47 protein-coding genes, 2 tRNA genes and 1 riboswitch (1 of these 50 running past the window's edge) are annotated in these 57,671 nt (G+C 46.5%); of the genes, 27 read left to right on the forward strand and 22 right to left on the reverse strand.

The genetic code is table 11. The annotated features are described in order from the left end of the window. Window positions 1–63: 63 nt before the first annotated feature. Both L4D06_RS09935 and L4D06_RS09940 read right to left on the reverse strand, forming a co-directional pair. A tRNA-Asn gene (locus tag L4D06_RS09935) sits at window positions 64–139 on the reverse strand. Window positions 140–320: 181 nt separating this feature from the next. Continuing rightward, window positions 321–396, reverse strand: a tRNA-Asn gene (locus L4D06_RS09940). A gap of 744 nt (window positions 397–1,140) precedes the next feature. Here L4D06_RS09940 and L4D06_RS09945 point away from each other — a divergent pair. Beyond that, window positions 1,141–1,908 (forward strand): class II aldolase/adducin family protein, encoded by a 768-nt coding sequence (locus L4D06_RS09945; protein WP_274165765.1) that lies wholly within the window; start codon window positions 1,141–1,143, stop codon window positions 1,906–1,908. A gap of 89 nt (window positions 1,909–1,997) precedes the next feature. Beyond that, window positions 1,998–3,173, forward strand: a complete 1,176-nt coding sequence (locus L4D06_RS09950; RefSeq protein WP_274165764.1) for a mandelate racemase/muconate lactonizing enzyme family protein — start codon at window positions 1,998–2,000, stop codon at window positions 3,171–3,173. 141 nt (window positions 3,174–3,314) lie between these two features. Here the strand turns inward: L4D06_RS09950 and L4D06_RS09955 are convergent, their stop codons facing one another. Both L4D06_RS09955 and L4D06_RS09960 read right to left on the reverse strand, forming a co-directional pair. Beyond that, window positions 3,315–4,160 carry an amidohydrolase family protein gene (locus L4D06_RS09955; protein WP_429739312.1) on the reverse strand — a complete coding sequence of 282 codons (846 nt, stop codon included), beginning with the start codon at window positions 4,158–4,160 and terminating at the stop codon, window positions 3,315–3,317. A gap of 3 nt (window positions 4,161–4,163) precedes the next feature. Further along, the gene (locus tag L4D06_RS09960; protein WP_429739179.1) at window positions 4,164–4,892 is read right to left on the reverse strand and encodes an SDR family NAD(P)-dependent oxidoreductase; all 729 of its coding nucleotides are present in this window, start codon (window positions 4,890–4,892) and stop codon (window positions 4,164–4,166) included. A gap of 249 nt (window positions 4,893–5,141) precedes the next feature. On the opposite strand from L4D06_RS09960, the gene uvrB reads away from it, so the two are divergent. From uvrB to L4D06_RS09975, 3 genes are all read left to right on the forward strand, one after another. Further along, entirely contained in the window at window positions 5,142–7,163 is a 2,022-nt protein-coding gene (uvrB, locus tag L4D06_RS09965; RefSeq protein WP_274165762.1) for an excinuclease ABC subunit UvrB, read from the forward strand. Window positions 7,164–7,465: 302 nt separating this feature from the next. Beyond that, window positions 7,466–8,908: a quorum-sensing sigma-54 dependent transcriptional regulator LuxO gene (luxO, locus tag L4D06_RS09970; RefSeq protein ID WP_274165761.1), complete on the forward strand. Its 1,443-nt coding sequence runs from the start codon at window positions 7,466–7,468 to the stop codon at window positions 8,906–8,908. Between the two features lie 13 nt (window positions 8,909–8,921). Then, the gene (locus L4D06_RS09975; RefSeq protein ID WP_274165760.1) at window positions 8,922–9,275 is read left to right on the forward strand and encodes an Hpt domain-containing protein; all 354 of its coding nucleotides are present in this window, start codon (window positions 8,922–8,924) and stop codon (window positions 9,273–9,275) included. Here L4D06_RS09975 and yvcK read toward each other — a convergent pair. After that, on the reverse strand, window positions 9,243–10,136 hold the full coding sequence (gene yvcK / locus L4D06_RS09980; protein ID WP_429739181.1) for a uridine diphosphate-N-acetylglucosamine-binding protein YvcK: 894 nt from the start codon (window positions 10,134–10,136) through the stop codon (window positions 9,243–9,245). The two genes, L4D06_RS09975 and yvcK, sit on opposite strands and share 33 nt — an antisense overlap. Before the next feature lie 163 nt (window positions 10,137–10,299). Continuing rightward, entirely contained in the window at window positions 10,300–10,866 is a 567-nt protein-coding gene (locus L4D06_RS09985) for an LON peptidase substrate-binding domain-containing protein (RefSeq protein WP_274165758.1), read from the reverse strand. Window positions 10,867–11,406: 540 nt separating this feature from the next. After that, a riboswitch (molybdenum cofactor riboswitch) is annotated at window positions 11,407–11,542 on the forward strand. On the opposite strand from L4D06_RS09985, the gene moaA reads away from it, so the two are divergent. The 5 genes from moaA (at window position 11,531) to moaE (ending at window position 14,237) form a co-directional block, all read left to right on the forward strand. Next, window positions 11,531–12,517, forward strand: a complete 987-nt coding sequence (gene moaA / locus L4D06_RS09990; protein WP_274165757.1) for a GTP 3',8-cyclase MoaA — start codon at window positions 11,531–11,533, stop codon at window positions 12,515–12,517. It overlaps the preceding riboswitch by 12 nt. Before the next feature lie 38 nt (window positions 12,518–12,555). Then, window positions 12,556–13,068 carry a molybdenum cofactor biosynthesis protein B gene (gene moaB, locus L4D06_RS09995; protein WP_028022801.1) on the forward strand — a complete coding sequence of 171 codons (513 nt, stop codon included), beginning with the start codon at window positions 12,556–12,558 and terminating at the stop codon, window positions 13,066–13,068. Window positions 13,069–13,071: 3 nt separating this feature from the next. Further along, entirely contained in the window at window positions 13,072–13,551 is a 480-nt protein-coding gene (gene moaC, locus L4D06_RS10000; protein ID WP_274165756.1) for a cyclic pyranopterin monophosphate synthase MoaC, read from the forward strand. Then, window positions 13,548–13,793 (forward strand): molybdopterin synthase sulfur carrier subunit, encoded by a 246-nt coding sequence (gene moaD, locus L4D06_RS10005; RefSeq protein WP_429739184.1) that lies wholly within the window; start codon window positions 13,548–13,550, stop codon window positions 13,791–13,793. Before moaC ends, moaD begins: the two co-directional genes overlap by 4 nt. A gap of 3 nt (window positions 13,794–13,796) precedes the next feature. Then, window positions 13,797–14,237, forward strand: a complete 441-nt coding sequence (moaE, locus tag L4D06_RS10010) for a molybdopterin synthase catalytic subunit MoaE (protein ID WP_429739186.1) — start codon at window positions 13,797–13,799, stop codon at window positions 14,235–14,237. A gap of 117 nt (window positions 14,238–14,354) precedes the next feature. On the opposite strand, the gene L4D06_RS10015 is transcribed toward moaE, so the two are convergent. Next, window positions 14,355–16,877, reverse strand: coding sequence for a glycosyl hydrolase family 18 protein (locus tag L4D06_RS10015; RefSeq protein WP_429739187.1), 2,523 nt, complete (start codon window positions 16,875–16,877; stop codon window positions 14,355–14,357). Between the two features lie 823 nt (window positions 16,878–17,700). On the opposite strand from L4D06_RS10015, the gene L4D06_RS10020 reads away from it, so the two are divergent. The 6 genes from L4D06_RS10020 (at window position 17,701) to oppF (ending at window position 24,031) form a co-directional block, all read left to right on the forward strand. Beyond that, entirely contained in the window at window positions 17,701–17,859 is a 159-nt protein-coding gene (locus L4D06_RS10020; RefSeq protein ID WP_274165752.1) for a hypothetical protein, read from the forward strand. 642 nt (window positions 17,860–18,501) lie between these two features. Further along, window positions 18,502–20,142, forward strand: a complete 1,641-nt coding sequence (locus tag L4D06_RS10025; RefSeq protein WP_274165751.1) for an ABC transporter substrate-binding protein — start codon at window positions 18,502–18,504, stop codon at window positions 20,140–20,142. A 73-nt stretch (window positions 20,143–20,215) separates the two neighbouring features. Beyond that, window positions 20,216–21,136 (forward strand): oligopeptide ABC transporter permease OppB, encoded by a 921-nt coding sequence (gene oppB / locus L4D06_RS10030; RefSeq protein ID WP_274165750.1) that lies wholly within the window; start codon window positions 20,216–20,218, stop codon window positions 21,134–21,136. 13 nt (window positions 21,137–21,149) lie between these two features. Then, window positions 21,150–22,061, forward strand: coding sequence for an oligopeptide ABC transporter permease OppC (gene oppC, locus L4D06_RS10035; protein ID WP_429739314.1), 912 nt, complete (start codon window positions 21,150–21,152; stop codon window positions 22,059–22,061). A gap of 9 nt (window positions 22,062–22,070) precedes the next feature. After that, entirely contained in the window at window positions 22,071–23,036 is a 966-nt protein-coding gene (locus L4D06_RS10040; RefSeq protein WP_274165749.1) for an ABC transporter ATP-binding protein, read from the forward strand. Further along, window positions 23,036–24,031 carry a murein tripeptide/oligopeptide ABC transporter ATP binding protein OppF gene (gene oppF / locus L4D06_RS10045; protein ID WP_274165748.1) on the forward strand — a complete coding sequence of 332 codons (996 nt, stop codon included), beginning with the start codon at window positions 23,036–23,038 and terminating at the stop codon, window positions 24,029–24,031. The genes L4D06_RS10040 and oppF overlap by 1 nt, the downstream gene beginning before the upstream one ends. A gap of 126 nt (window positions 24,032–24,157) precedes the next feature. Here oppF and L4D06_RS10050 read toward each other — a convergent pair whose 3' ends face one another. The 5 genes from L4D06_RS10050 to L4D06_RS10070 form a co-directional block, all read right to left on the reverse strand. Next, on the reverse strand, window positions 24,158–25,291 hold the full coding sequence (locus L4D06_RS10050) for a ribosomal protein uL16 3-hydroxylase (RefSeq protein WP_429739190.1): 1,134 nt from the start codon (window positions 25,289–25,291) through the stop codon (window positions 24,158–24,160). Window positions 25,292–25,598: 307 nt separating this feature from the next. After that, a complete protein-coding gene (gene purB / locus L4D06_RS10055; protein WP_429739192.1) occupies window positions 25,599–26,969 on the reverse strand; it encodes an adenylosuccinate lyase in 1,371 nt (456 codons plus the stop codon). Between the two features lie 21 nt (window positions 26,970–26,990). Continuing rightward, window positions 26,991–27,611 (reverse strand): high frequency lysogenization protein HflD, encoded by a 621-nt coding sequence (gene hflD / locus L4D06_RS10060; protein ID WP_028022789.1) that lies wholly within the window; start codon window positions 27,609–27,611, stop codon window positions 26,991–26,993. Window positions 27,612–27,624: 13 nt separating this feature from the next. Continuing rightward, window positions 27,625–28,737 carry a tRNA 2-thiouridine(34) synthase MnmA gene (gene mnmA / locus L4D06_RS10065; protein WP_274165746.1) on the reverse strand — a complete coding sequence of 371 codons (1,113 nt, stop codon included), beginning with the start codon at window positions 28,735–28,737 and terminating at the stop codon, window positions 27,625–27,627. Between the two features lie 85 nt (window positions 28,738–28,822). After that, window positions 28,823–29,482, reverse strand: coding sequence for a pseudouridine synthase (locus L4D06_RS10070; protein ID WP_429739195.1), 660 nt, complete (start codon window positions 29,480–29,482; stop codon window positions 28,823–28,825). Window positions 29,483–29,725: 243 nt separating this feature from the next. Here L4D06_RS10070 and icd point away from each other — a divergent pair, with 243 nt between their 5' ends. Continuing rightward, complete coding sequence (gene icd, locus L4D06_RS10075) at window positions 29,726–30,973, forward strand: NADP-dependent isocitrate dehydrogenase (RefSeq protein ID WP_274165744.1); 1,248 nt, start codon at window positions 29,726–29,728, stop codon at window positions 30,971–30,973. A gap of 361 nt (window positions 30,974–31,334) precedes the next feature. On the opposite strand, the gene cspD is transcribed toward icd, so the two are convergent. Beyond that, entirely contained in the window at window positions 31,335–31,556 is a 222-nt protein-coding gene (gene cspD / locus L4D06_RS10080) for a cold shock domain-containing protein CspD (protein WP_016961514.1), read from the reverse strand. Window positions 31,557–32,372: 816 nt separating this feature from the next. On the opposite strand from cspD, the gene clpS reads away from it, so the two are divergent. Both clpS and clpA read left to right on the forward strand, forming a co-directional pair. Beyond that, on the forward strand, window positions 32,373–32,693 hold the full coding sequence (gene clpS, locus L4D06_RS10085) for an ATP-dependent Clp protease adapter ClpS (RefSeq protein WP_274165743.1): 321 nt from the start codon (window positions 32,373–32,375) through the stop codon (window positions 32,691–32,693). A 58-nt stretch (window positions 32,694–32,751) separates the two neighbouring features. Beyond that, window positions 32,752–35,013: an ATP-dependent Clp protease ATP-binding subunit ClpA gene (gene clpA / locus L4D06_RS10090; protein ID WP_429739197.1), complete on the forward strand. Its 2,262-nt coding sequence runs from the start codon at window positions 32,752–32,754 to the stop codon at window positions 35,011–35,013. A 91-nt stretch (window positions 35,014–35,104) separates the two neighbouring features. On the opposite strand, the gene infA is transcribed toward clpA, so the two are convergent. The 7 genes from infA to ald all read right to left on the reverse strand — a co-directional run bounded on the left by infA (window position 35,105) and on the right by ald (window position 42,873). Beyond that, window positions 35,105–35,323, reverse strand: coding sequence for a translation initiation factor IF-1 (infA, locus tag L4D06_RS10095; protein ID WP_016961517.1), 219 nt, complete (start codon window positions 35,321–35,323; stop codon window positions 35,105–35,107). Window positions 35,324–35,539: 216 nt separating this feature from the next. Then, window positions 35,540–36,244: an arginyltransferase gene (locus L4D06_RS10100; RefSeq protein WP_429739199.1), complete on the reverse strand. Its 705-nt coding sequence runs from the start codon at window positions 36,242–36,244 to the stop codon at window positions 35,540–35,542. After that, window positions 36,237–36,956 carry a leucyl/phenylalanyl-tRNA--protein transferase gene (gene aat / locus L4D06_RS10105; RefSeq protein ID WP_429739201.1) on the reverse strand — a complete coding sequence of 240 codons (720 nt, stop codon included), beginning with the start codon at window positions 36,954–36,956 and terminating at the stop codon, window positions 36,237–36,239. Before aat ends, L4D06_RS10100 begins: the two co-directional genes overlap by 8 nt. Before the next feature lie 99 nt (window positions 36,957–37,055). Continuing rightward, window positions 37,056–38,777, reverse strand: a complete 1,722-nt coding sequence (cydC, locus tag L4D06_RS10110) for a heme ABC transporter ATP-binding protein/permease CydC (RefSeq protein ID WP_429739203.1) — start codon at window positions 38,775–38,777, stop codon at window positions 37,056–37,058. After that, complete coding sequence (cydD, locus tag L4D06_RS10115; protein WP_429739205.1) at window positions 38,770–40,539, reverse strand: heme ABC transporter permease/ATP-binding protein CydD; 1,770 nt, start codon at window positions 40,537–40,539, stop codon at window positions 38,770–38,772. Before cydD ends, cydC begins: the two co-directional genes overlap by 8 nt. Window positions 40,540–40,665: 126 nt before the next feature. Further along, entirely contained in the window at window positions 40,666–41,625 is a 960-nt protein-coding gene (gene trxB, locus L4D06_RS10120; RefSeq protein ID WP_274165737.1) for a thioredoxin-disulfide reductase, read from the reverse strand. 132 nt (window positions 41,626–41,757) lie between these two features. Beyond that, window positions 41,758–42,873, reverse strand: coding sequence for an alanine dehydrogenase (gene ald / locus L4D06_RS10125; RefSeq protein WP_429739207.1), 1,116 nt, complete (start codon window positions 42,871–42,873; stop codon window positions 41,758–41,760). A 165-nt stretch (window positions 42,874–43,038) separates the two neighbouring features. On the opposite strand from ald, the gene lrp reads away from it, so the two are divergent. The 6 genes from lrp to L4D06_RS10155 all read left to right on the forward strand — a co-directional run bounded on the left by lrp (window position 43,039) and on the right by L4D06_RS10155 (window position 52,280). After that, window positions 43,039–43,533, forward strand: a complete 495-nt coding sequence (lrp, locus tag L4D06_RS10130) for a leucine-responsive transcriptional regulator Lrp (RefSeq protein ID WP_016961524.1) — start codon at window positions 43,039–43,041, stop codon at window positions 43,531–43,533. A gap of 489 nt (window positions 43,534–44,022) precedes the next feature. Further along, on the forward strand, window positions 44,023–46,866 hold the full coding sequence (locus L4D06_RS10135; protein WP_429739209.1) for a DNA translocase FtsK: 2,844 nt from the start codon (window positions 44,023–44,025) through the stop codon (window positions 46,864–46,866). Between the two features lie 13 nt (window positions 46,867–46,879). Beyond that, a complete protein-coding gene (gene lolA, locus L4D06_RS10140; protein WP_274165734.1) occupies window positions 46,880–47,479 on the forward strand; it encodes an outer membrane lipoprotein periplasmic chaperone LolA in 600 nt (199 codons plus the stop codon). A gap of 118 nt (window positions 47,480–47,597) precedes the next feature. After that, a complete protein-coding gene (locus L4D06_RS10145; RefSeq protein WP_274165733.1) occupies window positions 47,598–48,932 on the forward strand; it encodes a replication-associated recombination protein A in 1,335 nt (444 codons plus the stop codon). A gap of 170 nt (window positions 48,933–49,102) precedes the next feature. Continuing rightward, entirely contained in the window at window positions 49,103–50,389 is a 1,287-nt protein-coding gene (serS, locus tag L4D06_RS10150) for a serine--tRNA ligase (RefSeq protein ID WP_274165732.1), read from the forward strand. 328 nt (window positions 50,390–50,717) lie between these two features. Next, entirely contained in the window at window positions 50,718–52,280 is a 1,563-nt protein-coding gene (locus L4D06_RS10155; RefSeq protein ID WP_274165731.1) for a methyl-accepting chemotaxis protein, read from the forward strand. A 265-nt stretch (window positions 52,281–52,545) separates the two neighbouring features. Here the strand turns inward: L4D06_RS10155 and L4D06_RS10160 are convergent, their stop codons facing one another. Both L4D06_RS10160 and metG read right to left on the reverse strand, forming a co-directional pair. Next, window positions 52,546–53,373 (reverse strand): hypothetical protein, encoded by an 828-nt coding sequence (locus L4D06_RS10160; protein WP_274165730.1) that lies wholly within the window; start codon window positions 53,371–53,373, stop codon window positions 52,546–52,548. A gap of 256 nt (window positions 53,374–53,629) precedes the next feature. After that, on the reverse strand, window positions 53,630–55,681 hold the full coding sequence (metG, locus tag L4D06_RS10165; RefSeq protein ID WP_429739211.1) for a methionine--tRNA ligase: 2,052 nt from the start codon (window positions 55,679–55,681) through the stop codon (window positions 53,630–53,632). Between the two features lie 319 nt (window positions 55,682–56,000). Here metG and apbC point away from each other — a divergent pair, with 319 nt between their 5' ends. Then, window positions 56,001–57,059 (forward strand): iron-sulfur cluster carrier protein ApbC, encoded by a 1,059-nt coding sequence (gene apbC, locus L4D06_RS10170; RefSeq protein WP_429739212.1) that lies wholly within the window; start codon window positions 56,001–56,003, stop codon window positions 57,057–57,059. A 171-nt stretch (window positions 57,060–57,230) separates the two neighbouring features. Beyond that, window positions 57,231–57,671: the 5' portion of a uridine kinase gene (udk, locus tag L4D06_RS10175; protein ID WP_274165727.1), read on the forward strand. The gene runs 201 nt beyond the window's last position; only the first 441 of its 642 coding nucleotides appear in the window; the start codon lies at window positions 57,231–57,233; its stop codon lies off the right edge, out of view.

The raw sequence follows: 57,671 nt of genomic DNA on the forward strand, positions 1-57,671 counted from the left end.
GCGACATATCGCGAAGCGATACTCTCAAACCCATGATTCGTTMMTAGAACAAACCATGAAAAGTGGCTCCCCCTGCAAGACTTGAACTTGCGACATACGGATTAACAGTCCGCCGTTCTACCGACTGAACTAAGGGGGAACAGATTGTGTGGTTTGTTCAATATCGCGAAGCGAYATTCTCAAACCAATGACTCGTTCTACGAACCAATCATTTAAAAGTGGCACCCCTGTAAGACTTAACGGGGCCGCCTAGGCTTGCGACATATCGCGAAGCGAYAYTCTCAAACCMATGAYTCGTTCYWWGAACMAAYCATKAAAAGTGGCTCCCCCTGCAAGACTTGAACTTGCGACATACGGATTAACAGTCCGCCGTTCTACCGACTGAACTAAGGGGGAATCTCTGAAAGCGGGGCGAATCTTAGCTATCACCTCCTAGGCTGTCAACCTCTGAAACAGCAGAAATTGTCGATTTTAAATCATCTGTTTATTGTGCGATCAGAGTTGGCTGCTTTTTTGCTCTGATGGCTATATATGCACCAGTATTTCGCTTGGATCAGCGTGACATGAAAAATAAATTGCGACTGGAGAGGTAACGTCAACGAAATCTCAGATGACCACCATCTTGATAGTAAAAATGGGCATCAGACTTAGATTGATTAAAAAGTGCGCAGTGCTTTTTTGCTATTCCAATAATTGCCATGAAATTGACTGACGAATTGCTCTGTTGATGACTTAAAACTTTGTGATGCACCTCTCATTGGGCGGTTTGATGTGTGATTGGTCGATTAAGGGAGTATTTCATTAAAAATACATTGACATTACCAAGTGCTTTTAGTGATTGCATTGGCAAAGGTTACCCACAAAATCTGTGGATAAGTATGTTAATCACAGCTTTTATCCCCATTAATTGATCCTTTGTTATGGAAAAAAACAGAAAACGAAGCGACGTCGCATTGGAATTCGGCGTAATGACAGTATGTTGGGCTTTATCCCGAAGACATTTGCCTTTCTCGATCAAAATTAACTTGTACACATGGATTTGTGGTTTTGACTCGTGCAGAAAATTTTCTGCAAGGCGTTTGCGATGATACGGTAAATGAGACAAGCTAACGGTAGAAGGATTATCAAAAGGATGAGATTGTGGAAGCCTTACCCAAATTGAACTTGAAGGGGAAAGTCAGTGATATCGAGTGGCAATGCCGCATCGATTTGGCTGCATGCTATCGTTTAGTCGCTGATATGGGATGGGGCGACCTGATTTATACCCACCTCTCTCTTCGTGTCCCTGATACGGATACCTATCTGGTTAATGCATTCGGTGTCGCATTCGATGAAGTGACTGCTTCAAACCTAGTGAAAGTTGACCTTGCTGGCAATATTCTTGATGAAACCCCATTCGACATAAATCCTGCAGGGTTTACGATTCACAGTGCGATTCACGAAGTGCGCCAGGATGCACATTGTGTTATCCATTTACATACTAACGAAACCATTGCCGTCGCAACACAAAAAGAGGGGTTACAGCCGCTCAGCCAATATTCCATGTTCTCATTACCGTCTTTGTCTTATCACACCTATGAAGGGTTAGCGGTGAATGATGAGGAGCGACAGCGTCTTCAACGTGATTTGGGGAACACGAATCATATGTTGTTGGTTAACCATGGTGGCTTAACGCTAGGCCCAACAGTGGGTGATGCCTTTATGCGTTTTTATGATATGCAACGTGCTTGTGAGGTGCAGCTAATGCTGCAGTCGGCAGGCAAGGACAATGTTGTTGTACCGCAGTCGATTCAAGACAATATCTTTGCACAGGCGAACGTGGTGCATTCAGGCGCGACGGGTGGTCAAAAAGCATGGCCTTCTTTATTACGAAAAGCATGGCGTCTTGATCCCAGCTTTATGGAATAGAAAGCTTTACGGCATAGAAAGATTTATGGAATAGAAAATCACGTCATCTTAACAAGCGACGTGTGTTAACCCGATTTTGGAGTACAAGGATGAAAGTAACATCAGTTGAAGTGTTTGATATTCATTGCCCAGACCGCCCAACGTGGAATCCGGTGTTTGTGCGAATTCACACAGATGAAGGGATCAGTGGTGTTGGTGAAGCAGGTTTGGCGTACGACTTAGGCCACAGCGCTGCGGCACATATGGTGAAAGAAATGGCGGAAGCCTTTCTTATCGGGCATGACCCATTCCAAACAGAGATGCTTTGGTCTCGCATGCTGCGCGAGAGTTTTTGGGGGCTTGGTGGCGGGCCTGTTGTCTATGCGGCGATGAGTGCCATTGATACCGCGCTTTGGGATATAAAGGGTAAGGCACTGAACTTACCGGTTTATCAATTGCTTGGTGGCAAGGTAAACGACAAGTTGCGCACTTATGCGTCGCAGTTACAGTTTGATTGGGATAAAGACTTCAAAGCGCTCTCTCGTCCTGAGGAGTACGCGGAGGCTGCGTTAAAAGCGATTGCCGAAGGGTATGATGCCGTGAAAGTCGATCCGATTATGTATGACAAAGATGGCAACACTTACTACGAGCGTACGAAAATCATTTCTCGTGCAGAGATGAAACTGTACCGTGCCCGTATGCAGGCTATTCGTGAAGCGGTTGGCGATGAAGTTGACATCATTTTTGAATGCCATAGCCTTCCTGGCGCGACCACAGCCATTCAGTTAGGCGAGATTGCCGAAGAGTTCGACTGCATGTATTACGAAGAGCCAGTCAACTACTTGAACCACTCTTTACATGCAAAAGTCGCGGACAAAGTGAAAGTGCCTATCGCCGGTGGTGAGCGTTTGTACAATCGTTGGGGTGTAAGGCCGTACCTAGAAGATCAGAGTGTTGATGTTCTGCAGCCAGATATTGGTTTGTGTGGCGGCTTTACCGAAACGAAAAAAGTTTGCGATTACGCTGATATCTTTGATGTTCGTATTCAAGCACATGTTTGTGGAGGGCCTGTGGCAACAGCAGCGTCCTTGCACTTGGAAACGGCGATTCCAAACTTCTTGATCCATGAGCATCATACCTACGCCATTAAGGCTTGGAACCGAGAGCTATGTATTCAAGACCCTCAACCTGTTAATGGTTTCTTTGAAGTGTCAGAGGCGCCGGGTATTGGTATTGAGCTAAATGATGAAGTGGTGATGCGCTCGCCGCGCATTGTCATCAAATAAGCGTTTTAACACTACGTAACCCTATGCGTCATCAATGCCAATTGGTGTTGTAGGGGAAGAAATTAAACAACCCGCATGATGCGGGTTGTTTGTTTTCGATAAGCCGAAATAACGTCGGTAACAACATCGGGAAATAGCGATCTAAAATCGATAAAACCGCTGGGCGTTGGAAAAGCGAAGTTTCAGCTTTATGTCTTCAGTTATCGGCAACTGAGCATACTCATTCCAAAGGTCACGATAGCTTGAGCGAAATTGGCAAAGAGGGAAGTTGCTCGCCAACATCACTCTGTCTTCGCCAAACCAAGCCAAGAGTTCACCAATACGTTCGCTTATGATTTTCGATTCATACTGCCGCTCGACCATCTCCCAACCTGACGCTTTAATGTATACGTTAGGCTTCTTCGCGAGTCGCTGCAGATTATGCGCCCAGATATTTCTGTTTTTAGACGGTGCAAATCCGGCATGGTTAAAGGCAACGATGAGATTGGGAATATTCTCAATAACTGAAAGAAATGTTGTCATTGCCGCGGTGTTATCACAATCAAACTGTGCCTCAAATATGAGGTTAGTGTCCGCTATCACCTGTAGATTGGTCTTTACATTCTCATCGCTCAGCAAAACCTCTGCATCGTCATCAAGTATGTGCCTGACACCAACCACAGAGTTGTAGCGACAAAGTGCAGATACCTGCTTGAGAAATGCTGAGCGCGACAGAGTGAGGTCAACACAGCCAATACTTCTTAGTGGCAATGAAACGGCTTCTTCCAGCCACGCAATTTCGCGCCAAGGCTGCGCGTTATCAAATCCCGCTTCTATATGCACGATGCCTGAAAGCTGCTGTGGGTTTGATAGTGTCAGATCGGACTCAGACCAATTTTGACAAATCATCGATTTGTCAGGCCAAAATGGCGGATTGCCATCTCGTACCCAGTCATAGTGTCCGTGCTGTAAATCGAACAAATGTAGGTGAGCGTCAATAATCTCCATCACTTACTGCGCCGTATAGCCGCCATCAACGGCGTGAAGACTTCCGGTAATAAAGCTGGCTTTGTCACTTGCAAGGAACACAACGAGATTGGCGACTTCTTCAGGTTGCGCAATTCGTCCAAGTGGTTGCAGTTTGCCTTCTTCTTGATGAATGTCGTCTTTATTTGCACCTGAACGTGCGCAATAGCCGTCGATAGCTTTGTGATAGAGCGGTGTTTCAGTGGTACCAGCACATACGGCATTCGCACGGATGTTGTAGGCTGCAAAATCCAGAGCGGTTGTTTTTGCCATGGATGCAATGGCATGTTTACTGAGGTTGTAGGCAAATGAATTATGTTTAGCGATGGTGCATTGATCTGAACCGAGCAACACAATGCTGCCTTTATTAGCGGCCTTCATTGCTGGTAAACAGGCTCGAATAGCAAAGTATGCCCCTTTCACATTGATGGCTAACACACGGTCCAAATCGGCCTCGCTGGTGTTTTCAATGGTTGAACTAAAGTGGATACCCGCATTGCAAACCAGCACATCAATAGTGCCATTGTCTGCCAATATTTGGTCAACGGCAGATTGCACTGCTTGGGTGTCGGTGACATTGCATTCAACCCATTCGCCAACGGGAGCTGGTTGGAGGTCTAAGCTAAAGGTTTTATATCCTTCAGTGATTAAGCCCCGAACCACGGCCAGCCCAATTCCCGCAGAGCCACCTGTCACGATTGCGACTTTATTCATTTTATTCCTCAATATATAAACGTAAACCAATGCGCATTTGTTCGTTGGTATCTTATTTTCGTTGCGCATGACTTCGAAAACTAATGAGTGTGATGATCCGTGGCGCGACAAAAGAAGTCAACTGGCTCAAGGCATTGCTGCTAATAAAAGAAAACACGTAGGAAATTAGCATGTCAGTGCTTTGTCAGTTGACTTAGTGCTAGCAGCGGGGAAAATGATGAGTTCGAAATCACTAGTCACGGATGCGTCATGGTTAAAACCTTTAACTTACATTCGCCTTTCAAACCAGCAGGTGATCAGCCAACAGCGATCAACCAACTACTGGATGGGTTGGATTCGGGATTAGCACACCAAACATTGCTGGGTGTTACGGGGTCGGGTAAAACCTATACCATGGCCAATGTGATCGCCCAGACGGGGCGGCCGACCATGATCTTGGCACCCAACAAAACATTGGCAGCACAACTTTATGGTGAAATGCGAGAGTTTTTCCCTGAGAATGCAGTCGAATATTTTGTTTCTTATTATGATTATTACCAGCCTGAAGCGTATGTGCCCTCAACGGATACCTTTATCGAGAAAGATGCATCGATAAACGAGCACGTTGAACAAATGCGTTTGTCTGCCACCAAAGCATTAATGGAAAGACGCGATGTGGTGATCGTCGCTTCAGTGTCTGCCATTTATGGCTTGGGTGATCCCAACTCATACTTGAAAATGATGCTTCATTTACGTCGTGGTGATGTCATTGATCAGCGAAGCATTCTCCGTCGTTTGGCGGAGATCCAATATAGCCGCAATGATCAGGCATTTACTCGCGGTACATTTCGTGTGCGTGGTGAAGTGATCGATGTTTTCCCAGCTGAATCTGATCGTGATGCTATTCGCGTTGAGCTGTTTGATGGCGAAGTGGAATGCATCAGTATCTTTGACCCGCTAACCGGCGCTATTTCTGAACGAGACTTACCGCGTTGTACTATCTACCCTAAAACCCACTATGTGACGCCTCGTGAACGCATTATGGAAGCGATTGAACACATAAAAGTGGAGTTAGTTGACCGTAAGAAAGTGTTGCTCGAAAACAACAAATTAATTGAAGAACAGCGGATTTCCCAGCGAACCTTGTTTGACCTTGAAATGATGCAAGAGCTTGGTTATTGCTCGGGCATTGAAAACTACTCTCGCTATTTAAGCGGCCGAAATGATGGCGAGCCGCCTCCAACATTGTTTGATTACCTGCCGGCAGACGGTTTACTGATCATCGATGAATCTCACGTCACAGTGCCGCAGATAGGCGCGATGTATAAAGGGGATCGCTCTCGAAAAGAAAACCTTGTGGAATACGGATTCCGATTACCCTCGGCGCTTGATAATCGACCTCTAAAGTTTGATGAGTTCGAGTCGATTGCACCGCAGACTGTGTATGTGTCGGCAACACCTAGTGCGTATGAGATTGAAAAGTCAGACGGTGAAATCGCGGAGCAAGTCGTGCGACCGACGGGACTACTTGATCCGGTTATTGAAGTGCGACCTGTTTCGACGCAAGTTGACGATCTTCTCTCAGAAATCCGTATCCGAGAGTCGAAAAATGAACGCGTGTTAGTAACGACGCTGACCAAACGCATGGCGGAAGATCTCACTGAGTACCTTGAAGAACATGGTGTACGCGTGCGGTACTTGCACTCTGATATCGACACTGTTGAACGTATCGAGATTATTCGCGATCTTCGACTGGGTGAATTTGATGTGCTGGTGGGTATTAACTTACTTCGAGAAGGCTTAGATATGCCAGAAGTCTCTTTGGTGGCGATTTTGGATGCTGACAAAGAAGGGTTCTTGCGTTCGGAGCGGTCTCTTATTCAGACCATTGGTCGAGCAGCGCGTAACTTGAGCGGTAAAGCTATTCTCTATGGCGATAGTATTACCAAATCTATGCGAAGAGCGATTGATGAAACCGAGCGTCGTCGAGAGAAGCAAGAGGCTTATAATACTGAGCACGGTATTGTGCCGCAAAAGCTAAACAAAAAAGTTTCCGATATTATGGAGATGGGCGGTAAGCGAAAATCTAAGCCTAGAGTGGCGCCTTCTTTGAAAGCAGTCGCAGAGGAAGATGCACTGTATGAAAGCAAATCGCCTCAGCAGATTGAAGCCCGAATACAGAAGTTGGAAGCGCAGATGTATGAGGCAGCTCAAAACTTGGAATTTGAAACTGCGGCAGGTCTACGAGACGAAATATCTTCACTTCGTACTCTGTTTATCCAAAATAGCTAAAAAAAAAGCCAACCGTAAAGAGTCGGTTGGCTATCTTGTTTCAGTGAACGAAGTGCTCACAAACAACGTCAGTTGGCTAGGTGACCCAGAAGGGTCAAGTTAACTAAAGCATTTAACATGCCAACTTTGCTGAACACTTATAAAGGTATACTCACCGGACTCCATACTGCGTAATTGCAATTTCTTTTGCAAATTGCAATGCAAAACGCGTGCAAATTTGCCTAGTTACTGAAATTCAGCGTTATACTTGAAACATGATTTTCGAGATTAATAACAATTTATAGAATTATAGCGGGGGTTCAATGCTAGGTTCTGGCGCTAAGAAGCGCGTGCTGATGGTGGAAGATACCGCATCAGTTGCAGCGTTATACAAATCGTATCTCAATCCACTAGACGTCGATGTCGAGATAGCAAGTACAGGTCAACAGGCTTTAGATCATTTTTCTTCTGGGCACACATTTTCGTTGATCTTACTGGATCTGCGTTTGCCCGATATTTCTGGTTTTGAAGTATTGGCTGAAATTCGAAAACACCAACCGGAAATTCCTGTTGTCATCATGACCGCACATGGCTCTATAGATGCCGCCGTAGAGGCGTTACGTTATGGCGCCAGTGATTTTTTGATAAAGCCGTGTGAAGCCGAGTTGCTGCGCGCGACGGTGAACAATGCACTAAAGCCAAAAAGCAAAACCGCGGGTTCTGCGCAAGAGGGCTCGTACTACGGATTTATTGGACAAAGTTTGTCCATGCAAGCGGTTTACCGAGTTATTGAATCTGCTGCGCCTAGCAAGGCAACGGTGTTTATTACTGGTGAAAGCGGCACAGGGAAAGAAGTGTGTGCAGAGGCTATTCATGCAGCAAGTGCTCGCGCCCAAAAGCCGTTCGTTGCGATTAACTGTGCTGCGATTCCCAAGGATTTGATCGAGAGTGAGTTGTTTGGTCATATGAAAGGGGCGTTTACCGGAGCAGCATCTGAACGAGAAGGTGCGGCTGAACTGGCGGACGGCGGTACTTTGTTTCTTGATGAAATATGCGAAATGGATTTAGATCTTCAATCTAAACTGTTGCGATTTATTCAAACGGGTTCATTTCAAAAGGTGGGTTCGTCCAAGGTTAAACATGTCGATGTGCGTTTTATTTGCGCCACGAACAGAGATCCATGGGTTGAGGTATCAAAAGGTAATTTTAGAGAGGATCTCTACTACCGTTTGCATGTCATTCCGTTAGGACTGCCGCCACTTAGAGATCGCGGCGAAGACGTCGTTGAAATTGCTCAGTCGTTGTTATTGATGTTTGCCATGGAAGAAGGGAAAGAGTTTCGCTCCTTTAGTGAAGGGGTGACTCAAAGGCTTTTGAACTACGAATGGCCAGGTAATGTGAGGCAATTACAGAACGTTATTCGTAACACAGTCGTGCTGCATAGTGGACAAGAAGTAACAGAAAATATGTTACCTCCGCCATTGTCTCTCGTTTCTGGTGTCAAAATTGCATCACAGCCTCCTATAAGAAATGCTCAAGTAGCAATAGAGCGAGTAAATGATGGTGGATTCTCGGCGGCGACGGAAATGTTGAAGCAAGGAATCACAAGCAAAGCGGACATTGAACCTTTGTGGTTGGTTGAGAAGCGAGCGATACAAATTGCGATAGATGCCTGTGATGGCAATATCCCGCAAGCCGCTGGCCTCTTAGAAGTTAGTCCATCCACTATTTATCGTAAGCTGCAGAGTTGGCAAGAATCTCAATAGAAGGAAAATGTTTATGGCGTCCATAGTGAACCATGAAACGTTGCGGCGGCTGGCAGTAGAAGTAGGGGAAGAAACCGTTTCTTCTCTTTTGGTAGTTTTTAGCGACGAGCTAAGCCGTTATTCAAATGAATTGTCTGAAACACCGAGTGCAATGCAGGTGCGTGAGATTAGTCATGCAATAAAGAGCAGCGCAGCAAGCTTTGGTGCAGACGAGCTAGCAGAATTGGCTCGCGAGTGTGAGTCACGAGTCAAGCTAGGTCAGGAGTCGTGGGTTCATGAGCAACTGCCTCGCCTGACATCGATGATTGAAGGAACAGCGTCTCAGTACAAGGCATTAGCTAGCAGACAAGATCTTTTTGATAGATAACGTTAACTTATCTCTATCATGTCTCCACTGGTGGTTGGCGGAAGCAAGGTCCTCAACCACCTGTTGATAACTATCCTCAAGTTCCTCGTCCAAGTCTGGACCCAAAACAATATCAATCGCTCTGCCTCCCATGGAGCGCTCACACCAAGAAAGCATCGTTTTTAGCGACATGGAGCCTGCAGGGCCTGTTTCTTTGCCGAGGTTTCGGACAAACATGATGTTGGCCTGTGTTTGCTTGAGGGCACGACTGATTTCGGGCAGTAAGATAGGTGGCATTATACTCGTTAAGAAACTTCCAGGGCCAAGTATCACAAGGTCTGCATCGTTGATGGCGAGTACTGCTTCTTTGGTCGCTGGTACGACAGGATCAAGCATGAGTCTTGCTGGTGGCTCGGGTAAATCATCGACGTCTGTTTCGCCAGAGATGACGATACCGGCTCTGGTTTGTGCAGCAAGGTCGGCAGGGTGTTCTGACATGGGAACAATGTTAGTGGTCACTTTCAGCATGTCACGGATGAGATTGATTGCTTCTAATGGTCGAATTGACAAATTATCAAGCGCTGTCAGCATCAGATTTCCTAGGTTATGACCGTCTAATTCACCATTTCCCTTGAATCGATACTCGAAAATCATTGAACCGATGGAAGGTTCTGTAATCAATTGGTTGATGCAATTACGGGTATCTCCCCAGGCGATACCCCCCTGACAGGCTCGAATTCTGCCGGTTGAACCGCCATTGTCTGTGGTAGTGACAATACCGGTAACATTTTCTCCGTATTCACTCAGTGCTGAAAGCATACGTCCGAGACCATGCCCACCACCGATAGCAACGATTGTTTGATTATTTTTTTTAGTCGTCATCGCAATTACTTTTGTTGTTGTATACAGCAATAATAAGGCATAGATCGTAAAAACTGTCACAATCTTCTGCTTTTCATTGATTGTTTTGATTTTTAGATCACGAGAAGCGAAAAAAAGACCAGATTTTATCTGATCTTTCTTTGGAAGGAGCAGCAGGGAGCGACTAGTGAGGATCCTTCATCAAACTCAGCAGATATTCAGCGGTATCACTGCAGGAGTTGGCGGCCATTAGCACTTGTTTCTCACTGGCAGGTATGGGTAGGAGTTCTAACCACCGTTGGCACAACCAGCTTAAGTTGTCGAAATTTGGCGCTTTGTGAAGAGAGCTGAGTTCAGGGTATCGGTCGAACATGATTTGCAACCGCTCTGCCAATGGCGCGGCATCGTTACTTACTGCACGTTCTGGCCACTTTGGTAAAGGTTGGCATTGTGCGTCTAGAATTCCAGCTTCATTTTCTTTGATGCTATCAATGACAAAACTCTCATGACCACATACGGTAATAGTCAGAGCGCCATCGTCACTGGCCATGTTGAAGTCTTCAATCGTCACTCGGGTTCCGATACCTGCGCCAATAGGGCTGGTTTCATCCATACATACGCCAAGATCCAAACCGTGCTGCATGGCATATTTCACGGTATTGAGTTGTTCTCCTTGCACCACGCGAAGTGGAAGACGGCCAGAAGGTAATATATGACGATTATTAAACAATATTGGTAGTGTGATTGCCATCGCGAGCTCCCAGTCATATGCTTGCAGCGATTGTTATTTTGGCCATTTGCCTATGTATGCTGCGCATTATTGTCATTGGTTTATACCCCGAGTGATGTGTTACGGACTCGGGAAGTACCGGAACTACTTAGATACCTGTGTCTTTCAATCCATACTGCAAGTTCAATGCCTACTAAACGACGCCCAGTTTCTGCGTCTTGTCTGGTGGTCATTGCAAATTGCATTTCAAAACTGCAAATTTTGAATACCAAAATGCTAACGATTGGCTGGCACAATACTCTTAAAGTGTAAGCCCTGTTCGTCATAATGAAGGAAAAAATGATTCTTCCTCTCATTTAGGCATAGAAACAGCCAGTGTATAGATTGAAACCAAATTGTGCTTTAAGGTTGTGTGTTAGGTCTGTTTGTGTTTTGAGACGGTAAGCAATTAGTTGTGAAAGTGCCGCCTCTCCATAAAAGTGACCGTCATTTATTGTTAATAGATGACATAGTTTGCTAAATTAACCCCACTGGTTTGAGGTTTTGTGTAAAACAAGTCTCTTACTTCAATGACTCCGAAGCCTAGTTCGCTAAGTTCACCCGAATATGGGGGCTAGGCCGTGACATTATGTCACCAGGGCGGCCATAGAAATGTGTCCGTCTCCCGTATTTGGAAAGGTGTTTTGTGGCTGTTCAATTTCAAGATTCTTTCGATCGCAAGTTTTACTACTTGCGGTTGTCGATTACAGACGTGTGTAACTTTCGGTGCACCTATTGCTTGCCGGATGGTTATAAACCTGCCCAGAAGAATTCAAGCTTTCTTTCCCTCGATGAGTTGCGTCGAGTGGTTGCGGCGTTTGCTGATTGCGGAACATCTAAAGTCCGTATCACCGGTGGTGAACCCAGCTTAAGAAAAGACTTCACTGATATTATTTCGATGATCTCGGCCCAAGAAGGCATCGAGAAAGTCGCGATGACCACAAACGGTTATCGTTTGGCTCAAAAAGCGCAGGAATGGCGAGATGCGGGTCTAACTAATATCAATGTCAGTATCGATAGCCTTGACCCTCGAATGTTCCATCAGATCACGGGCGAGAACAAGTTTCATCAAGTGATGAAAGGGCTCGATGCTGCGTTTGATGCGGGATTTTCACAAGTGAAAGTCAATGCGGTGCTGCTTAAAGATCTAAACAGTGGCGAGCTACCCGCGTTTTTACGTTGGATCAAAGACCGACCTATCCAATTGCGTTTTATCGAGTTGATGCAAACGGGCGAGATGGACTCTCTTTTTGATAAGCACCATCAATCTGGCGTCTCAATCCGTAATCATCTCATCGCTAATGGTTGGGGTATGAAAGTGCGAGAGGCGAGTGATGGCCCTGCTGAAGTCTATTGTCACCCTGACTATCTCGGTGAAATTGGCCTCATCATGCCGTACAAAAAAGATTTCTGTCATTCTTGCAATCGCTTACGTGTTTCTGCTCTGGGTAAACTCCACATGTGCCTGTTTGGCGATTACGGTGTTGAACTACGTGATTTGTTGCAAGAAGACTCGCAAGAGACTGCGTTGATTTCACGTATTCAAGGCCAGCTTTCAAACAAAAAAGAAAGCCACTTTCTAGATCAGGGGCATACCGGCATGACGCCGCACCTGGCATCCATCGGCGGTTAATACCGTTCATTGACATTATTCGTTGAGGTTTAGATTTTATGGGTCACGCTGTTACTGAGTTTTCGCCAGCAAAAATTGCCGTACTGACGGTTTCAGATACACGTACAGAAGAAAATGATACGTCTGGTCAGTTTCTGGTTGATGCGCTGAAAGAAGCCGGCCATACATTGGCAGACAAAAAAATCGTTATCGATGACATTTATCAAATTCGTTCTATTGTTTCGCAGTGGATTGCTGATCAAAACGTTCAGGCCATCATGATCACTGGCGGTACGGGTTTTACGTCACGTGATAGCACCCCAGAAGCGATTAAACCGCTTTTCGACAAAGAAGTTGAAGGCTTTGGTGAGTTGTTCCGCGCGATTTCTTTCCAAGAAATCGGCACATCGACTATCCAGTCTCGCGCAATTGCGGGTTTTGCTAACCATACCGTGATTTTTGGTATGCCAGGTTCGACAGGCGCTTGCCGCACTGGTTGGAATGGCATTATCAAGCAGCAACTTGATGCGAGTCACCGCCCGTGTAACTTTATGCCACATCTTGGTCAATAATCCATGAGTCAGTTCACGCACATTAATGCTTCTGGCGAAGCCAACATGGTCGATGTTTCTGCCAAAGCTGAGACAGTCAGAGAAGCGCGCGCTGAAGCTTATATTGATATGGCGCCAGAAACGCTTGAGTTGATCGTATCAGGCCAACACCACAAAGGTGACGTGTTTGCGACGGCGCGTATCGCGGGAATTCAAGCGGCGAAACGTACTTGGGATTTGATTCCGTTGTGCCATCCTCTGATGCTAACCAAAGTGGAAGTATCACTCGAAGCGCTGCCTGAAACCTCACAAGTTCGTATTGAATCATTATGTAAACTCACCGGTAAAACCGGCGTAGAGATGGAAGCGCTAACCGCAGCCTCTGTTGCAGCGCTGACGATTTACGATATGTGTAAAGCTGTGCAAAAAGACATGGTGATTGGGCAGGTGCGTTTACTGGAAAAAACAGGCGGAAAGTCTGGTCACTTTAAGGTGGAACAATGATCCAAGTGTTTTTCTTTGCTCAAGTGAAAGAGCTTGTGGGAACCAGTTCCGTGACGCTTGACGCTGAGTTCTCTTCTGCAGAAGAGATTCGCCAGCACCTTGCGGCGAAAGGTGACAAATGGTCATTAGCGCTTGAATCTGGAAAATTGCTGGTGGCAGTCAACCAAACGATCACCGATCTTTCATCACCGGTCAAAGATGGTGATGAGGTGGCTTTTTTCCCACCCGTCACTGGGGGGTAACCCATGATTTCAGTGCAGCACGAAGATTTTTCGATTGCCGATGAATATCAGCGATTGAATGACAGTGATAGCGACGGTGCGATTGTCACGTTTGTGGGCAAAGTTCGAGATATGAACTTGGGTGATAATGTCACTGGGTTGACACTTGAACATTATCCCGGCATGACCGAAAAATCGCTTAACAGCATTGTTGATCAAGCTAAGGCTCGTTGGCCTTTGACGTATGTGCGGGTTATTCATCGTGTGGGTGCGCTGAGCATCGGTGATCAGATTGTGTTTGTCGGCGTATCTAGTGCTCACCGTAACGCTGCGTTTGAAGCATGTGAGTTCATCATGGACTATTTAAAAACACAGGCTCCTTTTTGGAAGAAAGAGCGCTTGAATGATAATGAACGTTGGGTGGAAGCGCGCGATAGCGATGATGCTGCCGCAAAACGCTGGTAAGTTATCAAGCTTCAAAACGACTGAATAAATAAAAAGGGATGCCGAGGCATCCCTTTTTGGTTCTATTCGCTGTATCGCGATGGCCTCTCAGTCAACGGCTAGTGAGAGACTTAAGAATTATCCGCAGTTTGCTGCGCCTAACTCTTTCCAAACACCCCATTGACCAGTAGTGCCTGGTACTTCATTGGTTGTCCACCACTTGGCTGAGTACTCTTTACCACCTTGAGTCACTACATCACCAGAGTTGTAAACCACGCCTTCTTTCCATGCGTTTGCACAGATTGGGTCAGTCACGTCTTTTTGCACTGCAACTGTTGCTGATGCGCTATCTGCAAGCTTGCCATCAGACACAGTCACAGAGAACGTAAGGTTAGTGGTTGATGTGTAGCTGTCTGCAACAAATGATAGTGACGCACCGTTTACGGTTGCTTGAACTCCTGCTGGGATATCCCATGTGTAAGTCAGCGTGTCGTTATCTTTATCGCTTGAACCACTTGCGTCAACCAGCACCATGTCGCCTGCTTTTGCAGTGGCTGGCGCATTGATAGCGGCCACTGGCGCAGTGTTGGTTGGCTCGGTTCCACCTTGCTTCTTCGCGATCACTGTCACGGTATCAACAGAGGTAGCACCTTTGTCGTCAGTGACGGTTAGAGAGAACACATACTGAGTGTCAACGGTTACTGCTGGAATATCAGCAGAAGCGGATACCGCATTCGCATTAGTCAGTACAACCGATGGACCGCCAGTTTGCTTCCAGCTGTAAGCGACAACTTGACCATCAGTATCGTTTGATGCTGAACCGTCTAGTGACACTATGCTCGCTGCTTCAACCGTTACATCTGCACCCGCATTGGCAATAGGCGCTTTATTGCGTGGTGGCTGTGTACCGTCTTTAGCCAGTGACTCTTGCATTGCATTAAGGATGTCACCGTTGTCTGCATCAATCTCCCAAGCAAATAGGCCTGCGAAGTTGTTTTGACGAACATATGCCCCTTTCGCCATGACAGAGCGTTTGTTGTCGTAAGTGACCAGGTCACCGTTTGATGGGTCCCAAGCCCAAGGAGCTTCAGCTTGTTCGTCATAGCCTAGGACGACGCCCGCTTTATTCTCGTAGTCAGAAACGACATCTTTATAGTCGATGACGCCTGCTTCCCAAGAACCCGCAATTTTGCCGTTACCTACGCCCGTCATTGGGTTCGTTGGGTCAGACATGCTTGCTTCGGTAACACCTGTCCAGCCACGACCGTACATTGCTGCACCAACAACCAGTTTTTGAGGTGGAACGCCCTTCTCTAGAAGAAGGTTGACGCCGTTAACAGTGGTGTAAGCAGGTCCTTTACGTGGTTTCCCTTCAGCGTCTAAGCCTTTGCCAGCACACTCGTCAGCAGACATGTGGCTGCCGCAATCCAACGCTGCTTGATGGCCGACAACGTTGTTCCAACCGCCATAGTAGTCGTACGTCATCGCAAAGATGTAATCCATGTATGGCACAGCGTCTACATAGTTAACGTCTTCGATTTTGTCGTAGCCAACGCCAACGGCTGAGGTCAACTCGTAGGTGCGGCCTGTGTCAGCAGACAATTCATCTAGCATAGCGCGGAGTTCTTGCATCAATACGGCATAAGTATCACCGTCTTTTGCAGAGTCACCAAGATTAGGGTTAGCGCCTGAACCACCTGGGTATTCCCAGTCAATGTCTACACCATCGTAGAATTTCCACGTTTGTAGGAAACGCTTAACGGAAGCGACAAATTTGTCACGTTTAGTCTTATCACCAAACTCGTAGAACGGGTCAGAAAGCGTCCAGCCACCAATAGATGGAAGGATTTTCAGATCAGGATAACGCTGCTTGAGCGCCATGATCTGGCCATAAGTCCCTTTATAAGACGATGAGAAAGATTGCCCAGACTGCGGGTGAGGCATTTGAACTGCAGCCCATGGGTCGTGAATAACAACTTCATAATCTGGTAAGCCTGCACACGCGCGGTTTAGCGCCGCTAGGGGGCCGTCTTCCAAAGAAGGGTTGTTGCCACAAATAGGGACGAAGCCATAGATAATGTGTGTTAGGTTCTGAGCTGGAATTTTATCAACGGCAAATTTTCGGCCATAAACGCCCCATTCAACAAAATAAGCACCAACAACGGTGTCTACTGGGGTTGTGTAGTTGCCATTGTTAGGGTCAACATTCATTGGCAACGGATCAAGGTGGCTACCGTCTGTGTCTGCCACAACGATTTGCTTTGGCGCGCTTGGTGTACAAGTTTGCGCAGCACCTGTGCCACTACAAAGCTCAACAACCATGTCGTATTGACCGCCTTTAGCTACTTGCAGAATAGCTGATTCTTTCTGGCTTGCTGATGGCGTTACGTTTGCTTCATGAACAACGTTGCCATTTAGAAGAACGCGCCATGATTCAGCTGGGTCACCAGACCAACGGTCCCAAGAGACGGGCACTTCAGCAAAAGGTTTGACAGTGACTAGGTCTTTATATGCAGTGGCAGCGTCATTGACTTCAATGATGGCGAAATTGGTTTCGCCCCAACCAATGATCGGTGCGCCGGGTGCAGCTAAGGCAGGGGAGGATATCGCTCCTGCCACAGAGGCAGCAAGCAGCCCCTTGAGAAAAGCCGTTTTGTTCATCTTAATATACCTCGAAAATTTATTGCGAGAATTAACTATTCAGCGCATGAATGTGGGCTAATCTTCGTTAACCCTGATTAGATAGTTGTTGTTAAAGCTAAGTAAGGCAAAATTAAGAAGAAATGTTTTAGAGGGATGAAAGAAATTTGAGCAACATCTCCGTTACATTGCGGTTATTTTTTCTACAGCAAGTCACAGAAATGAATGCTTTTTATTTATATTGAATTAAGTGATATGTCGATCATTAGGATTGATCGAGAAAAATGAGGCAAAAAAATAGCTTCTCAAGAGAGAAGCTATTTATTCAAGCGATAAACTGCGTTTCAACGGTTGCCTTTTGCTTTTTCATCGTTTGCTGGTTTTTGTTTCCCAACAGGAATAAAGCCATGTCGAACACGAGAGCACAGAGGTCTAGATTGTGAGCCAGCGGGTCTCATTTTTTGATCGTCTCTTTTCTATTGTTTGTTAAAAGTCATTATGTTTGTTGCTGCTGCACCTCAATGCCGAAAAACAACGAATCGTTACATCGGTACAGAGACATAGTGCGCAATAATTAAGACTTTAACAATTGAATATGAGTCACAGCGGGAACTTTTTTGAATAAATTCTAAACAGGATTTTTTTTATTCCAATTGGTTATTAAAACGACAAAGTGATTTTAATTGCTTGTTTTGTTGAGGAAAGAGCAATTGGAGGTGCCGAAGTTCTCATTGTGTCAAAACTGCGTCTGGTATGCAGTTATGCTTTGCTACACTTTTAATGTTAGAAAAATGCACACGCAGTATTTGTGCCTGAGCGGTAACCATCAATCAGGAGGATTACAATGGGACATAAGCGTATTAGTAACAAAAAGATCCAGCAAATGTTACACGACATCATGCCAGAAGACGCACAAAAGACGAAAGATGATTCCCTCGTTGAAGGAAAGACAGCGAAGGGTAACGATGAAACTCCTCTTAAGCTTGATAACGAGCAGAAGTAGCGATTTTTCACAGAGACTTTTAAGTAAACAATACACATAAATCGTCTAAATGGAGCCAGTAGCTAACCCTGCTGGCTTTTTTATTATCTGAAAGTCAGTCCTGTCTAATTGATCAATTTATCATACGACGAACACCGAACCATTTGAAAATATGGATAAAAAATATAATCAATGTAGGCACATCATTGCCTGAGATCAAGGTAGAAACAATGAAGAACCCACTATAATTGAGTGGTTATTTATGCAAATTTTGTGAAAAATGATTCAGGTTTTAATCTTTTATTTGTTACTAAATGTGGATATATATCGGGATATTTACCGATAACATCGAATTATTCTGCTTAAAAATTGTTCTTTTTGGGTATTTTCTGCAATTTTATACTTTCATATGCCTCAACAGTGAAGTATCTGTTCAATCACGCTCATACATATGGTCATATCTGCTGCTTTTTCTCTCCATGTTGGTTTTATGTGACTTTTTTTGTCGATTTTGTGGCAAATTACTTTGATGCTTGGTAATGTTCCAAGCAATTCTCCACCCCTACTGAATTGATTCGATGAAATGAGACTTAGTTTTCATCTCGATTTAAGCGTGTCGGAGAGTGTCATGGATGCAAGCAAAGGATAAATTGGAGTATCTGCATGTATAAGAACAAAATCACTCAGGCGCTATTACTGGGCGCTGGTCTAGCGGTTTCCGCTACCTCTTTCACTGCAACAGCTGTCGAAGTTCCTGCTGGCGTAAAACTCGCTCCAGTGCAGGAAATGGTTCGCGGTAACGGTACTGAAGTTGCTTCGCTTGACCCGCACAAAGTAGAAGGCGTGCCAGAAGCTCACGTTCTGCGTGATTTGATGGAAGGTCTAGTTATTCAAGATGCTGTCGGCAATACCATCCCCGGTGTTGCAGAATCTTGGTCAACGGATGACAACCAGACCTTCACATTTAAAATCCGTAAAGATGCAAAGTGGTCAAATGGCGACCCTGTCACCGCTTATGACTTCGAATACAGTTTTAAGCGCGCGGTAGATCCAAATACAGCATCGCCTTACGCGTGGTATATCGAAAAAACCCAGATGAAGGGTGCGAAAGATATTATTGCTGCGAAAAAGCCAGTTGAAGAACTAGGTGTTAAAGCGGTCGATGCCGAAACGCTCGTTGTTGAAACTGAAGTGCCTCTTCCTTATTTCGTGAAGATGATGGCGCACACCACCATGTATCCTGTGCACAAAGCAACGGCAGAAAAATTTGGTGATGCGTGGACTAAACCTGAAAACTTTGTCAGTAATGGTGCTTATCAGCTAACTGACTGGGTTGTTAACGAAAAAATTGTCTTGTCGCGTAACGAAAATTACTGGGACAACAAAGACACGGCTATCGATAAAGTTACCTTCCTGCCAATCGAAAACCAAAATGCTGAAATGAACCGTTTTCTTTCTGGTGAAATCAACATTACTTATGAAGTGCCGAATGAGCAGTTCCGTCGCTTGAAGAAAGAATATCCGCAAAATGTGGTTGTTTCGCCAAACCTATGTACTTATTACTACGGCTTTAATACCCAAAAAGCGCCGTTTGATGATGCACGCGTTCGTAAAGCTCTCTCTTACTCAATCGATCGCGATATCGTTTCCAATGCAATTTGGGGTCAAGGTCAAACGCCTGCATATGCACTGACTCACAGTGGTATTACTGGTTTCACACCGGATGCACCAGAATATGCTGGTATGACCCAGAAGCAACGTGTTGAAAAAGCGAAAGAGCTTTTGACAGAAGCTGGTTTTGGAAAGGGTAACCCACTTGATTTTACCCTGCTTTACAACACCAGCGAAAACCACAAGAAAACGGCTGTTGCGATTCAGTCCATGTGGAAAAAGTCTCTGGGTAAATTTGTGAACGTGACCTTGGAAAACCAAGAGTGGAAAACGTACTTAGACAACAGTAAGCAAGGCAACTTTGATGTCCGTCGTGCAGGCTGGTGTGCTGACTACAACGAGGCGTCATCTTTCCTAGCGATAGCAAAAACTGATAACGGCTCGAATGATCAGAAGTACTCGAGTGCTATTTTTGATAAAGCCATGAACGATGCTGTCAAAGTCGCTAAAACGGAAGCTGAGCGTAATGGTTATTACGCAATCGCTGAAGCTCAATTGGCGAAAGACATGCCAATCGCTCCTATTTTCCAATACGTTCAGCCGCGCTTGGTTGCAACAAATGTAGGTGGCTACCCAGACAAGAACCCTCAAGACAATATCTACACCAAAGATATGTTCATTATCGCAGAATAATAACAGGGTCGTTCCATGCGTCTGTGGAGGTTTCCACAGGCGCATGTGTTTTTGAGCATATGTGGGATGCTTTATGTTTAGATTGATTTTTACTCGTACGTTAGAAGCAATACCAACCTTGCTGGTATTGATCACGATTTCGTTTTTCTTGATGCGTTTTGCACCAGGAAACCCTTTCTCCTCTGAAAAGACGCTGCCTCCGCAGGTCATGGAAAACATCAACGCAAAATATGGCCTTGATAAGCCCGTGTTTGAGCAGTACACCACGTATTTGGGAAATATTCTGCAAGGCGATTTTGGCCCTTCATTCAAATATAAAGACTATACAGTGAATGAATTGGTGGCTTCTGCTTTGCCAGTTTCCGCAAAAGTGGGTTTTTATGCCTTTATTCTTACTGTTGTTGTCGGTGTGACGATTGGCACCATTGCGGCCTTGCGGCAAAACAGCTGGGTCGACTATCTCATCATGTCCACGTCCATGTTCGGTGTGGTGTTGCCTTCGTTCGTACTTGCGCCAGTGCTGATTTACATCTTTTCAATCGGTCTTGGATGGCTACCCGCGGGTGGTTGGAATGGCGGCGCCATTGAATTCATGATCTTACCCATCCTTGCCATGTCGTTTCTATATATCGCTACCTTTGCTCGTATTACGCGTGGCAGCATGATTGAAACCTTGAACAGTAACTTTATCCGTACCGCAAAAGCCAAGGGCTTGAGCATGAGATATATCGTTATCAAGCATGCTTTGCGTCCAGCTATGTTGCCAGTGGTGTCATACATGGGCCCTGCATTTGTCGGCATCATTACGGGCTCTGTCGTCATCGAAACCATTTTTGGTCTTCCTGGTATTGGTAAGTTATTTGTTAACGCTGCGTTCAACCGTGACTATTCACTGGTGATGGGCGTGACCATTTTGATAGGTACTTTGTTTATCATCTTTAACGCCATTGTGGATATTTTGCTGGCGTGGCTAGATCCGAAGATTCGTTATTGAGGTTTGAAATATGCTGTTAAAAAGAGAAGAAAATAACGAAGCTATCGACAACTTTTCTGCACAACTTGAAGTAGAAGGTCGCAGCTTGTGGCAAGACGCACGTATTCGTTTTATGCGTAATAAAGCTGCAATGACCAGTTTGGCTATTTTGCTATGCATTACCTTGTGGGTGATTGTGGGGCCATTCTTTGCAACCTATGCATTTGATGATACCGATTGGTATGCCATGCATGCGGCGCCATCATTGGGCGAAGAAGGCCATGTCTTTGGTACCGACGCACTGGGCCGAGACATTTATGTCCGAACCTTGGTGGGTGGCCAAATCTCCTTAATGGTTGGCCTGATGGGTGCCTTGGTTGCAGTCCTTATTGGTACTGTTTATGGCGCAGCTTCTGGTTATATTGGTGGCCGTACTGACCGTGTCATGATGCGTATTCTGGAGATCCTGAACGCGATTCCTTTCATGTTCTTGGTGATTGTACTCGTAACCTTTTTTGGCCGAAACATTGTGCTTATCTTCGTTGCTATCGGCGCGATTGCTTGGCTAGACATGGCGCGAATTGTCCGAGGACAAACGCTGAGCCTACGTAACAAAGAGTTTATTGAAGCCGCTCATGTCTGCGGTGTGAGCACGCGAAATATTATCCTCCGTCATATCATTCCAAATGTGTTAGGTATCGTGGCCGTTTATTCAACGCTGTTGATTCCAAGTATGATTTTGATTGAATCCTTCCTCAGCTTTTTGGGCTTAGGTGTACAAGAGCCAATGACAAGTTGGGGCGCGTTGTTGCAAGAAGGTTCGCAAACGATGGAACTTGCGATTTGGCAACTGGCTTTTCCAACCATGTTTATGGTGACCACATTGTTGTGCTTCAACTATGTGGGTGATGGTCTTCGTGACGCGCTAGATCCTAAGGATCGATAAGGAGGAAGTATGAGCCTATTAGATGTGAAAGACCTGCGCGTAGAATTCAAAACCCAAGATGGTTATGTTACCGCAGTTAATGACCTGAACTTTTCTCTGGAGCGTGGCGAAACGCTGGGCATTGTGGGTGAGTCGGGATCAGGTAAGAGCCAGACAGTGTTTGCGATCATGGGTCTGCTTGCGAAAAACGGTGCCATTAAAGGCAGCGCAAAATTTGAAGGAAATGAAATTCTTAATCTGCCGGAAAAGGAACTGAATAAGATCCGTGCAGAGCAGATTGCGATGATTTTCCAAGATCCGATGACATCGCTAAACCCATTTATGAAAGTCAGTCATCAACTGATGGAAGTACTTATGCTGCACAAAGGCATGGGTAAAGCAGAAGCGTTTGAAGAATCGGTGCGTATGCTGGAAGCGGTGAAAATTCCAGAAGCGCGAAAGCGAATTACCATGTATCCCCATGAGTTTTCGGGCGGTATGCGCCAACGCGTGATGATTGCTATGGCATTGCTGTGTCGTCCAAAGTTATTGATTGCTGATGAACCAACCACCGCATTGGATGTGACTGTTCAAGCGCAAATCATGGATCTCCTCAACGAACTGAAATCAGAATTCGACACCTCAATTATCATGATTACGCACGATTTGGGTGTAGTAGCAGGTTCGTGTGACAAAGTGCTGGTGATGTATGCGGGGCGTACCATGGAATATGGCAAGGTGGATGAAATCTTCTACACTCCTAGCCACCCTTACACGGAAGGACTCATCAAAGCGATTCCACGTTTGGATGTTGAAGGCGATGTATTGCCAACCATCCCAGGTAACCCACCAAACCTAATGAAACTGCCACCAGGTTGTCCTTACCAAGATCGCTGTCACCGTGTGACAGATCGCTGTAAAACTGAATCACCGATCTTGACGCCTTATGAAAATGGCCGTCTCCGTGCGTGTTTTTCTGATGTAGGAGCTTGGTAATGAATGCTGTAGAAAAAAAGCTTCTGCTTGATATTAAAGATCTTAAAGTTCACTTCAATATTGCGTCAAAGTCTCTTTTGCCTTGGGCAAAACCTGCTGTATTGAAAGCGGTTGATGGCGTGAACATCAAACTGTATGAAGGCGAAACGCTGGGCGTTGTGGGCGAGTCCGGTTGTGGTAAATCCACTTTTGCTCGTGCTGTGATTGGCTTGGTACAAGCGACAGAGGGTGAGGTGGTTTGGCTAGGGCAAGACCTAACTAAACTCGGCGGGAATGACTTGCGTGAAAAGCGCAAAGAAATTCAAATGATTTTCCAAGATCCACTGGCGTCGTTGAACCCACGTATGACGGTCGGTGACATCATTGCTGAGCCGTTAAAGACCTTCTACCCAGAGCTTTCTAAAGATGAAGTGAAGGCGCAAGTCCAAGCGATGATGACGCGTGTGGGCTTGTTGCCTAACGTAATAAACCGTTATCCGCATGAGTTCTCTGGCGGACAGTGTCAGCGTATTGGTATTGCACGCGCACTTATCTTAAAACCTAAGTTGGTGATTTGTGATGAGCCGGTATCTGCACTTGATGTGTCGATTCAAGCGCAGGTTGTGAATTTGCTGAAAGAATTGCAGCAAGAAATGGGCTTGAGCCTGATTTTCATTGCGCATGATTTGTCTGTGGTGAAGCATATTTCCGATCGCGTATTGGTGATGTATCTGGGTAATGCCGTTGAGTTGGCTGAAGGTAAGTCGTTGTTTAGCGACCCTCAGCACCCTTACACTCGCGCACTCATGTCAGCGGTGCCCATTCCTGACCCTATTAAAGAACGGAACAAGAAAATTCAAATGTTGGAAGGCGAGTTGCCATCACCGATGAACCCACCGTCGGGCTGTGTGTTCCGTACCCGTTGCCCTCAAGCAACGGAAACATGTGCACAGAAACGACCAACATTGCTAGGCTCGGATGCACATGCGGTGTCTTGCTTGCAGGTTCACCTGTAAACACGAATACCAAGGTGACATTCAATGAGACATAGAGACATAGAGACATAGAGACATCGTGAAAAATAAAAAAGCCTTCCGCATGGAAGGCTTTTTCTTGAGGGTTTTTCTGTGTGACATTCAGGCTTAGGCCTGTGGATACCAGTAACCTTGGTTGCACAGACTGAGTAGGAGAGCGAGTAATGCTGGGTTAGCAGCGATGTCTCCTAGGTCTTCGCCAGAGAACGATTCTTGGTCACAAAGCACACGAGCTGCTGCCTCACAACCTTCTGGAAGCTCGATCGATTCGCCGTTAAGGAAAATCACTGATAAGTCGTCTTCGTGGTACAGCGCTTTTAGGCCAGAGACTTTCTCGAGTACTAAGTTCTCATCCATGAATTGGAACAGCTCATCTGCTGCCCACGGTGGCTCTGCTGGCATGATGTCGAGTTCATGACGTGACTGGCTCAACTGCTCGCCCATCCAACGTGATTTGGCTTTTGGGTCGTTCAACAGCTTCATCAGCATATTGTTCAATGCGTCAAACTCAGCGGTTGGAATCATGCCATGTTCATTGCGAGTTTGTAGGTTGGGATCGTAGTAGTGAATATCACCCAACTCATTGGTTAGCACGTAGTCCGCAAAGCCGCTTAGAAGCTCTAGTTTCTTCGGAGAACGATAACCAATGGAGTAACTCATGGATACATCGATGGTGTTGCCTTCGTGTGGGAAACCTGGCGGGATATACAGAATATCGCCAGGCTCTAGCACTTCATCAATGATCGGATCAAAGCCTTCGATTTGGCGCAAACCTGTGTGGTGGTTAGCGTCTTTGTATTCGCCTTTGTCACCCACGCGCCAGCGACGTTTACCCATACCTTGAATGATGAACACATCGTATTGGTCGATGTGCGGACCTACGCCGCCATTTGGCATTGATAGGCAAATCATGACGTCATCAAACAACCAGTTTGGCAGCACACGGAACGGTTCAGCCAAATCACGTAACCCTGGGTGCCAGTGGTTCGCTGCTTGGATGATCAGCTGAGAGTGAGTGTCTGGGAAGTCGTCGAAGTGCTCAAAAGGACCGTGCTGGGCTTGCCAGTTACCATCAAGGTTAGTCACAAAGCGTGAATCGATTTCTTCCTCCATTGCCAATCCCGCCAATTCATCTGGCGTGATAGGGTCATCAAACTCAACGAAACCGTTGCGAATAATGGTTGGCTTTTTATGCCAGTGAGTCGTGAGGAACGTGTTTAGATCGAAATTTAACTGATACATAAGGGTGTGCAGGTTTCTAAGAATGGGCTCAAGTATATACCCAAACAACCTGAAGATGCAGGATTCAGCGAGGTTTACTGACGTTATGATCTAGGCGTCCCTTTGCTGATGTAGTGATCTCCATCAAAAGGGATAACACCGAGCATGGCGTCAGTAAACTCGCCCGAAGGGACGCACTGATGGCCTCTGAAATCGAGCATCTTCAGGTTGATTGGGTATATGAATATGCAGAGACGGGAGAGAAATAAAAAGCCCGGCAGAGCCGGGCTTCAATCAATCTGCGCGTAGTAGCAGAAAGAACAATCGCTTACAGCTGATCAGTCAGCTTGATAGCATCGCCGATGTAGTTTGCTGGGGTCATTTGCTTCAGACGCACTTTCTCGTCTTCAGGCAGATCCAGACCATCGATGAATGCACGCATGCCTTCGCCGTCAACACGCTTACCGCGCGTGAGTTCTTTCAACTTCTCGTATGGCTTTTCGATACCGTAACGACGCATCACGGTTTGTACTGGCTCTGCCAATACTTCCCAGTTTCTGTCGAGTTCAGCTTCAAGCGCAGCTTGGTTAACTTCCAGCTTGCTGATGCCTTTTAGGGTCGAGGTGTATGCAATGATTGCGTAACCCACGCCAACGCCAAGGTTACGAAGAACCGTTGAGTCAGTCAGGTCACGTTGCCAGCGAGAGATTGGCAGTTTTTGCGCCAAGTGGCCAAATACTGCGTTCGCGAGACCTAGGTTGCCTTCTGAGTTTTCGAAGTCAATTGGGTTCACTTTGTGTGGCATGGTTGAAGAACCAATTTCGCCAGCAATGGTTTTTTGCTTAAAGTGACCCAGTGCAATGTAACCCCATACATCACGATCGAAATCGATCAAGATGGTGTTGAAACGCGCAATTGCATCGAACAATTCTGCGATGTAATCGTGCGGTTCGATTTGCGTTGTGTAAGGGTTCCACGTTACGCCAAGCGATTCAGTAATGAATTCTTCGCTGAAACCGTGCCAATCAACTTCTGGGTAAGCAGAGATGTGTGCGTTGTAGTTACCTACAGCGCCGTTGATTTTCGCTAGGATTTCGACGTTTGCGATTTGCTTGAACTGACGCTCCATACGGTATGCAACGTTAGCCATCTCCTTACCCATGGTGGAAGGAGAAGCTGGTTGACCGTGTGTACGAGACAGAAGAGGCACTTCACGATATTCAACAGCCAGTGCTTTGATCGCATCAATCACGTTGCGAATTTCTGGCAGGATCACTTCATCACGTGCTTCTTTAAGCATCAATGCATGTGAGGTGTTGTTGATGTCTTCTGAAGTACATGCAAAGTGAATGAACTCGTTAACCGCGTTCAACTCGGCATTGCCAGCGACTTTTTCTTTCAGGAAATACTCAACCGCTTTCACGTCGTGGTTGGTGGTGCGCTCAATGTCTTTGATGCGTTGTGCATCAGCTTCGCTGAACTCAGCAGCGATTTGGTCTAAAAGCGCGTTTGCTTCTGCGCTGAACGCAGGTACTTCCTTGATAGCATCTGTTGCTGCCAGTTTTTGCAACCAACGAACTTCGACGATCGTGCGGTACTTCAATAAGCCAAACTCACTGAAGATTGAACGCAACGCAATCGTTTTCGTTCCGTAACGGCCATCCACCGGTGAAACAGCTGTCAGTGCTGACAGTTCCATGGTCTCTCTCCTGAATTATTATTACGAATTTCGGGCTAAGATGATTTTGGCCTGCTCAATCATTTGTTTGCGGCCAAAGATAAGATGACGGCGCTTTCCGCCGACCTGACGCCAAAGAACCGCGCTGCGGATCCCTGAAAGCAGCAATGCTCTCACGCGATGCTGAACGCCAGTTTGCTGAAGCTGGGCAGGGTTGCCAGTCACTTGGATACGCGGGCCCAATGGGCTGATCGTGTCCAAATAAACACTGGCAAGGTTGCTTATCATTTGTTCATCAAGCAGGTCAAAGTGTTGCACTTGGCGCTGGACGGTCTCTAAACGGTCTCCCAATTGCGCGAGGCTATCGCGGCGACCAGAGAGTTTGCGTTCCAACGCAAGTAAGTTGATAAGGTAACGAGTAAGTTCACTGCCACCGGGACTGTTGTCCAGTTCACCAATAAGCGTATTCAAACCCACTGTGAGGCTTTCTTCATTGCCGAAAACCTCCAGTGTAGAAGCGGGGTTAGTGACGATAATACTCTTCAAACTGGCGCTCAGTGCGTCGGCATCACAAGTACCTGTGCGCGACACTTCCTGCACTAATTTGACGGATTGACAGATACTTGCGAACGCGATGGTTCGATCAAATAAAGTATTAGCCACTGACGATTGCTCCTTAAATTCGCTGCTCGATAATGCCGCCACCTAGGCAAACATCACCGGAATAAAATACCGCGGATTGACCAGGGGTTACCGCTGCTTGCGGTTCATCAAAGATAACTTTGATCTGGTCTCCATCAATGGGCTCGATGGTACATGATATGTCTTGTTGGCGGTATCGTGTTTTTACGGTGCACTTCAATGGTTCGCTAATCACTTTACGATCAACCCAATGCAGTTGAGCCGCTACCAGTCCTTTTGAAAATAGACGTGGGTGATCATGGCCTTGTGCAACAATCAACACATTGCGTTCAACGTCTTTGTCGACCACATACCAAGCAGCTTCTAGACCGCCACCGCCTTTTTGACCACCAATGTGGAGGCCTTTACGCTGGCCTAAGGTGTGGTACATCAAACCTTGGTGTTCGCCAATGGCTTGACCTTCAGTGGTTTCAATCACACCCGGTTGTGCGGGTAGATATTTTGACAAGAAATCAGTGAATTTACGCTCACCAATGAAGCAAATACCCGTCGAGTCTTTCTTCTTCGCGGTGATCAGACCTTGTTCTTCCGCAATGCGGCGAACTTCAGGCTTTTCCAATTCTCCTACTGGGAACAGGCTGCGGGCAACTTGCTCATGGCTCAAGGTGTAAAGGAAGTAGCTTTGGTCTTTGTTGTTATCAACGCCACGCAACATTTGCACGGCTTCGCCTTCCTGTGTCGGGAAGGAGCGACGAACGTAGTGACCCATTGCAATGTAATCTGCTTCTAGCACTTCGTCGGCAAATTCCAAGAAGGCTTTGAACTTGATTTCTTTGTTGCAAAGGATGTCTGGGTTTGGAGTACGTCCTGCCTTGTATTCGGTGAGGAAGTGCTCAAAGACGTTATCCCAGTATTCAGCTGCAAAGTTAATGGTGTGCATCTCAATACCAAGCTTGTCACAAACGGCTTGTGCATCGGCCAGATCTTCCGCTGCCGAACAGTACTCATCGTTGTCGTCTTCTTCCCAGTTTTTCATGAAAAGGCCTTCTACCTGATAGCCTTGTTGCTTCAGTAAATAGGCGGACACTGAGGAGTCGACGCCGCCGGACATACCGACAATAACTTTTTTGCTGCTGTTATCTGACATGACGAAATTTCTAGCTCCAATTAAATCGGTGGCAGAGTTTACCAGAATCCTTTGCGCTGTTACAGATGAGAACTCAATCACATTTTCATTGTTTTTGGGGTGGTGAAACCTCTCTCCATTCACCCGGTTGCAGTCCTTCTACCGTCCAACCCGCCATTTGATATCTCACAAGGCGTAAGGTTGGGTGGCCGATTGCTGCAGTCATGCGGCGAACTTGACGATTTCGGCCTTCCTCGAGCGTGATTGCTAACCATGTGGTTGGCACTGAAGGACGATGACGAATCGGTGGGTTTCGTTCCCACAGTTGCGGTTCCTCCATGATTTCTACGCCCGCTGGCAACGTCCAGCCGTCATTAAGCTCGACGCCTTCTCGAAGCTGTTTGACGGCTTCGTCGGAAGGAATGCCTTCAACTTGCACCCAATAGACTTTGGGTGATTTGGATTTTGGCTGGGTGAGGCGAGCTTGCAAGATGCCGTCATTCGTCAACACAAGCAGCCCTTCGCTGTCTTTGTCTAATCGGCCTGCCGCATACACATCTTTGACAGGAATGAAGTCTGCCAAGGTGGAATCATTGGGCTCTCCGGTGAACTGTGTCAGCGTGTTGAAAGGTTTATTGAATATGATGACTTTGGTCGGCCCTTTAGGCTTTGCAGGTTTATCGGTCCGACGGCGTGAAGTGCGTCGGAAATTAGGGTTTGAAGCGGGCTTGGTCACGCTTCTTTTCGATGTAGTTTTAAACGTCATGGAGTACTGTCAATCAGGTCTGGTTACAAATGAGACCTTGGTATTATACATGGAATAATGTGATTGGCGTGTTGCGGGAATTGCAGTATTCTTTTGCTCGCATGTTATACCAAGCAGAACAATTACCTGACGTGCTACATCAGATCATTGGCTCAATAGTGATGTGGTGATTGTACAGACGCACGACGGCAAATTGTTCTGTTTGGTGAGCGCTAAATAGAAAATGGACGCTAGGAGAATTAAATGGAAAGCAAAGTAGTCGTACCAGCAGGTGAGAAGATTGCAGTCGAAAACGGCAAGTTAGTCGTTCCTAACAATCCAATCATCCCATACATTGAAGGTGACGGCATTGGTATTGATGTTAGCCCTGCAATGATCAACGTTGTTGATGCGGCAGTAGAAAAAGCTTACGGCGGTGACCGTAAGATCTCCTGGATGGAAATCTACACTGGTGAGAAGTCAACGCAGGTTTATGGTGAAGACCAATGGTTGCCTACTGAAACACTAGATTTTATTCGTGAATACAAAGTATCAATCAAAGGCCCATTGACGACGCCAGTTGGCGGCGGTATTCGTTCACTGAACGTTGCATTGCGTCAAGAGCTTGACCTTTACATCTGTGCTCGCCCTGTTCGTTACTTTGCTGGTGTACCAAGCCCAGTGAAGCAACCAGAACTGACTGACATGGTTATCTACCGTGAAAATTCAGAAGATATCTATGCTGGTGTTGAGTTTAAAGCGGGTACTGCTGAAGCTGACAAAGTCATCAAATTCCTGAAAGAAGAAATGGGCGCAACGAAAATCCGTTTTGACGAGGAATGTGGTATTGGTATCAAGCCTGTTTCTGAGCAAGGTACTAAGCGTCTTGTTCGCGCAGCAATCCAGTACACCATCGACAACGATCGTGACTCAATGACATTGGTTCACAAAGGCAACATCATGAAGTTCACCGAAGGTGCCTTCAAAGATTGGGGCTACGAAGTTGCTAAAGAGGAGTTTGGTGCAGAGTTGTTGGACGGTGGTCCATGGATGACGATGAAGAACCCAAACACTGGCAACGAGATCATCATTAAAGATGTGATTGCAGATGCGTTCCTACAGCAAATCCTGCTGCGCCCAGCAGAGTATGATGTCATTGCAACGATGAACCTGAACGGTGACTACGTATCTGATGCACTTGCTGCACAGGTAGGCGGTATTGGTATTGCACCAGGTGCAAATATCGGTGACGGCATTGCACTGTTTGAAGCAACTCACGGTACTGCGCCTAAGTATGCAGGTCAGGACAAGGTTAACCCTGGTTCTTTGATTTTGTCTGCGGAAATGATGCTTCGCCACCTAGGTTGGACTGAAGCAGCAGACCTGATCATTTCTTCAATGGAAAAAGCGATCAGCAACAAGACTGTGACTTACGATTTCGAACGTCAAATGGAAGGCGCGACACTGCGCAAGTGTTCTGAATTCGCACAAGACATGATTGACCAAATGTAATTTTTGGTGAGTTCATTAGAAACCCAGCTTCGGCTGGGTTTTTTTATGTCTATCAGATATGCATATGTCAAAACACCTTTCAATAGTGATGAAATGCCCCCTCATCAGAGAGCCGCTCACAGGGCTGTCATAAGCGCGTTTGTCATGTAGCAAGTGACAGGGCGAGTTGTTATTTATGCATCACGTCTAAATGGTGTTGGAGCGCTTAGGAGAGCAGCTAGCTGGGATAGGGATACAGAAGTAACGACAAAAGGAAGGTGTTGCTTGATTTGGGCGTGTCTAAAAACAAAAAGAGCGAACATGTGTTCGCTCTTTAAAAATGTCGACCTTCGGGCAGCAAAAAGATTGTAGCAACGCTATTTTATTTTAGGGCTTCGTTTTCTACGGGAACAATTTCACTAGCGTGATAGCCTTTCGGACCTTCTTGCACTTCATAATTCACGGTTTGACCCGCCTTCAAAGTGCGATAACCATCCATCTGTATCGTCGAGTAGTGTGCAAAGATATCTCCGTCACCCTCGTCAGGGCAGATGAAACCAAACCCTTTAGCATTGTTAAACCATTTAACTGTACCAGTTGCCATGCGAAACATCCCTCTTGCATTCAAATTGCATAACTATGAGTAAAACCAACATTTGCAATCATGTTACTCAACCGTAATTGATGCTGTATGTTTTTACTTCAATTCCCACTCTAGTAGAAAGATTTAGACAGTCAAGCGTCTTAAAGCCTATATAACAACATTTTAATAAAAATAACCAGCGATGTTACGGAAGGATGATGTGAGTATCATTTTGGTAGGATCTGTTTCATAAACATATTCATATTTCAGTATTGAGACCTTTGCTTGCCCAGTTTATTTACAGGTTCATCAGTTGCAAACACTATGATATGTCCGATTATGGTGGCTCAATGTGAGTGTATGACATTGATAAAAATGGTAATAATGGAGGGTTTTGAATTTGGTGAATTAATTGAAAGATACAGTTGGTTTTAAGTATTTCATGGGTGAATGGATGACGGATTAGTATTAACGGCGAAAATTAACTTTATAACAAATAAGACATTGTCCTCTTTATGAGACCATGTTTTTACCTATGTTTTGTATGGAATTTCTGACACAAATGATTGCATATGTGTTGATGTGCTTTGTATGACAATTCGAGGAACACAACGTTGCAATGTTGAAGCTGTGACCTCATATTGGATGAGGCAGGCTGAAATTCGTTAAGTAGGTTCTAGCAACGTAGTATTGTTTTGGTTGCTGGAATACAATCTGTGGATTACGTTTTAAGTAGTGGTAGCAAATCTTGTGTTTGATATCTCAATCTGCAAACCTGACGTATAAAACATTGTTTTGTAAAGAACACTTGAGCTACCTTAAAGATTGTAAGCAGTTATGAGCAAAAAGTACGAATGGATAGTTCCGGATTCAGATGTAAAAGAAGCGGAAGAGACCAAGGTAAAACCACCATCCTTATATAAAGTGATGTTGAATAATGATGACTACACCCCCATGGAGTTTGTTGTAGACGTATTACAGCGGTTTTTCTCCATGGACATAGAGAGAGCAACACAGTTGATGTTGGCTGTGCATTACGAAGGAAAAGCGGTCTGCGGCATTTTTAGTGCAGAAGTTGCTGAGATGAAAGTCGCCCAAGTAATGATGTATGCGAAAGAACATCAACACCCATTGCTGTGCACAATGGAGAAAGCCTAAGAAGGAGAATTGGTTTTTCTCCGGCACACCATAATGTGGTTTTTGAGGGAGGTGCCTTATGCTAAATAAAGAACTCGAAGCGAGCCTGAATGGGGCTTTTGCAAGAGCACGTGAAAAACGTCATGAGTTCATGACGGTAGAACATCTACTACTGGCGCTTCTGGAAAATGTGGCTGCTCGCGAAGCTTTGCTTGCGTGCCGCGCTGACCTCGATGCTTTACGAAAAGAGCTAGAAGCTTTCATCGAACAGACCACTCCGCTCATCCCTGTTGATGACGATAATCGTGAAACCCAACCAACGTTGAGTTTCCAGCGCGTACTTCAACGTGCTGTATTCCATGTTCAATCTTCTGGTCGTAGTGAAGTGAGCGGTGCGAATGTTCTCGTGGCTATTTTCAGCGAGCAAGAATCGCACGCAGCATATTTGCTGAAGAAGAATGATATTAGCCGACTAGACGTTGTTAATTACATCTCACATGGCACGACCAAGTCGTCTAACAATGATGAAGAGCTCCCTGGTGCTGATTTGTCTTCGGAAGAAGCGGCAGTAGAAGGCGGGGAAGAACGTCTAGAGAACTTTGCGACTAACTTGAATCAACTTGCCCGTGTAGGTGGCATTGATCCTCTGATTGGACGAGACAAAGAACTTGAGAGAACCATTCAAGTGTTATGTCGTCGTCGCAAAAATAACCCATTACTTGTGGGTGAAGCAGGTGTAGGTAAAACTGCAATAGCAGAAGGACTAGCCTGGCGTATTGTTGAAGGCGAAGTGCCTGAGATCATTCAGAACTGCATCATCTACTCACTGGACATTGGTTCTTTGCTTGCGGGTACCAAGTACCGCGGCGATTTTGAAAAGCGCTTCAAAGGTATATTGAAGCAACTTGAAAAAGAAGAACATGCCGTTCTGTTTATTGATGAGATCCACACCATTATCGGTGCGGGTGCTGCATCTGGTGGTCAAGTTGATGCTGCAAACCTTATCAAACCATTGCTGTCTAGCGGCAAGTTGCGTTGTATTGGTTCTACTACCTATCAGGAATACAGCAGTATTTTTGAGAAAGAGCGAGCGCTAGCTCGTCGATTCCAAAAAATCGATGTTATCGAACCTTCGTTGGATGACACCACCAAGATTTTGATGGGCCTGAAACCTAAGTACGAAGCACACCATGAAGTTCGCTATACCAACAAAGCCATCCGTGCTGCCGTTGAGTTGTCGGCTAAGTACATCAACGACCGCCATCTTCCGGACAAGGCTATTGATGTTATCGATGAAGCGGGCGCGCGCTGTCGTTTGGCTCCAGCGAATAAGCGTAAGAAAACGGTGGGTGTCGGCGACATTGAAAATATGATTGCTAAGATGGCACGTATTCCTGAAAAGTCAGTATCGTCAACGGATAGAGAAGTGCTTAAGTCACTCGAGCACAAGTTGAAGATGCTGGTGTTTGGGCAAGACGATGCCATTGGTGCGCTATGTGAAGCCATTAAGCTAAGTCGTGCTGGTCTAGGCGCTGAAAACAAACCTGTGGGTTCATTCTTGTTTGCTGGGCCAACAGGGGTCGGTAAAACAGAAGTGACGGTGCAACTGGCACGAGCAATGGGTATTGAGCTTCAGCGCTTTGATATGTCCGAGTATATGGAGCGTCACACTGTCAGTCGTTTGATTGGTGCGCCTCCAGGCTATGTCGGGTACGACCAAGGTGGTTTACTAACTGATGCAGTGATTAAGCACCCACATAGTGTTGTATTGCTTGATGAGATAGAGAAAGCACACCCAGACGTGTTTAACTTGCTTCTTCAAGTCATGGATAACGGTACGCTGACTGATAACAACGGTCGTAAGGCGGATTTCCGCAATGTGATCCTAGTGATGACAACCAATGCTGGCGTAACGGAAACAGTACGCAAGTCGATTGGTTTGATTCAGCAAGATCATAGTCACGATGCGATGGCGGAAATTAAGAAGGTATTCGCACCAGAATTCCGAAATCGTCTTGATAACATCATATGGTTTAACCACCTCGACAAAGAAGTCATTCTTCAAGTGGTGGATAAATTTGTTGTTGAACTTCAAGCACAGTTGGATGTTCGTGGCGTGTCACTAGAAGTGACCGATAAAGCGAAACTTTGGCTGGCAGAGAAAGGCTATGACAAGTCAATGGGCGCTCGTCCAATGGCACGTGTGATGCAAGAGCATGTGAAGAAAAACCTAGCAAACGAACTGTTGTTTGGCTGTTTGGTCAATGGTGGCACGGTGAAGGTCGGTCTGAAAAACGATTCGCTTACCTTTAGTTTTAGCGATGAAATGGAGCCGGCGTAATCGTCGGCTACACTTTTCACCAAAAATCACGATTCACAAATGACAAAACCCGGCTAAGAGCCGGGTTTTTCGTGTTCGCGAGACGTGAGGATTAGCGCGCGCGGAAGATAATGCGTCCTTTCGACAAGTCGTAAGGCGTCATTTCAACGGTAACTTTGTCACCAGTCAGGATACGGATGTAGTTTTTGCGCATCTTACCAGAGATGTGAGCAGTGACTACGTGGCCGTTCTCTAGTTCTACGCGAAACATGGTGTTTGGCAGGGTGTCCAGTACGGTACCTTGCAATTCAATTACGTCTTCTTTTGCCATTTAATCCTCTTAGGCTATCAATCAGCCATTTTTCGACTGGCAGATAATGCCTTGATTCGTTAAGTCTGTAAAGTTCAGGGCCGAAATTTTACCCCTTTGCATCCTCACTGACTAGTAAAAATCAGCTATCGGTTAAGGTTTACACCAAATAGTTATTAGTTTGGACACAAAATAGCAGGCTTTAGTGGGGTGGCGGTAGCCATTCCGGTTGCGCAATTACTCTGACGTTTTCCATTCGCCAGCAGTAAAACGCTCATTCGGGGTGAATTTTTGCTTATAGCGCATCGCAGCGCAATCATCAATTTGGAAGCCAAGATAAAGCCAAGGAATACCGTGTTGTGCGGCTGTTTGAATTTGGGCAAGAACACACAATGAACCCAAAGACCAAGGATGGTCCGGGTCAAAAAAGCTGTAAATGGCACTGTAACCTTGAACAAGGACATCTGTGACTGCAATAGCGATTAAGGTGTTTCCATCAAAGAGGTGGATGTATTTTGAGCGTTGCCAACCGCTTTGGATAAAAGAGAGGAAATCTTGTTTGTTTGCCGGATACATAGAGCCGTTCTGATGGCGTTGATTGATATAGCGCTCATAGAGCGAAAACCAATCTTCGTTTAAGGTATCTTCAATTCTGATTTCTAATCGATTGAGTTGGTTGATTTGCCGTTTCTGGCTCTTGCTCGGCGTGAACGCTGCGGTATCAACACGCAGTGAATGGCACGCCGTGCATTCAGCACAGTGAGGTCGGTAGATGTTATCACCACTTCGACGAAACCCTGATTGTATCAACGCATCGTAACTGGGCATGTTGTGTAGTTCAGCATCGAGAACGATTGCGACCGACTCTTGGCGATCAGGTAAGTAAGAGCATGACGAAGGTGGCATGACGCCAATGCGAAATGAACGCGTTGCTCTACGCATTGCTTGCTCCATCAATCCATTGAGATTGAAAGAGAGAAGCATCCGTCATTCGATGTTTAAGCTGATCGAGTCTTCGAATGAAATCGGAGCGAGATAGAGGCGTCGCGCCAAGAGTAGAAAGGTGCTCTGTCATCATTTGACAGTCGATGAGCTTACCGCCGTGTTTCTTGAAGTGTTCACAGAAGCGCCATAGTGCAATCTTGGACGCATTGGTTTGCAGTGAAAACATGGATTCGCCACAAAATAGCGTTCCGACACTGACACCGTAAAGACCGCCAATCAATTGGTCATCTTGCCAGACTTCTACGCTGTGGGCGCCACCTTGACGGTGCAGCTTTTTGTAAGCGTCTCTCATCTCTTGCGTGATCCAAACTTGATGAGCCCCTCGGATCAATGCGCAGTGCTCAATCACATCATCAAAACGGTAGTTGATGGAAACGCGTATGTTCTGTTTTCGAGCATATTTCCTGAGGCTTTTACTTGGGATGAAGGTGAGCGGGTCGATAATTGCGCGTTCTGAAGGTGACCACCAAAGGTAGGGCTCATCATCACCGAACCAAGGGAATATACCGCGCTCATATGCGGCTCTAAGACGCTGTGGAGAGAGATCGCCGCCTATCGCAAGCAAACCATCGGGTTCTTCAAGTGCGCTGGTGACAGAGGGGAAATCCTCCGGATCATTCTCATCCAATGGTGGAAGGTAAATGGTCATAACTACTCGTTCGTTTTGATTACGTCTATTCGCGTTAAAGTGGAAAAAAGAGAGCCGAAGCTCCCTTTTTCCAATTATAGATACACTAACACAGGCTCACTACTGAATACGCTGGAGCAAGTTCGAATATCGACCACCCGCCGCTTTTAACGTGTGGTGGCTGCCTTGCTCAATGATCTGTCCTTCGTCCATTAAACACACAGTGTCCATATGCGTTAGTCCCACGAGACGATGAGTGATGAACAGTACGGTTTTGTCTTGAGCGTGTTCAAGAAGCAAAGAGAGAATATGTTGCTCAGTTTTTACATCCAGTCCTTCTGTGGGTTCGTCCAATAGTAATATCGGCGCATCGCGTAACAACGCACGAGCAATGCCAAGACGACGGCGTTCACCACCAGATAATTGACGACCACCATCACCTAACCAAACATCTAACCCTGGCCCATCAAGAAGATCAGAAAGTCCAACTTGTTCAATGACTGCAATGAGCTCCGCGTCAGAGGCGCTAGGTTTCGCCATCGATAGATTATTGCGCAAGGCGCCATTAAAAATATCAACGCGTTGACTGACTACGGCTATTGAGCTTCTTAGTGCCGACTCTCTCCACGCGGTAAGCGGCTGACCATCTATCTCAACCTCACCTTGAGAAGGGTCCCACGAGCGGGTCAATAGCTGTAGTAGTGTGGATTTACCGCAACCTGTACGTCCTAACAGTGCTACTTTCTCGCCTGCTTTAATCGTTAGTGAAACGCCATCAATCGCTGGTTTATCCGCATCATGGTAGGTGTAGCTCACGTTATTGAAACGGATGTTACCTTTAGCTGTATTGTTGTAACCGGTAGGATCGAACGGTGTTTCTGGTGTTGCTTCAATGATTTCATTCAGTCGTTTTGCCGATGTCATTGTTTGGCTTAAATATTGAAAAGCACCGGCGACGGGCATCATCAACTCAAAGCTAGCCATGGTCGTAAATGCCACCATCGCCACCATCGGGTTCGGGTATTGTCCCCCAACGCCGTCAGCTGCAATCCAAAGCATCAACACCAAGGTTAATCCATTTGCTGCCAGTAAGATGCCATTGGCAAGACCAGTTACGCCCGCCATGCGACGTTGTGCATTGAGAAGCCGAGCCTCTGCGTCATGTGCGCGTTCACGGTATCGATCTGCTGCACCAAAGATCTGCAGTTCCGCGTGACCTTGAAGCCAATCTAGCAGTGACACTCGAAGTTCTGACTTTGCCCGCGTGATCCCTGCACCATGCGGCTCACCGAGGCGGTAGAAAATGACAGGGAGGATCAGCATGAGTGATAGTAGAATCACGCCCAGCGTCATGCCTAATTTGGGGTCAAACCAATAGAGGAAACCACTAACGCAAAATATACCCAAAATGCCAACGAACAGCGGGCTGATAAGGCGCAGATAGACATGATCCATAGCGTCAACATCTGCCACCAAGCGGTTGAGAATGTCAGCGTCTCGTAAGTTACCCACTTTGCCAGGGATCAGCGGCGTGAGCTTTTCAAAGAAGAAAATACGAAGGTCAGCCAGCAGTTTGAATGTGGCATTATGGCTGACGACACGCTCGCCCCAGCGTCCTGCGGTTCTTGCGATAGAAAATCCGCGCACGCCCGCAGCGGGAAGCATGTAGTTAAAGTTGGTGGCAGCAGCCAGACCGGCAACGGCTGACGCTGCGATAAACCAACCCGATAGAGTGAGTAGGCTGATTGCAGAGGCCAGCGTCGCAAAGGACAAGAGCATGCCCAAGGACAGACCAAACCAATGTTTTTTATAAAGCCTTAGAAATGGAATGAGATCACGCATCAAGATCACTCCTGTCTACAGCTTGGATCATTTCAGAAAATAGCCCTTCGTGCTTGAGGGCGTCGAATGTACCTTGCTGCACCAGCTTACCTTTGCTCATGACCAATATATTGTCTGAGGTACCCAGTTGGTCAATGCGGTGGCTGACCAGCAAGGTGGTGGTGTCTTTGGTTGCTTTGTCTAAGCTCTCCATCACCAATCGCTCACTGGATGCGTCTAAGCTTGCTGTAGGTTCATCGAGTAGCCAAAATCGACCATCTTGTAGTAATGCCCGAGCAACGGCTATTCGCTGTGCTTGTCCGACAGATAAGCCGCTAGAGCGATCACCAACGGGGTGTGAATAGCCTTGATCTAACCGCTGAATAAATTCATTGGCATGCGCAGCGTGGGCGACGCGTTGGATTTGCTCTTCCGTTGCTAATGGTGCTGACAGGCAAATGTTGTCTTTGACGCTGCCGTGGAAAAGCTGAGGGTTTTGTCCCACCCAACTCACTTGTTTGCGCCAATGTGACAAATCGGCTTCTTTTAGTTCAATACCGTTTATCACTAGGCTACCGCGATAGGGTAGAAAGCCAAGAACAGCATTGATGAGGCTCGTTTTGCCTGCACCACTTTGCCCGACCAATGCGACGCGTTCACCAGACTTAATCTTAAACGTCAATGGGCCTGCGAGAATAATGCCATCAGGGCTGAGGACTTCAAGATCAGTTGCTGTGATTTCGACGGTATCCGATGCGATTTTTGCCTCACCTGACGCTTGATGTTCTGGTTGTGCGTCAAGGAAGTTAACAATGGATTCTGCCGCGCCTATCGCTTGCGCTTTGGCATGATAGTAGGTGCCGAGATCTCGCAATGGTTGATAAAACTCAGGCGCAAGTACCAGTACGAAAACACCGATAAACAGCGAGATGCCTAAACCGTAGTGACCGAAGTTCAGTTCGCCTATATAACTAAAGCCGAAGTAAACCGCAGTGATCGCGATGGAGAGCGAGGTGAAAAATTCGAGTACGGCTGAGGAAAGAAACGCTAATCGCAGCACTTCCATCGTACGTTTGCGAAAATCCTCAGAGGCGACTTTTAAATGCTGACTTTCTGCATCAGTTTGATCAAACAATCGAATGGTTGCCAGACCACGAAGGCGGTCATAGAAATGCCCAGAGAGACGCTGCAGCGCCTTAAAGTTTCGTCTGTTCGCATCCGCAGCGCCCATGCCAACGAGTGCCATGAAGAAAGGCACAAGCGGGGCGGTCAGTAAGAAAATAAGCCCTGCCGCCCAGTTGAGTGGAAAGACAACAACCAAAATAACCAAGGGTATTAACCCTGCTATGGCCATTTGGGGAAGATAGCGCGCAAAGAAATCCTGCATTTCTTCTACTTGTTCAAGCACCAAGCTTGCCCATGTCCCGGCGGGCTTGCCTTGAATCGTGGCAGGACCAAGTGTTTGCAGCTTATCCAGCACGAGATGACGAATATGAAGGCGGACGGCTTCACCAGCGCGATAACCCGCTTGCTCCTTGCCCCAGCTACACATTGCGCGTAGGCAAACGATAATGGCAAGTCCTACGAAGGACAGCCAGATATCGGATTTGTCGGCTTTCTCGATGATGAGTTCGTGAAGAATGTTTGCGAGTAACGCGGCCTGGGCGATCAAAAATAAACCGGACAAAAATGCCAGTCCGATTGCGGTTATGAGCCATGTTTTGCCAAGCTTGCTTTGTCCTTTTAGCCACTGGACTAGCGAGCGTTGTTTCTTTTTATCCATACTACTTCTTGGTTTTTTAATCCACGGTGTTTCGAACTGTCAGTACAGCAATAACGACAATGTGGATGATAGGAAGGCTGAGTTGGCAAAATATAGGCCCATAAATGGGCCTAAAAACGCGAATTATTATTTGCTTTCTTTTGCGTCTAGGAAGCGCTCGGCATCCAATGCAGCCATACAGCCGGTACCCGCTGATGTGATTGCTTGACGGTAGATATGGTCCATCACATCGCCAGCGGCGAAAACGCCTTCAACGCTGGTTTGTGTGGCGTTGCCTTCAAGGCCGGATTGCACTTTGATGTAACCATTGTGCATCTCCAATTGACCTTCAAAGATGCTGGTGTTTGGTTTATGACCGATGGCAACGAACAAGCCCATCACATCCAAATCTTCGGTGGCGTCAGATTGTGTTTCTTTAATACGAACGCCTGTCACGCCCATGTCATCGCCTAACACTTCATCAAGAACGCGATCTGTGTGCAAAACGATATTGCCGTTTTCGACTTTGTCCATTAGACGGCTAACCAAAATCTTTTCAGCACGGAAAGTATCACGACGGTGGATAAGGTGAACTTCTGATGCGATGTTGGACAGGTAAAGTGCTTCTTCAACAGCCGTGTTGCCACCGCCAATCACCGCGACTTTCTGGTTGCGATAGAAGAAACCGTCACAGGTTGCACACGCTGAAACGCCGCGGCCTTTGAAGTTTTCTTCTGACTCCATACCAAGATATTGAGCAGAAGCACCTGTTGCGATGATTAATGCATCACAGGTGTATTCAGCATTGTCGCCTTTAAGGCGGAAAGGGCGCTGAGTGAGGTCTGTTTCATTGATGTGGTCGAAAATGATTTCGGTATCAAATTTTTCAGCATGTTCTTTCATGCGTTCCATCAGAGCAGGGCCAGTTAACCCTTCTGCATCACCCGGCCAGTTTTCCACTTCAGTCGTTGTGGTGAGCTGTCCGCCCTGTTGTAGGCCAGTAACCATAACAGGCTTAAGGTTGGCGCGAGCAGCATAGACTGCAGCAGTATATCCTGCAGGACCTGAACCTAAGATAAGAAGGCTTGAATGCTTTACGTTACTCATTATTTCTCCGGATGGATTGAGTTTGATCTAATGAGAGAGATTGTAGGGAAAATGCGTAATTAAAGAAAGAGCACCATGCGGTGCCCTTCATTGAAATGTGTTATCTCATATTACACTTTGATTGGCTGTGGATTATGAGATTGCAGCACGTGGGTCTAGATAGTCGAGATTAAAGGCGTCAGCGACTTCTTTTATCGTTACCTTACCGTCAATGACATTCAGGCCTTTTAGTAAGCCTTCGTCACTGAGCAGTGCATCACGGTAGCCAAGGTTAGCCAGTTTCACGATATAAGGTAATGTTGCATTGTTCAGTGCGAACGTTGACGTACGGGCGACTGCACCTGGCATGTTGGCGACACAGTAGTGGACGACATCATCCACAATGTAAGTCGGATCAGCATGCGTCGTGGCGTGTGATGTTTCAAAGCAGCCACCTTGGTCAATAGCAACATCGACAACGGCAGCGCCCAGTTTCATCTTTTTGATATGTCCCGCATTGACGAGTTTTGGTGCTGCTGCACCTGGAATTAGCACTGCTCCGATGACCAAATCTGCGGCGAGAACGTGTTTTTCAAGAATTTCTTCTGTTGAGTAGAGTACTTTTGCGCGCCCCTGAAATTCTTCATCTAGCGCTCTTAGCGTATCAATGTTGCGATCCAAAATGGAAACATCCGCACGCATACCAACCGCCATACGCGCTGCGTTTGAACCAACGACACCTCCGCCAAGGACCACAATTTTCGCGGGTTCAACCCCAGGTACGCCGCCAAGCAGCATGCCTGCACCGCCTCGAGATTTCTCCAATGCTTGTGCACCCGCTTGAATAGACATGCGACCAGCGACCTCAGACATCGGCGCCAAAAGTGGCAATCGACCTTTAGAATCTGTTACGGTTTCATAGGCTATACAGACAGCTTTGCTCTTGATAAGGTCTTGTGTCTGTGGAAAATCTGGTGCAAGGTGCAAATAGGTAAACAATATCTGCCCTTCGCGAAGCATGGCTCTTTCAACAGCCTGCGGCTCTTTAACTTTGACAATCATTTCAGCAGTGGCAAACACTTCTTTCGCACTTGGAAGAACAGAAGCGCCGGCATTGACGTAGTCATCATCGCTGAAGCCGATCCCCATTCCTGCCTGTGACTGGACGTGCACAGTATGACCATGGGAAACGAGCTCGCGTACGCTGGCAGGCACCATGCCCACACGGTATTCATGATTTTTTATCTCTTTAGGTACACCAATGATCATCCTGATTCCTCGCTTCAATATAGAGTTATTAGCTGTTGTTTTGTAGTATTGTTGTATTTAGAGCTAGTATAGTTCGCAAAAAGACGGATTTGATGCTAAAAACATAAGTTATGTTAAAGAAAATGGCATTTTACATTGCAAGGAAGTAATAAGGTGGAATAAAAAATGGTTGACGCCAAAAAGAAACCCTCCAAGGAATTGGACCGCATTGACAGAAATATCCTTAATGAACTGCAAAAAGATGGTCGCGTTTCAAACGTTGAACTGTCTAAGCGTGTAGGACTTTCTCCAACCCCCTGTCTGGAACGTGTTCGTCGTTTAGAAAGACAAGGCTATATCAGTGGTTATACCGCATTGTTGAACCCTCAGTTCCTTGATGCTTCATTGCTGGTATTTGTTGAGATTACCCTGAACCGTGGTGCGCCGGATGTGTTCGAACAGTTTAACAAGGCCGTTCAACAACTCGAAGATATCCAAGAGTGTCACTTAGTCTCAGGTGATTTTGACTACTTGCTGAAGACCCGCGTGTCGGACATGTCAGCATACCGTAAGCTTTTGGGTGAGACGTTGCTTCGTCTACCTGGAGTCAACGACACTCGAACTTATGTCGTGATGGAAGAAGTGAAGCAAACTAACCATTTGGTTATCAAAACGCGTTAAAAAGCTCACGCACCTCGAACAAAGAGGGCTGACATTAGTGTTATATTCTACAAACCGAGTAGCTTGCTGCTCGGTTTGTTTTTTTGTTTGGTGTACACTTTTGCAAGTAAAGGGCGTTGAAAGGGGGAATATGGTTATTTCTTCCTTCGTGTCTTCGGCAAATAATGAATAATCATATACTCAAACAACCTGAAGATGCAGGATTCAGCGAGGTTTACTGACGTTATGATCTAGGCGTCCCTTTGCCGATGTAGTGATCTCCATCAAAAAGGGATAACACCGAGCATGGCGTCAGTAAACTCACCCGAAGGGAGGCCCTCAGTGCGTCCACTTCATCGTTAAGTTCCTGTGAAATAGAATGACTATTCCTACAAGAATTTGCCTTGAACTGAACGCACTGATGACCTCTGAAATCGAGCATCTTCAGGTTGATTGGGTATAAAGCCATAACCCTCACTTTGGGGCTTAAATTTTGAAAGATAGGTGATAATGGAGTTCTTCTTGCGTCAGGAGCAGAAACAGACAGACACCTCACGTCGTTTAAATGGAAAACAACGTTTGAAAGAGAGCGCATTGATTCTTGCGTTGTTGTCTGCTGTGTTCATGCTGGTTTCCCTTCTTAGTTACGATTCCTCCGATCCATCATGGTCACAAACAGCTTGGGATGGTCCTGTTCAAAATGCAGCAGGTAGTGCGGGAGCTTGGGTTGCTGATACCTTTTTCTTTGCGTTAGGTACATTAGCTTACCCAATGCCATTCTTGCTTCTTCTTGCAGGGTGGGTTGTATTTCGTCGCCGAGGAGAAAGTGAGCCTCTTAATTACACCATTCTTGCAACCAAAATTCTGGGTGTCGTTTTACTGTTGCTTACCAGCAGTGGTTTGGCTGATCTGAATTTTGATGATTTCTGGTATTTCTCGTCCGGTGGCGTCGTGGGTGATGTGCTGACCGCTCTTTCCTTACCGTTGTTTAATGTGCTGGGTACAACTCTGGTCTTGATGTTCTTGTGGGCGGCGGGTTTTACGCTTTTCACGGGTATTTCATGGTTAACGATTGTTGATACCTTGGGTGAGAAAACCCTGTCGTCAGTCACTTGGCTTGTGAATAGAGCCCGTGGTGATAAGGCACAAACCTTGGGCGCGACAGTTGATACGTCGGATGCGGATACCGCTGATATCGATCTCACCGATCCCTTGTTCTCCTCATCTTTGAATGATGAAGAACTCGAATTGACTGATATTGCTGCATTGAGCAAGCCTCAACGTGTCGACGATAAAGCAGATAGTGGTCGTCGCTCTGATAAGCCAGTGATACACACCCCAGTCCCAGTTATTGTTGAGCGTAAAGAGCCCGTTATTACTTCGGATTTTGAACCTGAGCACGACATCGCACCTGAGCCTGAATTTATTCCAACCGACAGCGATCTTCGCGTTGAGGATGTCACTCACGTCATTAGTGATGAGCCTGCTCATATTGCGCAGACGAGTGACGTTGGCTTTGAGCCTGATGATGTGTTGATGATGGACACGCCGGCAGTGCATGAACCGAATGAGTCTATGGACGACGAGCCTCCTTTTGACTACGACGACACAGAGGATACGCGCGAGAATGACTCGGCATTTGATGTCGATAATCTTGAGTTGGATCATGAGCCGCGACATGACATTGCCATTGGTAATACGGACGGTTTATCAGAACTTGACCGCGCTCAGGCGACATCCGTGATCCCCGATGATGACCCATTTATGGAAACCATCCGCGAAGCTCAGAAAAATGCGGCGGGAGCACTGCATCCGTTTTTAGTGAAAGATGAACCAAACTTACCTAAGCCCGCAGAACCCTTACCGACGTTGGATTTGCTGGATCCTCCACGCAATACGGCAACGCGCGCGACGGATGAAGAGCTGCAATACCAAGCGCAGTTGATAGAAACACGCTTGGAAGAATACAAAATCAAAGTCACGGTGAAAGGTATTTTCCCTGGGCCGGTGATCACGCGATTTGAACTTGAATTGGCACCTGGTGTAAAAGTCAGTCGCATTATGGGGCTATCAAAAGACATTGCACGCTCTTTATCGACCAGTGCAGTGCGAGTTGTCGATGTGATTCCTGGCAAGCCTTACATTGGCTTAGAGTTGCCTAACAATAGCCGTGAAACCGTGTTTATGTCTGATGTGGTTGCGAGTGAGCGATTCCAAAACTCGAAGTCGCCACTTTCTGTGGTTTTGGGTAAAGACATTGCCGGCGAAGCGATTGTTACCGATTTGGCGAAAGCGCCACACATGCTTGTTGCAGGTACGACAGGTTCTGGCAAATCCGTGGGCGTTAACGTCATGATTGTCAGCATGTTGTACAAAGCGGGTCCAGAAGATGTTCGCTTCATCATGATTGACCCGAAAATGCTTGAGCTTTCGGTTTATGAAGGGATACCACACCTATTAACCGAAGTGGTTACTGACATGAAAGACGCAGGCAATGCACTGCGTTGGTGTGTGGCCGAAATGGAACGTCGTTATAAACTTATGTCCATGCTCGGTGTCAGAAACATTGCGGGCTTTAATGACAAAGTCAAAGAAGCGGCAGACGCTGACCATCCAATTCCTGACCCACTTTGGAGTCCAGGTGATAGCATGGATGAAACAGCCCCTTCGCTGGAAAAACTGCCATATATCGTCGTCATCGTTGATGAATTTGCCGACTTGATGATGGTTGTTGGTAAAAAGGTTGAAGAGCTCATCGCGCGTTTGGCGCAAAAAGCGCGAGCCGCAGGTATTCACCTTGTACTCGCAACACAGCGACCATCAGTGGATGTTATTACCGGCTTGATTAAAGCTAATATTCCAACTCGTATGGCGTTTACTGTTTCTACTAAAACTGACTCTCGTACCATTTTGGACCAAGGCGGTGCTGAATCTCTACTTGGTATGGGTGACATGTTATTTATGCCAAACGGCTCGAATCATCCTGCACGTGTCCATGGTGCGTTTGTGAATGATGACGAAGTACACCGAGTGGTGAGCAACTGGAAGGCGCGAGGGAAACCGCAGTACATCACCGACATTACCAATGGTGATCAAGGTGCAGAAGGCCTATTGCCTGGAGAAGCCGCCGGTGCCGGGGATGGAGAAGAGCTTGATCAGTTGTTTGATCAGGTCGTTGAATTTGTGACTGAATCTCGCAGAGCGTCAGTCTCTGGTGTGCAGCGTCGTTTTAAAATTGGCTACAACCGAGCGGCGCGTATTGTCGAACAGTTGGAAGTACAAGGCATTGTTAGCGCACCGGGTCATAACTCAAATCGTGAGGTGTTGGCTCCGCCACCACCGCCAAGAGATTAATCGGAAACCATAAATGAAAAAGATGATGTTGATGTCTTTGCTGCTGGTGGCACCGGCAGTATTTGCAACACCACAACAAGAACTGAACACACGTTTGGCAAAGCTAAATAGCTTCACTGCAAACTTTGAGCAAATCGTCACCAGCCCTGATGGCGAGGTCATTAGTGAGGGTGAAGGTACTCTTGCCATGAAGCGCCCCAATCTTTTCAATTGGGAAACTGTGATGCCGGATGAAAACATCCTCGTATCAGACGGGAAAACCCTTTGGTACTACAGCCCGTTTATTGAGCAAGTTACCGCAATGTGGCTTGACGATGCGACATCACAAACACCTTTTGTATTGCTGACACGAAATGATCCTAAAGATTGGGGTAACTACAACGTCAAGCAAGACGGTGACACCTTTGTTCTGTCACCAAAGCAAACGGGTAATTTGGGTGAGTTTGTTGTGGATGTTCAACCAGATGGACGTATTTCAGAGTTTGCTGTGGTTGAACAAGATGGACAAACGAGCCGTTTCGCGCTGCAAAATGTCAAGAATGTATCGCCTAGCGATGCGCTATTTCGTTTCACGGTGCCAGAAGGTGTAGAACTGGACGACCAGCGTCAATAAACAATAAAATGCCTCTCTGCGGCGAACTATCGCCCTTACGTAATATCACTATCATGTGAGGTGTTTGGCTTAGTCATGCTAAGTTAACACCTCGCTCCTCAAACCGAGAGTCCTGCTTGTGAGTAATTTCAGTCTGGAATTTGCGGACGATTTTCGCCCTCTTGCTGCACGCATGCGTCCGACGAATCTTTCCGAATATATTGGTCAAAAACACCTTCTTAGTGAAGGGAAACCGTTACGCCGTGCATTGGAGAGTGGGCAACTGCATTCCATGATTTTGTGGGGACCTCCCGGAACAGGAAAAACCACCTTGGCAGAAGTGGCAGCGGGCTACGCAGACGCTGAAATTGAGCGCGTGTCGGCAGTGACCTCTGGGGTGAAAGACATTCGTTTAGCCATAGATAAAGCGCGTGAAAACAAGTTGGTGGGGCGAAGAACGATTCTTTTTGTCGACGAAGTCCACCGCTTTAACAAAAGCCAGCAAGATGCATTTTTGCCGCATATTGAAGATGGCACTGTAACGTTTATTGGCGCGACGACGGAGAACCCGTCGTTTGAGCTCAATAATGCATTGTTGTCGCGAGCGCGTGTTTATAAGCTGAAGTCACTCGATAAAGAAGACATTCTTGAGGTGATAGAACAGGCGTTGACTGATAAAAATAGAGGGTTGGGTGGTGAAAACCTCGTATTCCCTGAGGATGTGAAAGAGCATCTAGCAAACTTCACATCGGGTGATGCAAGGATGACGCTCAACTACCTCGAAATGTTGTCAGACATGGTCGAGGCGGACGATAAAGGGGATAAGCGCATTACCCTAGAACTTCTTGCTGAAGTGGCAGGGGAGAAAATCGCGAGATTCGATAATAAGGGCGACCTATGGTACGACTTGATATCCGCATTTCATAAATCGGTTCGCGGCTCAGACCCTGACGCAGCCTTGTATTGGTATGCCCGTATTATCACCGCAGGCGGCGATCCTTTATATGTGGCAAGGCGGCTACTTGCAATAGCATCGGAAGATGTGGGGAATGCCGATCCAAGAGCGATGCAAGTTGCTATCAGCGCATGGGATTGTTTCACGCGTGTTGGGCCATCCGAAGGTGAACGAGCCATAGCGCAGGCGGCAGTTTATCTAGCTTGTGCGCCAAAAAGTAATGCCGTGTACGTCGGTTGGAAACAGGCGCTTCGTGATGCAAAAATGCATCCCGACTTTGAAGTTCCCAATCATCTTCGCAATGCGCCAACCAGTCTGATGAAGGATTTGGGTTATGGCGACGGTTATCGTTACGCCCATGATGAGCCAAATGCGTATGCCGCGGGTGAGAGCTATTTCCCTCAGGAAATGAAAGGCACACGATACTACGAACCCGTAAATCGTGGGCTTGAAATTAAAATCGCTGAGAAGTTGGCATTTCTTGACCAATTAGACGCAAATAGCCCCCAAAAACGCTAGGAAAAAGAGGGTATTTTGGGTATTGTTTAAGCCCTTAAGACCCCGTTGTTTCCGAATGAAATGTCGCAAAAGACTGGGGCAAGATCCTTTCATATTGGCGTTGTCATATTAGTGCGTGGCAGCGTTAACTCTTTTTCAGGCACTGTTAGATAACGATTCACAGGATTAACATGCTGGATTCTAAACTGCTTCGTACCGAGCTGGACGCAACAGCTGAAAAATTGGCGCGTCGTGGCTTTAAGCTTGACGTCGACACACTCCGCGATCTTGAAGAAAAGCGTAAATCGCTGCAAGTTCGTACTGAAGAACTTCAAGCAGAGCGTAACGCACGTTCCAAGTCCATTGGTCAGGCGAAAGCGAAGGGCGAAGATATCCAGCCTTTGCTGGCAGATGTTGAAAACCTTGGCGAAGAGCTAAACAAAGCAAAAGCTGAGTTGGCTGATCTTCAAAATGAATTGAACGCGATTGTACAAGCCGTTCCTAACGTTGCTGATGACGCTGTGCCAGTAGGCAAAGATGAATCTGAAAACGTAGAAATTTCTGTTTGGGGTGAGCCTAAGTCGTATGACTTTGAAGTGAAAGACCATGTTGATCTTGGTGAGCTTTCTGGTGGTTTAGATTTCGCAAGTGCGGTCAAACTATCTGGTTCTCGTTTTATCGTAATGAAAGGCCAAATGGCGCGTCTACATCGTGCTATTGCCCAATTCATGCTTGATCTTCACACCACTGAACATGACTACACCGAAATGTATGTTCCGTATTTGGTCAATGCAGACAGCCTATTTGGTACTGGTCAGCTACCAAAGTTTGGTGAAGATTTGTTCCACACTCAACCAGCTACCGAAGAAGGTGTTGGTATGTCGCTGATCCCGACAGCAGAAGTGCCGTTGACAAATATGGTTCGCGATACCATCGTTGACGAAGCTGACTTGCCGATCCGCATGACGGCTCACACGCCTTGTTTCCGTTCAGAAGCTGGCTCATATGGTCGCGATACCCGTGGCTTGATCCGTATGCACCAATTCGACAAAGTTGAATTAGTACAAATCGTGAAACCAGAAGATTCAATGGCAGCGTTGGAAGAATTGACCGGTCATGCTGAGAAAGTCCTTCAGTTATTGAATCTGCCTTACCGCAAAGTGATTCTTTGTACTGGTGATATGGGCTTCGGTTCAGCTAAAACCTACGATCTCGAAGTGTGGGTTCCAGCTCAGAGCACGTACCGCGAAATTTCATCATGTTCAAACATGACGGATTTCCAAGCACGTCGTATGCAAGCGCGTTTCCGCCGTAAAGGTGCGAACAAACCTGAGTTACTGCACACACTAAACGGTTCTGGTTTGGCTGTTGGCCGTACCATGGTAGCGATTCTGGAAAACTATCAGCTTGAAGATGGTCGCATTGAAGTGCCAGAAGTACTTCGCCCATACATGGGTGGCGCAACGCATATTGGTTAATTCCAAGTTGATCACTTGTATATCCGCTGACTAACATGGTTGGATATGCTGAAATATAAAGCCGACACTTTGTTGTCGGTTTTTTTATATGTCGTGATACCAAAATCTGCCACTCAGTTCTGTTTTTCTACCTTTGTGTTTTGATGCCATCTTCCAATTGTTTGACTCTTCAATTTATTCTCATCAGTAAGGCATTGAAAATAAAGATTTATTCAGATGCCACATTACGTAAGTAACTAATTAATCACAACCTTCTCATTACATTCTCAATTAATGGACTAACATTACTTATTAGGTAAAAGTCTCAATAACTGAAAGGTAGTGTTGTATGCGAATCAACAATCCAGTGACAGAAAAGGAAGTACGTTTCCCTATTGACTACAACCTACTCTCCACCACTGACACTCGCGGTATTATTAAGTACGTAAGTAAAGAATTTTGTGAAGTTGCAGGTTATACCCAAGAGGAACTGGTTGGACAGCCTCATAACATGGTTCGCCATCCAAGCATGCCGCCGGCGGCGTTCGAGAACATGTGGGACTACATTAAAAGTGGTCGCTCTTGGATGGGGTTGGTGAAAAATCGTTCGAGTAATGGTGATCATTATTGGGTGAATGCGTTTGCGTCGCCTATTAAGAAAAACGGAGAGATCGTTGAGTATCAGTCGGTTCGGATGGTTCCGGACAGAAAAAGTGTTGAGCGGGCAGAAAAGGTTTATCCGCAATTATTGGCAGGTAAAACGCCTTCGGCATTGAAAATGCCCCGTACCCGTTTGTGGCAGCGAGCGTTGATATGGTTTGTTCTTGGTGCAATATTGGCGGGTGCTGCAGGGTTCTTCGCTGGGTTTGTGGCATCCGTTGCGGTTCAACTGGTCGTGTCAGTTGTCGCGATTTTCATGTTGACTCGGCGATTAGAAGCGGTGACTTCGCTAGCTAAAGAAGCTTATGACAACCCGCTGATGGAATATTTATATAATGGTGCCATTGATGATGTCTCCGAGATTGAATTGGCCCTGAAAATGCGAGCGGCAGAGCTGAACGCTATTGTAGGTCGAATCATGGATGGCAGTGATCAAGTACTTAATGCTGCAAGCACTGCGAAGGAAAACGGCGAAAGAACCGCTGGTAACCTTGATAGGCAGAATGCAGAAACGGATCAGATTGCAGCGGCTATCAATCAAATGTCAGCCACCGCTAATGACATGTCAGGTAATACGCAGAGCGCATCTGACGCAGCGTTGGAAGCACAAGATGCGACATTGGCAGGCATGGAAACGGTGGGTAAAACCGTCGATGCGATTCAGAACCTGGCAAAACAGCTTAACTCTGCTTCCAGCGTGATTTCTGAACTCGAAGAACATGGAAAGCGCATTGGTGCCGTTTCCGATGTTATTCAGGGCATCGCAGAGCAGACCAACTTACTGGCTCTCAATGCTGCGATTGAAGCGGCACGTGCTGGCGAGCAAGGTCGAGGCTTTGCGGTTGTTGCTGATGAAGTTCGTGCATTGGCACAGCGTACTCAGGAGTCAACGTCTGAAATTCAGGATGTGATTTCAAAAATTCAGAATGGGACGCAGCAAGCGGTTGATGCGATGTCTCGCGGTACCACTTTGTCAGAAGAATGTGTTGTCAGCGCGGAGCAGGCAGGTGATGTGCTAAGGCGCTCTCAAGAGTTGGTGACTGATATTAACGATAGAAACCATCAAATTGCGACAGCGGTGCAAGAGCAAGCTGCAGTATCCAATGAGATGAACGGTAACATTCAGTCTGTGTCTGAGCTTTCTCAACATACCATCTCAATATCGAGGGAGTCGGTAGAAGAGGCAGAGAGGTTGTTCCAAGCTCTCGCTGAGCAGAAGCGATTGGTGATGCAGTTCCGACGTATTGGTTGATGACACCTTACACTATCCAAAAGCCAGCATATGCTGGCTTTTTTCATTTCACGCTATTGTCCAACCCCTATATTCTTGTCCAAGGTCCAAGGTCCAAGGTCCAAGGTCCCTGATATTTAAGGGCATGACATTCAAGAAACCTACATTCAAAAAACCTGGAACCCAAGGCGCTAAAGAACCACGCAACCTGATGATCTCTGGATCATAACATCAGGTTGCGTAGGGTGTTTTCTTGGCTAGTTTGATGCATGTAGACTCATCAATATTATGCGCTTTGATTAGGGTCAGGAAGAGCATGCACGGTTGTCTTGGCTTTGTGATTCTTTTCCATCAGAGCATCATTGGTGCGTATTGTCAGTTCCTGATCAAAGAGGTGAAGGAGGACAACACTCAAGTCTTGACTGATTTTAACTAAGGAGGATGCGGGTACGTCTCCCTCTTTCGATTGAACAATTGAGTCAAATTGATTATCGATGCGGTCAAATGCCAATGACACTTCAGAACTCGAAATGAGTGATAGTTGATGCATGCGCTTTTGTAGAATTCGGCTTTGCAGACTCACTGATTGCCATGAGGCCATTTTTCCTTCTATCAAACGCATGGTGGCTTGTTCAAAACGTAATTGAGATTCTTTGGTATCTATCCATGTTTGCCAAAATGCTTGGTATTCCTCATACATTGCATCGTGCTTGCTTTCGGCAAGGTATGAGCGGGCTATTTCATCAATGATATAAATGAGATGATCAGAGGTTCTGTGGTGAATGGCATACCAACTCGGCTTGGTCTGGTTAGGCAGTGCCGACAGAGCTTGCTCCATACGTGCGTTTAACACTCGAAATAGAGGTCGTTGAGGATTGCTGCATGATGTTTGCATTTCCTCACAATACTCGCGTATGTCATCACGTGCTTTAGAAGCTTGAGGTGACTGAGGGCAGCGAACATAACGAGTATTGTGTTCGTGAACCATCCACAACAGCGAGCGCAGGCTGTTGATTTGTGAACGATATTGTTCTCTACGCGTTTCTTTTGTGCTGGACATGCTTTTGCCAAGCTGTATTAACCAAGTTGGAGTGATTGCACGTAATAGAGACATATTTCTTTCCTCAGATTGAGAGCCTGAACAGATATTGCAGGTCATATGCCAATTGTTGTTTTTGTTTTAAATCATAGGTTTAAGTGTTTTCTTGTGGATGGCGTGTTCATCCTTGATGCATTAACGAACCAACACGGTGCAATAAATGTGATCATGGTCTCTGAAAGTGACAGGCCAAAATGAAGACAAAAAAAGGGAGCCAATCTGGCTCCCTTTTTTTATTGTGTGCAGTTTGTGGCTGCGACGACAGCGGCGATTACATCACACGCATACCGGCTTGAGCACCTTCGTGAGGTTCAAGCAACCATAGGTCTTTGCCACCAGGGCCAGCAGCAAGAATCATCCCTTCAGACATACCGAACTTCATTTTGCGCGGCTTGAGGTTAGCAACCACAACCGTGTATTTGCCGACCAAATCTTCTGGGTTATAGGCTGATTTAATACCAGAGAACACTTGGCGAGTTTCGCCGCCTAGGTCCAATTGGAATTTAAGCAGCTTGTCTGCTTTTGGCACAGACTCGCAAGAGATGATTTTCGCGATGCGAAGATCGACTTTGGCAAAATCATCGAACTCAATTTCAGCAGCGATAGGTTCTTCTACCAATGGGCTTTTTGCTTTGTTTGCATCCGCTTTTTCTGCGAGCGCTTTCTCAGCTGCAGCATCTTCTTTTGACGTTTCAACCATGGCTTCAACGTGTTTCGGATCGATGCGGCTAAACAGTGCTTTGAACGGGCTAACAGCGTGGCCTGTGAGTGGTTGAGCAATGCCTTCCCACGTCAGTGTTTCGTTCAAAAATGCTTCCGTTCGTTTTGCCAGTTCTGGCATAACTGGTTTCAGGTATGCCATCAGCACACGGAACAAGTTAATGCCCATTGAACAGATCGCTTGAAGCTCAGCATCTTTGCCTTCTTCTTTTGCGACAACCCACGGCGCTTTTTCATCCACGTACTGGTTCGCTTTGTCGGCCAATGCCATAACTTCACGGATAGCACGGCTAAACTCGCGTTTCTCGTATAGATCGCCGATACGTTCTGCTGCACCCGCAAATTCAGCGTAAAGCTCAGGCTCTGCGCATTCAGCGGATAGCTGACCGTCGAAGCGCTTAGCGATGAAGCCAGCGTTGCGTGATGCGAGGTTGACCACTTTGTTCACGATATCTGAGTTCACGCGCTGAACGAAATCGTCCAAGTTCAAATCAAGGTCATCAATGCGGTTGTTGAGTTTCGCCGTGTAGTAGTAGCGCAGGCACTCAGGGTCCAAATGCTTCAAGTAGGTGCTCGCTTTCACGAACGTTCCTTTTGATTTCGACATTTTTGCGCCGTTAACTGTCACATAGCCGTGAACAAACACATTGGTTGGCTTACGGAAACCAGCGCCTTCCAGCATGGCAGGCCAGAATAGGCTGTGGAAATAGACAATGTCTTTACCGATAAAGTGGTAAAGCTCAGTCGTGCTGTCTTTCTTCCAGTATTCGTCAAAGTCGACGTCGCTGTTCTTGTTACAGTAGTTCTTGAATGAACCCATGTAGCCGATTGGCGCGTCTAGCCATACGTAGAAATATTTGCCTGGTTCGCCAGGAATTTCAAAGCCGAAGTAAGGTGCATCACGTGAGATATCCCACTGTTGCAGACCCGTTTCAAACCACTCGGCCATCTTGTTTGCCGTTTCGTCTTGAAGCGCACCTGAGGTGGTCCACGCTTTCAACATGTCGGCGAATTGTGGCAAGTCAAAGAAGAAGTGTACCGAGTCCTTCATGACTGGTGTTGCGCCGCTGACCGCTGATTTTGGGTTGATCAAATCAGTCGGGCTGTAGGTTTCACCACAGTTATCGCAGTTATCACCGTATTGATCTTCGGCGCCACATTTCGGGCAAGTCCCTTTGACGAAGCGGTCCGGAAGGAACATCTCTTTTTCTGGGTCGAACAGTTGAGAGATTGAACGGCTATTGATGAAGCCGTTGTTCTTCAACTGGGTGTAGATGTACGAAGCCAGCTCACGGTTTTCTTCACTGTGAGTGCTATGGTAGTTGTCAAAGCTGATGTCAAAGCCAGCGAAATCCGTCTCATGCTCTTTCTGCATTGCCGCAATCATGGCTTCCGGCTCAATACCCAATTGCTGTGCTTTCAGCATGATAGGGGTACCGTGTGCATCGTCGGCACAAATGAAATTAACAGTGTTGCCACGCAGGCGCTGATAACGCACCCATACGTCTGCCTGAATGTGCTCAAGCATATGACCCAAATGGATGGAGCCATTAGCGTAAGGCAGGGCACAGGTAACCAGAATTTTACGTTGGTTTGCAGCCATAATTTAGTTAGTTCGCTTTTGACAAATGAATCGAATGAATGGCGCAAATATTACCTGATACGGGTGGGAATGCCTAGCGTAACCCAAGTAAACACCTGCTTAAGCTGTCGTGATGTGCTCCTTTCATTGGTATTTTGTTTCTTATGGGTCTGACGCCGTCTTGTTGTAGCGAATGTATTCTTTAACTGCAGGATGAAAATCGTGCGCTTTCGTTTAAATTTCATTAGGCTATGAAAATCGAGTTTGACTAACTCGATATACTCGAAATATATCGTCCATTTGCTTGTGAGTGGGCGTATTCATACATAGAGGGATTGATATGTCTGCCGTCGTCGATTTGCTTAATCAGTTTCAACATCCTGGATTGATCTCTGATTGGGCAAGCCATCCAGGTATCGTGCTTGAGTCAAAACAAGGTGACGTGACTGTGACGTTTCCCTTTGCTGCTGGAGAACTCATCACTGAGCTCGATGCATGGTTAACCGTTCAGAAAACCAATGGCACATCTGTCCCCAGTTTTACGCTCACACAGCGTGTCGCGCCGATTAAGGCAGGTGACAAAGCGTTGATCAAAGGTGTGAAAAACGTGATTGTGGTGAGTTCAGCGAAAGGGGGAGTCGGTAAATCTACCACGTCGGTGAATCTTGCGTTGGCGTTGCATGCTCAAGGCGCCAAAGTTGGCATACTTGATGCGGATATTTATGGGCCCTCGGTTCCTATTATGCTGGGAACCAAAGGTAAGCAACCTGTTACCCTTGATGGTAAAAACATGGAGCCTGTCGAGGCTCATGGTCTATTTAGTAACTCCATCGGTTATCTAGTGCCTGACGAAAATGCCATGGTGTGGCGTGGCCCAATGGCTTCAAAAGCGTTTGCACAATTGGTGAATGAAACCCGTTGGCCTGATTTGGATTACCTTGTCGTGGATATGCCGCCAGGGACGGGAGATATTGCCTTGAGTATGGCGCAGCAATTTCCCATCACAGGGGCAATTGTCGTGACAACGCCGCAAGACTTAGCCCTGGCGGATGCAATAAAAGGCGTCTCCATGTTCGATAAAGTGGCAGTGCCTGTGATGGGTGTGGTTGAAAACATGAGTTATCACATCTGTGGCCAATGTGGGCATCACGAAGCCATCTTTGGGCAAGGCGGCGCACAGAAAATGGCAGAGAGTTTGGATTTATCCGTTCTGGCGCAAGTGCCTCTGCACATGAGTATTCGTGAAGACATTGATGCAGGTAGCCCTACTGTCACGTCGAAACCTGATAGCGAACATGCGGCTATCTACCGTCAGTTAGCGTTGCGCGTTGCTTGCCAACTCTTTTGGAGCGGAGAAACTGCACCAGAGCAAATCTCCATCACCACATTGGGTGAGTAATGAGGGCCGTGTTGAAAGGGTGAATTGATGCGCAAATCGCGTGCAGCTTGGTGAAACATTGTGCATCTTACTTTTATTTGAGATGTTCATCACATATTTTGATGGCGTGAGCGCATCCAACTCCCTATAATCAGGCGGTTTATTTCTCGCCAAACTTCCGGGTATTCATATATGAGTGACAACAACCAATGTGTCATTATCGGTATTGCAGGGGCATCTGCATCTGGTAAAAGTCTGATCGCCAGCACCATCTATCAGGAACTGAAAGAAAAAGTGGGCGATCATCAGATCGGTGTTATCACGGAAGACCGCTATTACCGTGATCAAAGTCATCTCAGCATGGAAGATCGCGTAAAGACAAATTACGATCACCCGCAAGCGTTGGACCATGATTTGCTTTGTAAGCATCTCCAAGCGCTGACGGAAGGTAAAGCCGTAGAAGTGCCACAATATAGCTATGCCGAGCATACTCGTATGGACGAGAGCACCACATTGACGCCGAAGAAGGTGATCATTTTGGAAGGTATCTTGCTACTGACTGATCCACGTCTGCGTGATTTGATGCATGCGAGTATCTTTATGGATACGCCTCTGGACATTTGTTTACTTCGT

This window comes from Enterovibrio makurazakiensis, assembly GCF_050336585.1.
Taxonomy (GTDB): domain Bacteria; phylum Pseudomonadota; class Gammaproteobacteria; order Enterobacterales; family Vibrionaceae; genus Enterovibrio; species Enterovibrio gelatinilyticus.

Bases quoted from the DNA above. Each gene is read 5' to 3' on its own strand.
- luxO (WP_274165761.1), top strand. From the start codon at position 7,466: ATGCTAGGTTCTGGCGCTAAGAAGCGCGTGCTGATGGTGGAAGATACC.
- icd (WP_274165744.1), top strand. From the start codon at position 29,726: ATGGAAAGCAAAGTAGTCGTACCAGCAGGTGAGAAGATTGCAGTCGAA.
- lrp (WP_016961524.1), top strand. From the start codon at position 43,039: ATGGTTGACGCCAAAAAGAAACCCTCCAAGGAATTGGACCGCATTGAC.
- oppB (WP_274165750.1), top strand. From the start codon at position 20,216: ATGTTTAGATTGATTTTTACTCGTACGTTAGAAGCAATACCAACCTTG.
- clpA (WP_429739197.1), top strand. From the start codon at position 32,752: ATGCTAAATAAAGAACTCGAAGCGAGCCTGAATGGGGCTTTTGCAAGA.
- infA (WP_016961517.1), bottom strand. From the start codon at position 35,323: ATGGCAAAAGAAGACGTAATTGAATTGCAAGGTACCGTACTGGACACC.
- mnmA (WP_274165746.1), bottom strand. From the start codon at position 28,737: ATGTCAGATAACAGCAGCAAAAAAGTTATTGTCGGTATGTCCGGCGGC.
- clpS (WP_274165743.1), top strand. From the start codon at position 32,373: ATGAGCAAAAAGTACGAATGGATAGTTCCGGATTCAGATGTAAAAGAA.
- metG (WP_429739211.1), bottom strand. From the start codon at position 55,681: ATGGCTGCAAACCAACGTAAAATTCTGGTTACCTGTGCCCTGCCTTAC.
- lolA (WP_274165734.1), top strand. From the start codon at position 46,880: ATGAAAAAGATGATGTTGATGTCTTTGCTGCTGGTGGCACCGGCAGTA.
- trxB (WP_274165737.1), bottom strand. From the start codon at position 41,625: ATGAGTAACGTAAAGCATTCAAGCCTTCTTATCTTAGGTTCAGGTCCT.
- L4D06_RS10160 (WP_274165730.1), bottom strand. From the start codon at position 53,373: ATGTCTCTATTACGTGCAATCACTCCAACTTGGTTAATACAGCTTGGC.
- cspD (WP_016961514.1), bottom strand. From the start codon at position 31,556: ATGGCAACTGGTACAGTTAAATGGTTTAACAATGCTAAAGGGTTTGGT.
- L4D06_RS10050 (WP_429739190.1), bottom strand. From the start codon at position 25,291: ATGTATCAGTTAAATTTCGATCTAAACACGTTCCTCACGACTCACTGG.
- L4D06_RS09975 (WP_274165760.1), top strand. From the start codon at position 8,922: ATGGCGTCCATAGTGAACCATGAAACGTTGCGGCGGCTGGCAGTAGAA.
- moaB (WP_028022801.1), top strand. From the start codon at position 12,556: ATGGGTCACGCTGTTACTGAGTTTTCGCCAGCAAAAATTGCCGTACTG.
- serS (WP_274165732.1), top strand. From the start codon at position 49,103: ATGCTGGATTCTAAACTGCTTCGTACCGAGCTGGACGCAACAGCTGAA.
- moaC (WP_274165756.1), top strand. From the start codon at position 13,072: ATGAGTCAGTTCACGCACATTAATGCTTCTGGCGAAGCCAACATGGTC.
- uvrB (WP_274165762.1), top strand. From the start codon at position 5,142: ATGGTTAAAACCTTTAACTTACATTCGCCTTTCAAACCAGCAGGTGAT.
- L4D06_RS09955 (WP_429739312.1), bottom strand. From the start codon at position 4,160: ATGGAGATTATTGACGCTCACCTACATTTGTTCGATTTACAGCACGGA.
- L4D06_RS10025 (WP_274165751.1), top strand. From the start codon at position 18,502: ATGTATAAGAACAAAATCACTCAGGCGCTATTACTGGGCGCTGGTCTA.
- L4D06_RS10070 (WP_429739195.1), bottom strand. From the start codon at position 29,482: ATGACGTTTAAAACTACATCGAAAAGAAGCGTGACCAAGCCCGCTTCA.
- L4D06_RS10015 (WP_429739187.1), bottom strand. From the start codon at position 16,877: ATGAACAAAACGGCTTTTCTCAAGGGGCTGCTTGCTGCCTCTGTGGCA.
- cydD (WP_429739205.1), bottom strand. From the start codon at position 40,539: ATGGATAAAAAGAAACAACGCTCGCTAGTCCAGTGGCTAAAAGGACAA.
- L4D06_RS10100 (WP_429739199.1), bottom strand. From the start codon at position 36,244: ATGCGTAGAGCAACGCGTTCATTTCGCATTGGCGTCATGCCACCTTCG.
- aat (WP_429739201.1), bottom strand. From the start codon at position 36,956: ATGACCATTTACCTTCCACCATTGGATGAGAATGATCCGGAGGATTTC.
- L4D06_RS10040 (WP_274165749.1), top strand. From the start codon at position 22,071: ATGAGCCTATTAGATGTGAAAGACCTGCGCGTAGAATTCAAAACCCAA.
- L4D06_RS09950 (WP_274165764.1), top strand. From the start codon at position 1,998: ATGAAAGTAACATCAGTTGAAGTGTTTGATATTCATTGCCCAGACCGC.
- yvcK (WP_429739181.1), bottom strand. From the start codon at position 10,136: ATGACGACTAAAAAAAATAATCAAACAATCGTTGCTATCGGTGGTGGG.
- L4D06_RS09985 (WP_274165758.1), bottom strand. From the start codon at position 10,866: ATGGCAATCACACTACCAATATTGTTTAATAATCGTCATATATTACCT.
- ald (WP_429739207.1), bottom strand. From the start codon at position 42,873: ATGATCATTGGTGTACCTAAAGAGATAAAAAATCATGAATACCGTGTG.
- L4D06_RS10155 (WP_274165731.1), top strand. From the start codon at position 50,718: ATGCGAATCAACAATCCAGTGACAGAAAAGGAAGTACGTTTCCCTATT.
- moaD (WP_429739184.1), top strand. From the start codon at position 13,548: ATGATCCAAGTGTTTTTCTTTGCTCAAGTGAAAGAGCTTGTGGGAACC.
- oppF (WP_274165748.1), top strand. From the start codon at position 23,036: ATGAATGCTGTAGAAAAAAAGCTTCTGCTTGATATTAAAGATCTTAAA.
- L4D06_RS10135 (WP_429739209.1), top strand. From the start codon at position 44,023: ATGGAGTTCTTCTTGCGTCAGGAGCAGAAACAGACAGACACCTCACGT.
- L4D06_RS09960 (WP_429739179.1), bottom strand. From the start codon at position 4,892: ATGAATAAAGTCGCAATCGTGACAGGTGGCTCTGCGGGAATTGGGCTG.
- apbC (WP_429739212.1), top strand. From the start codon at position 56,001: ATGTCTGCCGTCGTCGATTTGCTTAATCAGTTTCAACATCCTGGATTG.
- purB (WP_429739192.1), bottom strand. From the start codon at position 26,969: ATGGAACTGTCAGCACTGACAGCTGTTTCACCGGTGGATGGCCGTTAC.
- moaE (WP_429739186.1), top strand. From the start codon at position 13,797: ATGATTTCAGTGCAGCACGAAGATTTTTCGATTGCCGATGAATATCAG.
- cydC (WP_429739203.1), bottom strand. From the start codon at position 38,777: ATGCGTGATCTCATTCCATTTCTAAGGCTTTATAAAAAACATTGGTTT.
- L4D06_RS10020 (WP_274165752.1), top strand. From the start codon at position 17,701: ATGGGACATAAGCGTATTAGTAACAAAAAGATCCAGCAAATGTTACAC.